Source organism: Bacteroides faecis, assembly GCF_020091505.1.
Lineage (GTDB): Bacteria > Bacteroidota > Bacteroidia > Bacteroidales > Bacteroidaceae > Bacteroides > Bacteroides faecis.
The window spans coordinates 576717-634387 of sequence record NZ_CP081916.1 but is presented as its reverse complement, the minus strand read 5'-3'; the positions used below and the strand labels follow the sequence as shown (position 1 = coordinate 634387).

The following is a 57671-nucleotide window of genomic DNA, read 5'->3' as shown; positions in this document are numbered from 1 at the left end:
CAGGTTGTTCGTTTCATCAAAGTCAAGGTAGTTGCACGAAGCAAAGACCAACGAAGACAAAATGGTTAAGAGTATGTATTTGGTTCTCATAATGTTCATTTGTTACTTTGCATTAAAAATTAAGTTTGATACCTGCCCAATAACTTCTTGTCGACGGATAAGCGATGCCAAGTTGTTCCGGGTCGGCAAAATGGAGATTGTCTAATGAGAACAGATTGGTGCCTTGTACGAATACTTTCAGGTCGGCAAAGCGAGTCTGCGATTTCGGGAAAGTGTAAGCTACCAATAGGTTACGAAGTTTCAGGAATGAACCGTCACGGTACCACAGTGAGCTGGCACGATAGTTATTCAAGTTTTCTTGAGTAGTCAGTCTCGGCATGGTTGCATTGGTCTTATTCTCCGGTGTCCAGCTTATTTCTTCATTCAGGAATGTATTTGAAATGTTGCCATTGCTTACAAGTGGACTATAAAGCGGACTGTTGAGCAATGAAACAGTGACTCCGGTCATTCCCTGGAAATCAGCGGAAAGCTCCACTCTCTTGTATGAGAAGTTCAGATTGAATCCGAAATAGAAGCGTGGAACAGATGAACCGAACATTTTCACAACGTCTTTCTCGTCGATGCGGTTGTCACCGTTCTGATCTTTGTATTTCACGTCACCGGGAGCTACGTCCGAGAAGGTTTGTTGCGGACTGTTGTTGATTTCCTGCTGGCTGTTGAAGAAGCCGATAGCTTCCAGACCGTACATCTGTCCGATACGGTTGCCCTTGGTATACAAGTAGTCGTACTCCTGATATGCCTGGTTTACATTGACTACCTCTGTATTCAGATATGACATGCTGGCACCAATACCATAATGGAAATCACCGATCTTATCATTCCAACTCAAAGAAGCATCCAGTCCTTTGTATTTATAGATTCCTTCGTTCACCTGACCTACTGTGATACCGATAATACCGGAAGTAGAATTGGCACCTGACACAAGTATATCCGAACGTTTTTCGTAGAAACCTTCTACTGTTGCATTCAAACGATTATCAAAAGCAGCGAGATCAAATCCGAAAGTCGCTTTCTGTGATTTTTCCGCTACCAGGCCGATAACCGGCAGATCGCCTTCGCTGCCACCGGACTGTCCTCCGGCATTCACTCCGAAGTTATAACCGGCACCGCCGCTGCCATAAGACTGACGCCATAGTTCGTGGCTCAGATTGCCGTCCCATCCGGACAGACCGTAAGAGGCGCGAATCTTAAAGAGATTGATCGGTGTCACCTTTTCCATAAACGCTTCGTTGGAGACGATCCATGCAGCAGAAACGGCAGGATAGTTCGAGTATTTGTCTCCGTCGGGCAGGTAAGCTGATCCCGAACGGTTGAATACGGCATTGAGGCTGTAACGGTTGTCGTAAGTATATGTGGCGTTCACCAGCACAGACTGATTCTTCTGAGAGTTGTTTCTGCCGTTTTTGACTACAGACTGCATATCATAAATCAATGCTCCTCCCACCTGATGTTTGCCAAAAGTGCGGTTATAATCCACCTTTGCCTGGAAATCGCTGCGTAGCATCAGTCTTTCGAAAGGCTGTGTATGCCCCAGTGTTTCGGAGTCTGTACCATAAATGGCAGGAGTTGTCACCAGTGTACCATCGCTGGTGATACTTGCATTGCTGTTCATGTAACGATACTCTTTATTGGTGGTTTCATTCATTCCTCCGATATTATCGAAAGAGACGGATGCTTCGGCTGCCAGTCCTTTGGTCAACGCACTTAAATCCTGACGGATGCTCAGGTCGGCGAGTAGTGTTCCGTATACGTTACGGATGTGTCCATAGTCTTTCAACAGAGCTACCGGATTACCGGTTCCGTACACAGAGCTACCTCCATAAATGCCATTCTCATAACGAATGGGGAATGCAGCAGATGGAATGCCATAGATTTTATTGAAAATAGTGTTGCGTCCATAGCGGGTACCTCTGAGTTCTTTCAGTCTGCCCACAATACCGGCTTTCAGCAATGTGCTTTCCGTCACTTTTACGTCCAGATTGGTACGCACAGTCAGACGTGTGTCTGTAGGTGTAGTGTCGAAACGTGTATCTTCCGTGTTTTTTTTCAACATGGAGCGATCCCGGTAATAGTCTACTACCGTGTAAAAACGGAACTTGTCACTACCTCCGCTGAAAGACATTTTCAGGTTGTGGGTCAATCCTGTGTTGTTCAGCGTTTCATTCCACCAGTCTACATTCGGATAATCATACGGATAGATTCCTGTCCGGAAAGCATCCAGTTCCTGTGCATTGTAGCGTGCAGGCAGACCGTCTCCGCTTAATGCGGTGTTAAGAGCGTTCGCATACGTATAGGCATCTGCGAAGTCCGGAGAACGGAATTGGGTATTGACACCGAAATTATAGTCCACATTTACCTTCAGACCATTGCTTATTCCGCGTTTAGTCGTGATCAGTACTACTCCATTCGCACCACGCATACCGTAGAGAGCAGCGGCTGCCGCATCTTTCAGAACGTAGCATGATTCGATTTCCATCGAAGTGATGTCGCTGATATCACGTGGGAAACCATCAATTAATACTAGCGGGGCATTTCCGTGTATAGAGAGGGTGGATACGTTATCGGCTGACGAGCCTGTACCCTGATATACATTCAGACCTGCCACTTTTCCATACAAAGCTTTGCTGATATCTATGTACGGGGATTTTTCGAATGCGGAAGCATTGACTCCGTTGATAGAGTAACTGCTGGTCCGGGAAGATACGTTCATCTGGTAGCCGATGCTCAGTGTATCTGCCAGCTGCATTTCCGAAGCAGCTTTCGATGTCTGTGCATTCAGGGATACCGAACCTCCCAGGAGCAGAGTGATTAATATATAATTTATTTTATTCATTGTTCAAACGATATTAGTTAACGTGTCATTTACCAGCCCGGGTTTTGGGTCATTCCATATTGCTTGTTGATTTCCTCCTGAGGAATCGGAGCCAGATACCACTTGGTATCCCAGTTGGTAGCCCAGTAATGGTCTCCCAGTTCGATCTTCTCGAAGGTGAACTCAGTCGGATTGTTCAAGTCGTTACCTCTGCTTCTGAGTCCGTACAACTTCTTCTTGAAGTCGCTCTGACGGTCTCTGCGAACGAGGTCGAACCAGCGTACTTCTTCAAATCCTAATTCGAGTGCTCTTTCTCTCAGTACGGCTTCGAGGAACTGATCGTGATTCATTGTCTTGGAAAGTTCCGGCAGACCTACTCTCTTTCGTACGTCGTTTACCATTTTGTAAGCCTCGTCGGTAGGGCGTCCGTTGACTTCGTTGAGTACTTCCGCATATCCCAGCATGATTTCCGCCAGACGGGTGTGTGACCATTGTACCGGACCTTCGCGATCGTTGTTTTCCTGTAAGATGTACTTCATGATCAGGAATCCGCTACCGTCTTTGTAGTCGGCATGGTTGATATAAACAGGAGCTGTTGTTCCGTTGCAGTAGGTGTCTCCAGGACAAGCTACATTTTCATACAGACGTGGGTCGCGGGTGGGCACCATTTCGCCTTTTGTAAAGAACGGTTGCTTGGAGGGTGACTTCCAGTCGAAATTTGCCGGAAAATCAGTTCCGTCTTCCCACGGAAACATATCTACATAGTTCAATGTAGGGCCGCTGTAATAACGTTGGCCGATAAAGCTGCTGTGAACATCGGAGCCATATCCTTGACGGGTAGAGATTAATATTTCTGTTCCGCCGCGGTTGTAGTATGCTTTGCGGTATGCCAGACGTCTTGCGCGGTGAGTCGCTTCTGTAGGTTGAATCAGTTCATATTCCCCCTGTTTCTGTACTTCTGCGAAAAAGGCTTTGCCGGCTGCTTCCGCATCTTTCCAGCGTTGGTCGCTGTAGTTGCCGTAACAGGTATATTCGTCTGCTTTCGGATGCCATTTGGTGTTTGAGTTGAAAGTCGGACTGGCTGCCCATTGCAAGACCTTGAACTTTAATGCCATCGCTCCTGCCTTGGTCATACGTCCGTCATCTTCGGCTTTCTGCTTCCATTTCAGCTCTGAGCCGATGGCTTCATCGAGCAATCCTACGATCTTCTCTACCGTTTCGGCAAAAGTGATACGGGGGAAATTCATTGTCTCGTTTACGTCTACATAGTGGTCCAGCCATGTCACACCGCCTACATATCTCAGCATTTCGAAATAGCAGAGGGAGATCAAAACTTTGGCTTCCGCGATCCGTTCACTTTTCTCGCTGGCTGTCATGTCGGGCACTTTCTCTACGTTCTCGATATATAACCAAGCGTAACGGATGGTGGTCCAGTCGGACTTGCTTCCATAACGGTAAGCGGAATTCTTTGGGACGTTGTTGGCACTGAGTGCTCCGTTGTAATAGAGCTTGACAGGCCCATCACTGATATTGTCACGGAAACTGTAACACAAGTCTGTGATTGATTCAAGGATGTTCACACCCAATTTGTAGTCAGAGCCGGTCGGTAGCCCATAAGGTAATCCGGTATATGCTTTGGTCAGCACCTTTTCGGCATTTATTTTCGAAGAGAACATTTCTTCGGTAGTCGCTCCGGAACTCTCAGGCTGGTCGCCCAGAAATTTATCCCCGAAGCTGATTTCAGAACAAGAGGAGGCTATCAGTACGCAACCTAATGCTATTCCGAGTCCTTTTATTATTCTATTCATACAGTCGTTTTTTAGAAGTTAAGATTTAAACCGAAGCTATATACTTTGATCAGCGGATAATCTCCGAATCGGTTAGGATCACTTTCCGGATCAAGATATTTAAGCGGTGAGAAGGTCAGCAGGTTGTAGCCGCTGAAGTTTAATCCGAGTGAGCTGAGACCCAGTTTCTTCAGGAATTTCTTTCCGGTGATGGTATAACCGAAGCTCAGACTTTTCAAACGGAGATAGGAAGCATCCACTAGCCAAAGAGTAGAGGGCTCGGAGTTCCAGCTTTCCGATTCTTCCGACGGACGTGGATAAACAGCTCCCAGTTGGTTTTCCGGGGTCCAGCAACCATCGTAGAAGTAAGTCAGCAAACCACGCTTTCCGGCATTCGTATAAGGGATGCGGTATTCGATGTCATACATTCTGTTAACGTTCTTGGAACCTACCCATTGCATGGTGAAGTTGAATCCTTTCCAGTCGAATCCCATGTTCATACCGAAAACGTATTCCGGACGGGTAGCATAACCTGCTACGCTCTTGTCATTACCGTCCACGATGTGGTCTCCGTTGAGGTCGGCGTACATGGCGTCACCCGGATACACCTTCTGATAAGGCTGAGGCAGTTCCGGCTTTAAGGTCAGTTCGCCGTCAGCTCCGGTGATGAAGTCGCTGTACTGATAGAGACGGATGTAGTTGTATACTCCGGTCTGGCGTCCGGTAGAGCCACCGGTCTGGTTCATATAAGAGAATTGCTTGGGCACTTCGTCCATATAGAGGATTTTGTTGCGTGCGAAAGAGACGTTGGCATCCACATAATAATTGAAGTCTTTTCCGATTTTATCGCGCCAGCCGAGAGAAACTTCGTAACCGTGGTTGTCTACCTTACCAATGTTCAGGTTAGGCAGTGCAGTTGCGATGATGCTTGGAGTCGATTCCGGAGAGATCAGAATACCTGTGCGGTGTTCGATAAAGTAGTCGAAGGTAGCGGACAGGCGGCTGTTGAAGAATTTAAGATCGATACCGTAGTTCTGCTTGTCGGCTGTTTCCCAGGTTACTGCCGGGTTACCCATACGTGAGATGGCTGCTGCCGATTGGGAAATCGGATTGTCCACACCGAAGCTGTAACTGCCCGATGATCCCCATACGGCAGGCATGTACATAAAGCGTGAGTCCACTCCTTTGTCGTTACCTACACGTCCCCAGGATGCTCTGAGTTTCAGGTAGTCTACGATTTTCTGGTTTTCCATAAACTTCTCGGCAGTTGCGATCCATCCGGCAGAGAAGGAAGGGAATACACCGAAACGTGTGCTGCCCGGAGCAAAGTTTTCCGAACCGTTGTAGCCGACGTTTACGTCGAGCAGATATTTACTTTGATAGGCATAAGTAGCACGTCCTACCAGTCCTACGTAGTTACGGGGCAGATAAGTGTAGCTGTCCGGATAATAGTTACGCGACTGATTGTAAAGGAACAGACCGGATATTCTGTGGTCGCCGAATGTACGGTCATAGTTGATACGTCCTTCCAGATACCAGTTCTGTCCGCGTCCGCTGCTTTCCGAGTAAGTGAGCGGAGTATCGCTGCCGCTGGGTACATAGATAAGTGATTTATCGTAGTCGGGATCGGTCTGTGACATCGTACCGTTGGTGTCAAAGTATGATTTATAGTACACGGTCTGCGCTTCGATGGCGCCTCCCGTACGTACTTTTTCCAGTTTGAATTTATTGTCATAAGCACCTTTCACGGAAACGCTCAGTCCCGGAGTGATAAAGTCCAGTTTCTGTGTGATGTCCAAATCCAGATTCAATGTCGTGTCATACGTTTGATTGTAACCTTGTCCGTAGAATACGAACATACCGTCACGCATCACTTCTCCCAGCGGAACCATATCTTTAGGAATCAGTGTACGTACTCCGTTGATAAATCCCGGTCCGGCAAACGGATGTGACCAGATCTGTGCGATTACCCAAGGATTCTGGTCTTCTCCCGTACCCGAAACGACGCTGCGCGGTTCCTGTATCTTACCTAAAACACCACCGACACCGAGTTTCATCGAAGTGGTCTTGGTCAGATTGGCATCGATATTGGCGCGGTAGTTATAGCGGTTGTAACGATAGTTATTGTCGTACATTTGTCCGGGAAGTTCTTTCAGAAGTCCGTTCTGATAAGTATAACCTACTGAGATGAAGTATCGTACATTATCACTACCGCCGGAGATGTTTAGGTTGTTCTGGCTTTGAAGATAGATATTATTAAAAATATACTTCTTCCAGTCCATACTGGGATACATGATGGGGTCTGAGCCGGTACGATAGGCTTCTACCTGTTCCGGAGTGAAGTATAACTTAGGATTCGTAACGTGGTCCATCTCCTGCTTCATATTCCAGAAGCGTGCGAACTCGTAACTTCCGGTCTGCTCTACCAGTGAGATGGGCTGTTGCAGACCCAGTTTGGTGCTGGCGGAAATCTGCGTTTTGCCTGCTTTACCTCTTCGGGTGGTGATCAATACAACGCCATTAGCACCTCTTACTCCGAATACAGCGGTGGAAGAGGCGTCTTTCAATACTGAAATACTTTCGATTTCGTTCGGGTCGATTTGTGAAAACTCACGTTCTATTCCGTCTACTAAGACCAGGGGCTTGGATTGTGAATCATTTAATGAACCGACACCACGTACGTAGATGGCAGCAGCATCTTTACCTGGCTGTCCGGTGGTCTGTACGGAAGATACACCCGGCAGTGCTCCTGCGAGGAGGTTCGTGATACTTGTTGCCGGAGATTTGATCAGCTCTTTGTTGTCGATGGAGGAGACGGCACTGGTAAGCATGCGCTTGTCCTGATTACTGTAGGCGATAGCTACAATTTCCACTTCACCGAGGTTCTGTGCATCTTCTTTTAAGGAAACATTGATGATTGTTCTGTCTCCGACCACGATCTCTTGGGTTACATACCCGATAAAGGAAATGTTCAATACGGATTTTTTGCTTGGGGCGACGATCGTAAAGTTACCGTCAAAGTCTGTGATTGTCCCAATACTCGTGCCTTTCACAGTCACATTAGCTCCGGGAACGCCTTCTTTGAGTGTTTCATCCGTTACTCTACCCTTAATTGTGATACCTTCCGGGGGCAAGGCATACATCAACGGTATGAATAAAAGAAACGTAACAAGAAAGCAGAATCTTAAATTGAGCGCGTTTCTCATACTGTTTAATTTGATAGGTTAATAATATATTTAGTTTATAGTTAGGTCAACCGGATTGGGGGTGACTTTTATTCTCTTTATTCTCTCTTCAGTTTCTAAATATATCCTTTGCTTATGTGCAATAAGGTTAACTTCATTTATCTTTTAATGATGATGCAAAATTAGGGACGATGTGAAAAATGGACGTGCAATATTCACCAAATTAGGTGCACAAATAGCTAGAAACACTATCTGTAACAAATGGGTAGACCTTGATACAAAATTATAGACGGAATGGAAAAGGAGGATTTGTAAGGAACAATGAAAAAGCCCATCCTGTTATGTTGCACATAGGCAATAACAGGATGGGCATCTGATTGGTTCTTCTCTTTGGAGAATATGTCTTGTCTAGAAGCTGAAACTTAATCCTCCCAGAAAGTTAAGACCTTCTGTAGGATAGCCCAGATAATACTGGTATTTCTTATTGAGGATATTATTAATCCGGGCATACACGGATACTCCTTTGAACACATTATAGCTGGCTCCGGCATGCAGGTCGCTGACTGCTGCGGCTTTAATGCCTTCTACCTTTGTGCGTCCGATATAATCGTAACCGAGATTGATATTCAGTTCTGTGATCGGGCGGAAGTCTGCGCTGAAATTAATTTCGCAGGCAGGCTTCATATACAGGCTGTATTTTTCTTTCGCATCCCAGTTGCGGTAAGTTCCAGCAGCGGACAATGCAATGAGGTCTTTATATTCATAGCTGATCTTCATACCGGCGTAGAAGTTGTTGGCATTGCTGAATTCCAGATTCAGATATTGATGTGCTGTGACCGGAGAGGAGGAATTCCCTTCCTGACCATCACCGGCGAGTGAGGGATCATAGTTGACAAATGTTTCTTCCTGCACCTCAAAGAAATCGTCTTTCAAATCCTGATAACCGCCATACAGATTGATCCATAATCCGGGATAAGGACTCGCTTTAAATCCTATCGCTGCATTCAGCTGTTCGTATGTATCAAGAATAGGGGCTGCCGGCAAGGCATAAGGACAGATCGTTTCCAGTCTGCGGAAATCGTTGACCAGCTTGCCTCCGGTAGCTTGCGCATAGAGTACGTAGCTGTCGGAAAAGATATACTGTGCTGTTATATCCGGAGACACGCGGAATGATTTACCGCTGCCGAATGAGAGATCCACATTGGCTCCTGCACGCAGATTCCAGCTGTCGCTGTTGAGTTTATAATACGGATTCAGTGCCAGAGCGGTACGGTTCTCGTATACCTGGAGGTCGTCAGCAAGTTTCAGGTCTTTATTGTAGATGAGATTACGCATGTCCAATCCGATGTTGATGCTCTGTTCGTCGCTGATAGCACCGCTGATCAATCCTTTGGTATGCACTTGTGTTTCTCCGACTTTGTCATTGAAAAAGAAAGTGTTATTGTTCTGACGGTTGTACATCATCAGGTTGGTTTCCGCCTCGAACTGTATGGGATAATTTTCATCTGTCGATTTTACTCCCAGATGGAAGTCTCCTGAAGTAAACTTCTGCTTGCCGGGTTGAACCGGAGAAAGGTTGAAATTGCTGAGCCCGAAATTAGCAGCGATGTTGAAATCTACCTTGTTGAACTGGTGGATATAATCGATATTCGCGCGGGTACGGTAATAATAAGCATTCCATTTCGTGTCTGCTTCCGGCATAGTCAGTTTGCCATCCATTCCGTCCATCTGAAAGCGGACGTTCAGCTTGTCCCTGCCCGACAGACGGAACAGGTAATTGGCAAGGAGATCCAGATTACCGTAGTTTCCATATCCAGCGCGTATATATCCGGGCTTGCTGCCGGGCTGCACTTCCGTTCCTACATAGGGACGCATCAGGTCGGCAGGAATAGAGGTAGCTGGGAAGAAAGTAGTGGCATATTCCACTTCTTTTTTGCTGACGGTAGGTTCTTCCACTTTGGGCAGCACATTCACTTTGGAAGCATCCAAAATGTCCGGATTATATTCCTGTTCTACGACGACCGTGCGGTTCATGGTCGTATCTTTCGGCTGAGTATTCTGTGCCTGAAGGTTGGACTGCATCAGAAATGCCAGTGTAAATCCTCCTGCTATATAAAGAGTTCGTTTCATACTTTTCAATCTTTACTTGTTTAGTTTCTTTAGTCTGTCTTCAATCATGCTCTCGATATCGTCATTGCCCTGGTAGTTCTGTTGCAGGCTCAGCAGATACTGGCGTGCGTCGAGGTCTTTACCCATAGCGACATATACGTCCGACAGGAGGACAAAGCTGCGTGCCAGCCAATAAGCGTGTGGCGTACTCTGTTCGATGTAGTTGAGCAGCTCTTTTTCTGCTGCCGCATATTCTTTGGCATCGTAAAGTGCTTGGGCAACTTGGTATTTAGCTTCGGCACCATAAGAATTGCGGGTATCCTTGGCCAATTCGCGGAAATCATCCAATGCTTTCTTGTCCGCTTTCTGATTCTTATAAGCCTTCGCACGATAATAAAGAGCTTCGTTCTTCAGTTCTGGACTAAGCTTGGCTTCAGCCAGCACCTCGGTTGCTGCATGAATTGTTTCCACGTCGTCTCTCAGCAGGAAGGCACAACGCAGGATGCCGGTTTCGGCAAGCTGGCGGCGTTCTACATTGGTCGCTTTTTCTTTCAGCATCTTGTAGCTTGTCAGAGCTTCTGCCATCTGTTGCTGGTTGAACTGTACTTCCGCACGCATGATCAGCGCTTCTTCTGCAAATGGATTGTTCGGATATTCAAGCAATTTTCCGGAGTGGAGGAGCACCATATCATAATTCTTCTGCTCATTTCCAATCTGGCAGAGATAATAATGCGCATTCAGGCTAAATGCTCCTTCCGGGAAGGTTTGCAGATATTTATTAAGGCTGCTCTTGGCTTCTTCTGTTCTGCCACGTGCATAAATCTTTTCAGCAGCAGCATAGGTCAGAGAATCCTGCTCGCTGGCATCAAAACGGATATGTCCCGGCATCGCATTGGCTAAGGCAGCAAATTCGTCGATGCGGTTCAAATCTACATAGATAGATTTCATATCGCGCATTGCCAGGCGGGCTTCTTCACTGCCCGGATACTTTTCAATTACTTGTTTATATGCATTGATTGCCTGATCGAAGTTACCGTTCTGATAGTACAGCAAACCGATTTCGGCTGCGGCTTTCCGGCTGACAGGGCTTTCGGGATATTTCTCCAGCATTTCCTTGAAGGAGGTAATAGCCTGGCTGTTGTTGTCCATCAATACATAAGAACGGCCTTTCTCGTAAATGGCGTTCACTGCATACGGAGAAGAAGGATATTTGCCCACCAGTCTGTTCAGAAGAGTGATCTTGCCGGTATAGTCTTTCTGCAAACCGGATACGAGTGCCAACTGATAGAATGAATAATCTCCGGAAGGAGTATTCATTTGTTCGGCTTGCGAATAATAATGTTTGGCTTCTTCGAAGTTGCGCACATTCAAGTGGCAGTCTCCGATACGGTTGTAGGCATCTGCAAGTGCTGTTCTGTTCTCTCCTTTTTCCAGCTGGATATATTTTTGGAAGTAATTACTTGCCTGTGTGTAGTCCTTACGGTGGAAGGCAATGTATCCTAAGTTGTAGTTGGCGAGTGCATACATTTCATTATTAGGCTGCGTGGTCAGTTGCAGGTAAGCGTTGAAATCGCGGGCGGCTTCCATCATTCGGTTGAGGCGGTAGTAAGATTCTCCACACCAGTAGTAAGCGTCCGCTTTGGTCTGGCGGTTGTACTGTCCGATGGCAATAGACTGGTTCAGATATTGGAGAGCCTGCTCGAAGTTGGCATTGGCAAATGACTGTGTGCCCAGCTGAAAGAGAATCTTTTGTTTGGCTTCCATGATCTGTGCACTTGGTTTTGCTATTCGTTCGATAGACTTCAAGGCAGCTTCGTAGCTGCGGGTATTCATATAAACTTCTACCAGATAGTTACTTACTTTCTCGGCATACGGAGATGTCGGGAATTCATTGAGGAATTTCTCAAAGGCGGTTACCGACTCACCGAAAGCTGAATAGGAAGTTTCGTGCAGGCAAAGTGCGTAGTTATAAGCAGCCTGTTCCTTAATCTGGAGATTGGCACTGGAAGCGGCGGCCTGTTCGAAAGCCATACGTGCCTTGTTTTTTTCTGCCAGCTGTAGGTATGAAAGTCCCATGTGCAGGTAAGCATTCTGTGTCAGTGCATCGTTGGTCGTAGTCACTTGTCCCAGCATTTCTGCTGCTTTGGAGTAGACTTTGGTTTGGTAATAGGAGAGGCCCAGCATATATAGCGCATCACGGCGGGGAGCGGAGTGGTCTCTGTCCAGATAGCCGGTGAATGCTTCTACTGCCTGATGATATTGGCCGAAGTGGTAGTAAGCATCTCCCAGAATACGGTACATTTCGGCGGCATGTTCGTTGTTAGGATAGGCCGACAGGTAATTCTGTGCTACAATCTGTGCCTTATCGTAGTTCTTCTTGATGGCATAAATCTCTGCTATATAATAAGGTACGAGTGCTTTGTATTTGGGATCGTCCTGCAAGGGGAGGAAATCTTTCAATGCCTCGTCATAACGTTTCTGAGTGTAACGGATGTAAGCAAGATAGTAGCTGCAATCCTTTGCATATTTGGGACTGCTGGCACGCAATGTTTCAAACCAGATGGCGGCTTCTTTCAGATTATCGGTCTTCATGTAGCAGGTTGCCAGTTGGTAGGTGCGGTCGTCACGTTCTTCATTACCCAACAGATCGAGGCGGGTAGAGTTGAAGAGAGCTAATGCCTCATCATATTTCCCTTCGTAGAAATAACAGGAGGCCAACAACGAATAGATGCGGTTGGCATAAGGAGTATCGGGATAACGTTCGAGGTACTTACGTAGTAACTCGATGCGGTTTTTGTCTTTCAGTTCATAAGCCGAACTGACTAACATATATTCTGCGTCCTGAAGGAGACTTGCTGTTGGCTTTTGCTTTACAAATGCTTTCAATGCAGGTATAGCGGCTGCATAATTTTTTTCCTGGAAAAGTTCTTTCCCTTCTTTATAAAGGTTGACAGGAGAGGTTATCTTTTCGCTTGTTTGTGCGGAGATGGCAATCGGCGCGCAACACAACAAGGTGCAGATAATTCGTGATATTCTTTTCTTCATAATCTAGTGTTTTGACAAAAATACGACTATATCTTCCAACGAAAACCCTTTGAAAGTTATTTTATAATCATTTAAATCTTTATGTAAATTATCTCTCATCGATTTTGAATCCGAGATACTTATTCTTTTTTGACTCTTTTTCATCTTTCTGATGAGGGTAATTAAGTCTGATGTTGAATTTCATGTGATTGTTGTTTTTATAATTAATGGCGGTTACAAAGATAATACGAATCTTAGTATTTTCCTCATTTAAAACGTTTTCTGATACCCGAAAGTTTAGTAAACCCTTTAGTTAACTGTGCTGAGCCAGAAACTGTACAACTCCCCGTCGAATGGAATCCAACCCGAAATCTTCCGGACGTATCTCCGATAACGGCAGAAAGAAAGCATTTGCCACGTCATCCATTGCCGAGAAATGGCTCATGTCTTTTACGGTACAAAGAAAGAACATATCGAGGGTATGCACGGGAAAGCCCGAATAGATATAGATGTTCGGCAAGGAGAACTGATAGACCGCTTTGTCCACCTTCAATTCTGTCTCCTCTAATACTTCTCTGCTTACACCTTCTTCTCCTGTTTCGTTCATATCGATAAACCCTCCGGGAAGATCGAGAGTGCCTTTTGCAGGTTCTTTGGCACGGCGGCAGACTAGCAGTTCGTTCTTTTCATTCAGAATCAGCGCCACAGTAGCGGCAGACGGATTGAAATAATAAACGAAACCACAGTCTGTGCATTTCTTAGACTTTTCATTGTTCACTTCGAAATGTGGAGAACCGCATTCGGGGCAATACAGAAATTGCGCAAGAGGATGTTTCATAATTATCAATTTTATATAAAAGATTGTCTGCCCACAAAAATATAAAATCTTTTCTTCAGATATGGAATAATGTGATTACAAAATAGTAAATACCCCGTCCTATTAGTATCATTAACAACAATCATATACAAATTAAAAGAATCAGGCTATGAATAACAAAATGAATGTTCCTTTATCGGGAATTATTCCTCCGTTGGTAACTCCTTTACTGGATGATGATGTATTGGATGTGGAAGGTTTGCAAAAACTGATTGAACATCTCATTGCAGGTGGCGTACATGCTCTTTTTGTGTTGGGAACTACCGGTGAATCGCAAAGTCTCAGTTATAAATTGAGGGTGGAAATGATTAAAAATACCTGTCGTATAGCGAAAGGACGGTTGCCGGTACTGGTATGTATTTCTGATACCTCGATTGTGGAGAGCGTGAACCTTGCCTGTATAGCGGCTGATCATGGGGCCGATGCTGTCGTTTCTGCTCCTCCCTATTATTTTGCGACAGGTCAGCCCGAATTGATCGAGTTCTATGAAAATCTGTTGCCTCAGTTGCCGTTGCCCTTGTTCCTGTATAATATGCCGACTCATACCAAAGTGAACTTTGCACCGTCTACTATTCAGCGGATAGCAGAGAATCCCGGAGTGATCGGTTTTAAAGACAGTTCGGCAAATACTGTTTATTTCCAGTCGGTGATGTATGCCATGAAAGATAATCCGGACTTTTCGATGCTGGTAGGACCGGAAGAAATAATGGCGGAGTCCGTGCTTCTGGGGGCTCATGGCGGAGTAAACGGAGGGGCGAATATGTTCCCCGGACTGTATGTGAGCTTATACAATGCTGCAAAAAATGCGGATATCGAAGAAGTGAGACGTTTGCAGGAAAAAGTGATGCAAATCAGTGCCACGATCTATACGGTAGGGCAACATGGGTCCAGTTACCTGAAAGGTCTGAAATGTGCTCTCAATCTACTGGGAATATGCAGTGATTATGTAGCTGCGCCTTTCCATAAGTTTGAACAACGGGAAAGAGGAAAGATATGGAAAGCGCTTCAAAATCTGGGAGTGGATGTAGTGTTGAGGTAATTAATTTAACTAAAAATGAACGGCTATGTCTATTCTCGACATTATAATTTTTTTATTCTTCACGGGGGGAGTTGTTGTCTTCGGCTGCTCTTTTTTCAACAAGAAACGTTCGTCGGAGGAGTTTACTTCGGCAGGACGTTCCCTTCCGGGTTGGGTTGTGGGAATGTCTATTTTCGCAACGTATGTGAGTAGTATCAGTTATCTGGCTTATCCGGGCAAAGCATATATGTCCGATTGGAATGCTTTTGTATTCAGCTTGTCCATTCCGATAGCTTCGTACTTTGCTGCTAAATATTTTGTACCCTTTTATCGTTCTATCGGAAGCGTATCGGCTTACAGCTTTCTGGAAGAACGCTTTGGCCTCTGGGCGCGCATGTATGCGTCATCATGTTATCTTTTGACACAAGTTGCCCGGATGGGCTCTATTTTGTATCTGCTCGCATTGCCTATGAATGCTTTGCTGGGATGGGATATCAAAATGATTATTGCAATAACCAGCATCGCTATTATTGCCTATTCAATGCTGGGTGGTCTGAAGGCGGTGATATGGACGGAAGCAATTCAGGGATTTATTTTGATTGGTGGTGCAGTCGTTTGTCTTTGTGTACTGATGTTTAAGATGCCCGAAGGACCTGCCCAGGTATTTCAAATAGCGATAACTGATCATAAGTTCAGTTTGGGAAGTTTCGGAAGCAGTTTGACCGAATCTACTTTCTGGGTATGTCTTATTTATGGTGTGTTTATCAATCTGCAGAATTATGGCATTGATCAGAACTACGTACAGCGTTATCTGACCGCAAAGAGTGATAAGCAGGCTAAGTTCTCAGCTCTTTTCGGAGGTTATCTCTTTATTCCGGTTTCTGCCGTGTTCTTTATGATAGGTACGGCATTGTATGCATATTGCAAGGTATTTCCGGAATTTCTTCCGGCAGGAGTTGAGGGAGATGCAGTCTTTCCCTATTTTATTGTGCATGCGCTTCCGACCGGATTAACCGGATTGCTGATTGCCTCTATTTTTGCTGCCGGTATGAGTACGGTGGCTACGAGCATTACCAGTTCGGCTACTATCATTCTCACGGATTATTATACCCGCTATATGAATAAAAAGCCGACAGAAAAACAGTCGGTGAGGGCCTTGTACATTTCTAATGTCTTTATTGGAGTAATTGGCATTTTTGTAGCACTGGCGTTTTTGAATGTAGAAAGTGCACTGGATGCATGGTGGGCTTTGTCCTCCATCTTTAGCGGTGGTATGCTGGGACTCTTCCTGCTGGGGTATATTTCAAAGAAGGCGCGGAATGTTGACGCCGTTTTGGGAGTGATCTGTGGCATTATCGTTGTCGTCTGGATGAGCTTGTCTCCTATCTTCTTTAAGGATGGTTTTATGAGCGAATATGCAAGCCCGTTTCATGCTAACCTGACCATTGTCTTCGGAACCATTGTTATCTTTCTGGCAGGCTTTCTCAGTATGCGTTTGCTGAAAACAAAGAAGTAGAAAAAGGCAGCTTCACTGGCAGGCATATTGGTTTCATCTATTATCCGATAGAATTATTCGATTGGACTTTTTTTGCAAAGGCGGGGTTTCTGCCTTTATCTTTGCATCAGAAACAAAAAACAAAACGATGTTTCTGATGTTATAAGTCAAATCAATTAATAACAATAAAAGCAATAAAGAGTATGGAACCAATTTTAAATTCTCAACTTCCTGAATTCAGCGTTCAGGCTTTTCAAAACGGAGCCTTCAAGACAGTAACCAACAACGACCTGAAAGGTAAATGGGCAATTCTTTTCTTCTACCCTGCTGACTTTACATTTGTATGTCCGACGGAATTGGTAGATATGGCTGACAAATATGCTCAGTTCCAGGAAATGGGTGTGGAAATCTACTCGGTAAGTACTGACTCGCATTTCGTACACAAAGCCTGGCATGATGCTTCCGAAAGTATCCGTAAGATTAAATATCCGATGTTGGCAGACCCGACCGGCGCTTTGAGCCGTGCACTGGGTGTGTATATCGAAGAAGAAGGTATGGCTTATCGTGGTACATTCGTTGTCAATCCGGAAGGAAAGATTAAAGTGGTGGAACTGAATGATAACAATATTGGTCGTGACGCCAGCGAATTGCTTCGCAAAGTAGAAGCCGCACAGTTTGTAGCTACTCACGACGGAGAAGTTTGCCCGGCTAAATGGAAGAAGGGCGAATCTACTCTGAAGCCAAGCATTGACCTTGTCGGTAAGATTTGATAGATCTTGATAATGTGTGTGAAGGGCCGGTAACGGAGACGCTGCCGGCCCTTCTTTTAAAAGAATGAAAGGAGAAAGAGAGATGTTAGAACCTGCATTAAAAGAACAACTGAAGGGTATTTTTGCCGGACTGGAGGCTGATTTCACCTTTGATATATCCGTGTCAGCCAGTCATGAAAGCCGTGCTGGATTGCTGGAGTTACTGGAAGATGTAGCCGAATGCTCCACCCATATCACTTGCGTGGTAAATGAAGGAAGCGGACTGAAATTTGCGATATGGAAGAATGGGCATCCAACAGGAATCACTTTCCGTGCTATTCCCAATGGACACGAGTTTACTTCTTTGTTGCTCGCTATCCTGAATTTGGACGGTAAGGGAAAGAATTTTCCGGATGAGGCTGTCTGCAATCGTGTAAAAGCGTTGAAAGGTCCGGTACATTTGGTGACTTATGTTTCACTTACTTGTACTAACTGTCCGGATGTGGTACAGGCTTTGAATGCAATGACAACGCTGAACCCTTCCATCACACATGAAATGGTTGACGGCGCACTGTATCAGGATGAGGTGGACGCATTGAAGATACAAGGCGTGCCTTCTGTTTTCGCTGATGGAAAGCTGCTTCATGTGGGGCGCGGTGAATTTGGCGAACTGCTTGCTAAATTGGAAGCGCAATATGGTATTGATGAAACCAAAGCGGAAACGGAAGTGAAGGAATATGACGTAATCGTGGCTGGTGGAGGTCCTGCCGGAGTATCGGCAGCTATCTATTCCGCCCGTAAAGGATTACGTGTGGCGATTGTTGCCGAACGTGTCGGCGGACAGGTAAAAGAAACGGTAGGTATTGAAAATCTGATTTCTATTCCCGAAACGACAGGAAGTGAACTTGCCGATAACCTGAAAACACATTTGTTGCGTTATCCGGTAGATCTGTTGGAACAGCGCAGGATAGAAAAGGTGGAACTTACTGGAAAAGATAAATTGGTGACTACCTCCGTAGGGGAGAGATTCATTGCTCCTGCATTGATTATCGCTACCGGTGCAAGCTGGCGGAAATTGAATGTTCCCGGCGAGAATGAGTATATTGGTCGCGGAGTAGCTTTCTGTCCCCATTGTGACGGACCTTTTTATAAAGGAAAGCATGTAGCAGTAGTGGGCGGTGGAAATTCCGGTGTTGAAGCTGCTATTGACTTGGCGGGTATCTGTTCTAAAGTAACGGTCTTTGAGTTTATGGATGAACTGAAAGCGGATAATGTACTTCAGGAAAGACTCAAATCTTTGCCGAATGTGGAAGTTTTTGTTAGTTCACAGACTACTGAAGTGATTGGCAACGGTGATAAACTGACAGCCTTACGCATCAAGGACCGTAAGACGGAGGAAGAACGATTGGTAGAACTTGATGGTGTATTTGTACAGATTGGCCTCTCTGCCAATAGTGCTGTTTTCCGTGATGTGGTAGAGACAAACCGACCGGGTGAAGTCGTGATTGATGCCCATTGTCGCACCAATGTCACTGGCATCTATGCAGCAGGAGATGTATCGACTGTGCCTTATAAGCAGATCATTATTTCTATGGGTGAAGGTGCTAAAGCTGCCCTTTCTGCCTTTGATGACCGGGTACGCGGTGTCATTTGATAAAATAGATTATTTATACATCCCCCCCTCTTGTATAAATAATGGCCACAGAGATTCTGATAAAGTCTCTTGTGGCTTTTATTTTTTTCTTACCTTTGTCATACAAATATTTAACCCCCAATGAAAAACATGAAAAAGATATTTTTACTGATTTCCGCCATTTTATTCATTGTTCCGGTGCAGGCGCAGCATACATTGAAGTTGATGACTTATAATATCAGAAATGCAACCGGTATGGATGGTGTCTGTAATTTCCAGCGTATTGCAAATGTGATAAATAATGCTTCTCCTGATGTAGTAGCTGTGCAGGAAGTAGATAGCGTAACTAATCGAAGCAATCAGAAATATGTATTAGGCGAGATAGCAGAACGGACGCAGATGCATGCCTGTTTTGCTCCGGCTATTGATTTTGACGGTGGTAAATATGGAATTGGCCTATTATCAAAGAAAGCTCCGATCCATTTGCAGACGATGGCTCTGCCAGGTAGAGAAGAAGCACGGACATTGATTCTGGCAGAGTTTGAAGATTATATTTATTGTTGCACTCACTTGTCACTCACTGAAGAGGATCGGATGAAATCGTTGGATATTTTGAAGGCTTTTGCTATATCTTATAAGAAGCCTCTTTTTTGGGCGGGAGATATGAATGCTGAACCGGAATCGGATTTTATCAAAGAGTTACAGAAAGATTTTCGCATACTCTCTGATCCCAAACAACACACTTTTCCTGCTCCCGCCCCAAAGGAGACTATTGATTACGTGGTGGCTTTTAAGCAGAATGATAAAGGATTTGCCCTCGTCTCTTCGGAAGTGGTGAATGAACCTGTAGCGTCCGATCATCGTCCTATTGTTGTGGAACTGCGCACTGCCGAAAAGGCGGATAAGATATTCCGTACTAAACCCTATTTGCAGAATCCGGTTGGAAATGGAATGACCGTGATGTGGGAAACCACTGTTCCTGCTTATTGTTGGGTAGAATACGGGACGGATACGACTCAATTAAAGCGTGCGCGTACTATTGTTGACGGACAGGTAGTCTGCAATAACAAGTTACATAAAATACGGCTGAATGATTTACAGCCCGGTCAAAAGTACTATTATCGTGTCTGTTCACAAGAAATGTTGCTTTATCAGGCATATAAGAAAGTTTTCGGAAATACTGCCCGTTCCGCTTTCAGTGAATTTACTCTGCCTGTAACCGGTACGGATTCTTTTACTGCTGTTGTGTTCAATGACCTGCATCAGCATACCCATACCTTCAGGGCTTTGTGTAAACAGATTCAGAATATCAATTATGATTTTGTCGTTTTCAACGGTGACTGTGTAGATGACCCGGCAAGTCATGATCAGGCAACTGCCTTTATTAGTGAATTGACCGAAGGAGTGCACGGAGATTGTATCCCAACTTTTTTTATACGAGGAAATCACGAAATCCGGAACGCTTATTCTATCAGTTTGCGTGACCATTTCGACTATGTAGGTGACAAGACTTATGGTTCTTTCAACTGGGGAGATACCCGTATTGTCATGCTGGACTGTGGCGAAGACAAAACAGACGATCATTGGGTCTATTATGATTTGAATGATTTCACCCAGTTACGTAACGAGCAGGTCGGTTTTCTGAAGAAAGAATTGGCTGCCAAAGAATTTAAGAAAGCGAAGAAACGCATCCTTCTGCATCATATCCCCCTTTATGGCAATGATGGGAAGAATCTTTGTGCTGAACTATGGACTAAACTGCTGGTAAAAGCTCCTTTTGATATCTGTCTGAATGCTCATACTCATAAATATGCTTATCACCCGAAAGGTGAATTGGGGAATTATTTTCCGGTTATTATAGGTGGGGGATATAAGATGGAAGGGGCTACTGTGATGATTCTTGAGAAGAAGAAAGAAGAACTTAGAGTCAGGGTGTTGAATGCAAAGGGAGAAACTTTGTTGGATATAACAGCCTGAATATATTATGGCTTGAATCATAGAATTGAGGTTGTGTCAAAACGTTGGCACAACCTTTTTTGATGATTTACAGTCCTGATGTATTTCCTTTAGGCTATGCCACTTTTTTCTCATTCATTTGGTAACAAGTTGCTATATTCCCGTTGTATCGAGTTATAAATAGCCCAATAAATATAGATTTAGCAAGTGCAATGAAGTCCTTTCCTGTTTTTCTCAGTTTTGCACACATCTTTTTGATATTAAAAGCTATGGCAAAGAAGGCAAAGTCCATTGTCACCTTGTCTTCTCCCACATGCCGGAACCTTCTGTATGCCATGTTGTATTTCATTTGTCCAAAAACAGCTTCCGGTTCTATACACCGCCTGCCTCTATGCCTGATTCCTTCTTTTGAGAGCAACCTTTCCCGGGCTTGCCGTTTGTATTGGTTTAACCGGTGGTTGACTTCTATCATACGGTTCCCCCGTGCTTTAAAACAACTTCCACGCAAAGGACAGCCCTCGCATCTTTGTGCCTTATACCGGGCACTTTCGGTGGTGTATCCGCTCACCGTTCTGTCACGTTTGGTTCCTATGCGGTTCATGTGCTGCCCCATCGGACAAACGTAATAATCCCCTTCCGCATTGTAATGGAGACTTTCCGCATGGAACGGGTTGGACGTATAACGGGGACGCTGTTCTTTATGGAAGTAGTTGTACTTGACAAAGGCTTCTATCCCGTTCTCCTGCATGAACCGGTAATTTTCTTCCGAGCCGTAACCGGAGTCTGCCACACCGATACCCGGCAAGCGGTTATAGCGGTGCCGGAAGGAGTGGGAGAAAGGGACCAGGGGCAGCGTATCGGTGGGGTTGGGAAACAGCCGGAAGTCTATGATGAACTGGTTTTCAGTACCTGTTTGTAAATTATACCCAGGCTTGGTCTACCCGTTCTTCATGGCGTCTTCTTTCATACGCATGAATGTGGCATCAGGATCGGTCTTGGAATAGGAGTTACGTTCTCCAAGGACTTCAAGGTGATTGTCGTATTCCATCAGCTTGTCACGATACCCTTCAAGTTCCCTGACCTGTTTCTTCTTTTCACGCAGAGCTTTCTTTTGTTCCTTGTCCTGTGTTGCAGGCTGGTGTTCCAGCACTTCTTTGAGTTCATCCACTATGCCGGAGAGCATGGAGGGAGTCAACTCCACGGATGTGTCTTTTGCAGAGTTCTCCTGTACAATGGCTTCATCCACCTGCTCTAGAAGGATGCGAATCTTATTCAGCAACCTTGTACGGTTCTTTTCGATTGTCTTGCGCCAGACAAAAGTATATTTGTTGGCCTTGGACTCAATCTTGGTGCCGTCGATATATTCTACATCAAGACTAATGAAACCCTTGTCGGCAAGGACAAGAACCAGCTGCGTGAAGACGTTGTTTATCTCTTCCTTTACACGGTTACGGAAACGGTTGATGGTAATAAAATCCGGATGCTCATTACCGACAAGCCAGAAATAATGGATGTCACGCAAAAGAAGCTTCTCTTTTTTACGGCAGGAATAGATATTGTTCATGTAGGCGTAGATAATTACTTTGAGCATCATTTTAGGATGATAGGCTGAGCGCCCAGTTTCTTTATAAAGCTTCTTGAAATTATCAAGATTGAGATTATCAACAACTGCATTGACTATGCGGACAGGATCGTCCGCAGCTATGTTTTCATCAATTCTTTGTGGAAAAAGAACGGTTTGGTTGGGAATGTAAGGACGAAAATGTAACTTTGCCATAACGAAAAAACTGACGCCTAAAGTTACATAAACTTTGGGTAATAACAAAGCCTGGACTTGGGAAAGTCTGGGCTTTGCGCATAAAAAAAGGTTGTGCCAGCATTTTGACACAACCTCTTTATTTTAATTCAGTCTTTTTTGATTCAGTCCTTTCTGCAACTTTAATATCCCGGATTATTTACAAGATTCTCATTCTTATTTAATTCGTCAATTGGGATAGGCATTAAATAATTCATTGGCGATTGAAAGTTTCTTTCAAAGTCTAATGTGACTACTTGCGCAAAATTTTCAATAGTAGTAGCATTTACATTTAAACCTTTAACTTTAGTCCCATAATATTCTTCTGCTATTTTCCATCGTCTTAAATCCCAAAAATTTTGTTTCTCCAGAAAGAACTCAATTAATCTTTCCTGACGGACAATCTGACGTAATTTGTTTTGATCAAGTGTGGCTACATTTTTCCAGGAATCTTCAACAGTTGGAATTCCTGCTCGTGTTCTCACTTTATTCAGATATATTTTGGCATTATCCAGGTCATTTGTTTCTACACATGCTTCCGCATAACCTAAATATAAATCAGCTAAACGGATGACAGGCCACGGGTAAGAGTTTGGATAGGTACGGCTGCCACCGACTGCATTAGTCGGATCTATTCCTTTTTTGCTTAAATAACCGCTTGGTGAATAGTTGTTGGCACGTAATGATTGCATTGATTCTCCTCGACTACAATTTCCTCCTACAACGAAATCGCAAATTAAACGTCCGTTCTCATATCCTTTGTCTGGAGTGTAAGAACCATTATTTGTAGCGCTCATTAGTTCATAATAACCTCCTTGAAAAGCGACCCATGCATAGTATCGAGGCTCTCTGTCCAGGTTGAATAAAATTGTTCTTTGTCCAGGTTTGGCTTGAACAGAGCGACTGGCATCGACTGTTACAATCTCTAATTTGTTGTTGTCTTTGAAAGAAGGATCTTCATCGTATGGAAGGCCGTTCTTTGTGTAAAATCGATTCAACATTGTCCATGTTGGAGCTATTCCATTCCATGCATAGTATCCATTAGGCATTGTTTTATTTTGAAGATCATATAAACCTTCAGGTCTCGTTTCGGCTAATAGGATTTCTTTGTTGCCACGATCCAGCATGGTATAGCGTAGACGGTGTTGTATTGGATCTTCTGGATATGGATTCAAATTGGAATTATAATTATCGGTCATATATAGATCATGTCCTGCATCTTTTGCCGCAATAATAGCTTCTTCCATTGCAGTTCTTGCATTGTCCCATTTTTTTAAATCATATTCTAGTGGCATAAGAACTTGATTGTCTTTGTTCTTGAAGTTTGCATAGAATTCAGTATTACCATTGAATAGCGGTGATGCAGCGTATAGTAACATTTTTGCCTTTACAGCTTTTGCGGCAACACTCGTAGCCAGTCCGTATTCATAAATAGTCGGGCGGACTGTCGGCAGATCCGTAACTGCTTCGTCTAGCATTTGGCATGCGTATTCAATACATTCATCCAATGGAGAACGGGCTGCATAATTTTCAGGAAGTGTACTGATTGACTCATCCCCTTTAATTAATATTATCGGTCCGTAGCATCGGATCAACAAGTAATGGTAATATCCTATTAGAAATTTGGCCTGTGCTGCATAATCATTGCGCAGTTGCGTACTCAATCCCGGCACTTTATCTACATTCTTAAGGAAAATGTGACATTGACGTAGACCGGAATAAAGCGTATTCCAATAACTGATAACCGGAGAAGTGGATGTATAATTTCCCCATAGGAATATAGCAAATACTTCATTTTCAAAGGGAGTGACTATCTCATCGCTGGTCAGCATGTCAATTGCTCCACTCTGATTTTCCTGAGGAAGATATGAATAGCAGGAATAGATATATCGTAAAGCTGCATTGGGATCTTCAAAAGCATTTTCTTCGCGATCCATCTCATCGGGAACTATGTCGAGATAATTACATGATGTATATGTAATTAATGCTATAAGTAATAGCGCTGTTTTCTTTAAAACTTTCATATTCAATTGATATTATAGTTTAAAAACTCATTTGTATACCTAAGTTGAAGATTCTTTGTGTTGGATATTGCATTCCTGCACCGGTTCCAACTTCAGGATCCCAATGTTTAAAAGGAGAAATAGTTAACAGATTGGAGCCGCTAATATAAAAACGTGCCTTTTTGTAACTATATCCTAGTTCGACATTCTTTAATTTCAAGAATGAAGCATCTCTCAGCCAATAAGTTGACACTTGCATGTTGTGATTGTTTGTTAAACGTGTTAAGCGAGGATGTTTAGCGTTGACATTAGGATAATCTGGACTCCAGTAGTCATCCGCTATCCATGCAAGTACGCCACGTGCAGAACGTTCTCCGAAAGGTTCGAAATTTTCCATGATTAACGAAACATTAGTCTGACCTTGGAAGAAGAAAGAGAAATCCCAGTTCTTCCATCTCATGCTAGGGCCAAATCCGTAGACGATTTCAGGTATCCATGGGTCACCAATTTCTACTCTGTCATCTGAAGTGATTCTTCCATCATAATTTCCATTTGCGTCCGGTTGATCTACATATTTTATATCTCCAGGAGATATTGCTATGTTTCCAAGAGTGGAAGTCGGGCTTTCTTCTACATCTGTATAATTCTCATAGAGCCCGTTTGTTACATATCCCAAGAATGTATTAAGGCGACGTCCCACAGTTTTCATACCGGGACGTAAACCCGGAGCTTCGTCATACTCCAATACCTTATTTCGTGCAAAAGTGAAAGTTCCTTTGAACTGAAGGGTAAAGTCTTTACTAATTTGCTTTCCATAATCTATTGATAAGTCGACTCCATGATTTCTTACTTTGGCAAAGTTTCCATAAATTACGCTACTGGCTGTTCCTAAATATTGTGGTATGGATAGCTTTTGCTGGAATATATTACTTCGTATTTCCCGGAATACATCAAAAGTTATATTCCAGTCATTGAATAACTGGAGGTCTAATCCGACATTCAATTTATGTCCTACTTCCCATGTTATATCTTCATTTCTGAACCTGTTATATGTGGGACCCTGATAAGTTTGAGTCTGCGTTCCGTATCCGGTTTGAAAAGGAGAGCTTCCTTGCAGGTTAACCTGTTCCAAATAGATATAGCGGTCGGAACCAATCTGGTCATTGCCGACCAAACCATACGATCCCCGAACTTTTAAACGGGATACAATATTTTTCAGAGATTCCCAGAAAGGTTCTTCAGCAACATTCCAGCCTAACGAAATAGAAGGAAAAAATCCCCAACGATGTCCTTTTGCGAAGTTCTCGGAACCATTGTAACCGGCGTTAACTTCTGTCATATAACGATGTGCATAATCATAGGTAATACGTCCGGCTACTCCCATTCTACGTTTTGGCAGTGAACTGATCAGATTAGTTCCGGGATTATTGGTCGAATATTCGTCCATATTAAATAAAATCATGGCATTTACATGATGCTCGTTGAAACTTCGTGTATAATCCAGATAACTTTGGAAATAGAATTTACGTTCTCCTGTAGATCCTCCCTCATTTGCTAGTGGAAATCTTTGGGGATTTGAACCGTCAGTCGGACCAACTTTCATCGTGTAATTTCCGTTTGCATCAACAGAGTAATCTTTTAATTCATAGCTGTTATAGTCCTGTACACGTGCTTTAGTGCTGTAACTATAATTCCTGAGGGAGAATAATGCATGCAGAGATAGTCCTTCTGTAATAAAATCCAGTTTTTGTGAGTAGTCGATGTTAGCTAAAACTGTACTCTCAAAAGTATCTCTATATCCTCTTGTCAAGCGGGCCACAGGGTTAAGCATATTTTGAGCTTGTGTGTTTCCTCCCCATCTGACCCACGACTCATCCGGTGACTGGGGATAGTAGACCGGATATTGTACAGGGTTGCTTGACATTACAGCGCTGTACAAGAAATTGCTTGTTTCATAGGGACTTTTCTGATCGTTTAGTTGTACGTTCAGGTGCAAACCGATCTTTGCTTTAGGTGATAAATGAAAATCGATATTGTTTTGAAACACATATCTCATTAAATTGATATTATTTCCGTATGAGAAAAATTCTTTGCTTCTGTTTTTAAGCATTCCGGTTTCATGATTTACGTTGATATTCATAAAATAGGTAATTTTTGATGTTCCGCCACGGATATTCAGATTTGCCCTTTGATTAAAGGCTATATCTTTAAATACTTCATCATACCAGTCTACATTCGGAAATACATAAGGGTTAAGTCCGAACTGTGTTCCTAATATTTTTTCATCTGAATATAAAGGATCTCCTGTCCCTTGGTTACGAACGGACTCATTAAACATCTTCATATAGGTAATTGCATCCACAAACTTAGGGACTTGTGTTGGCATACTTATATTAGCTTCTACCCGAAGACCTATTATTGGCCTTTCTGTGTCTAAACCTGATTTTGTCTTAATGATCATAACTCCGTTAGCTCCTCGGGTTCCATACATTGCAGATGCTGTAGCATCTTTTAAAATAGAAAAGCTTTCAATAATCTCAGGATCAATGGCGTTCAAATCAGCTGAGGTTATTTCTACTCCATCCATTATTATTAATGGAGAAGTGATGCCACTGATGGTTGAAATTCCTCTAATAAAGAATTCCGCATTGTTTGACCCCGGTTCTCCACTTCGTTGAAAGGCTACTACACCAGCCAAACGACCCGCAAAAGAGGTAGACAGATTAGAAGAGGGAACAATTAAGTCGGCAGGTTTGATAGCTTGTATTGCTCCGGTTACACTTTCCTTTTTTTGATTGGCACCGAAGGCAGTAACTACGACCGTTTCCAGTTGTTCTGCGCTTTCTGCTAATGTGACCGCAATAACTTTCTGCTTTCCTACTTTTATTTCTTTTGTATTATAACCAACATAGGAGATTTGCAGAATGTCATTGGCAGTTGCTTTAATTTCAAACTTGCCGTCAAGATCTGTAACAGTTCCAGTTGTGCTGCCTTTTATTTTTATTGTGGCGCCTATGATAGGATCGCCATTCTGGCTGTCAGTAACAACTCCTATTATTACATTTGTATTTTGAGAGATATTGTTAATATGTTCAGATTTATCTGTAGCATATAGTGCCTGATTGCATAACAGAGAGACTATGAGGAGAATACAGAATTCCCTCAATCCCAGTTTATAGGTCTTTTTTATATTATTCTCATCAATGAGTTTTGATTTATATACTTTCATATACGTCTGGTATTAAATTAATTATTCTCCTATAATTGTAATATTATCGAAGCAATGCCCGAATCCTTCTCCAGTTCCTTTAAAATGAAGTCTGATTTTCTCAAAAGAAGTGAGAGGCAAGTCGAGAGTAACTCTTATATTCGTCCATAGAGGCACGCTAATAGACGGATCTACCGTTACTGGAGTATCATCGCAGAAGAAATCCATCCTATTAAGTGGCTGGCTCATGTCCATAGCGCCTACATCGAAAGATAGTGTCAGTTTACCATATCCTTCTTTGGGAATAAATGAAGATACGTTCATCGTGATTTCATCCTCAAAAGCCATTCCTCCCCAACCATAGATGCATGATAATACATTGGTGCCGTTAAAGCAATCGGGCAGACAACGTAAGTCGGCTATGCCACCTGATGCGGAGAATACGTCAGGATTATCGTATCCTTTGTAAGCATTCACACCTATTGTAGTACCAATGGCAATTGATTCGTTTCCGAATGTCTCTGTAAACAGGATTTTTTGCTGCCCATATTGAATGTTGTCTATGCTGCATTTTTGAATATTCTCGCCTGTGGTAGTGCTGAACTTAAATCCGATAAATCCGATAGTATTTGCATATTTCTCATCAATAGTAAATCTGATTTCCCTTTTCCATTCATTCCCTGTACTTTTGATACTTTCTGTGCCAATAGGGATGGCTATCATTTCTCCATCTGATTCTTGCCAGAGATAGACTTCTAATAAAGTGTTTGAAGAAGGATTTTCCAGCAAACAATCAAAGGTGAAACTCTTTCCTCTTATTATATTAAAGGCAGGAGTCACAAACCAGGATTCCAGTTTTTTATTTGTTATAATCTGTTCTGTTGTAATAGAAATAAACAGTTCACCATTTTTTTTGCATCCTTTCCAGTAAGCTAACCCCTGCGTAGGTATGTTGGTCCATCCTTTTAACTGATATATACTCCCATCTATTGCATCTTTGAAATCATTGGCAACGACATCTGACAGAGTATTCATGGAGACTCCCAAAGGATTGCCTTCTTCAATAATCGGAATATCTGCTCCTTCAAGTGTTGCTTTTGCGATGTTTTGCATTCCATTGATACCTAATAAACTTTGGGTCAGTTTACCATAGATTGTGGCTGCTTTTCCGATAATTTCATTGTTTTCCGATAAGTTTAAATTGTTGTTGATATTACTATTTGTTCCTTTTAAATCTATCAAAAGGCATTTAGTATAATCATTCTCTTCTGCATTAGATGCCAGCAACAGTGTTTGGTTATTGATTTCCTGGCCTCCCCATACAATATCATTGGCATCAGTTATTTCTGTCACATTTTTTTTCACTGCTCCGACGATATAGCCTTTTACCCACGAAACAGTTTCTTTTTTCGCTTTTCGTATTGCACTTGCTACATCATATGGTTCTTCTTTTGTACCATCGCCGATAATAGCATCATTGGGATATACCAGTTTTATTGGTAAAGTTTCTTCTTTACATGCACTGAGTAGAATTATTCCCAAGATAATTACTCCTAGAAACTTTATACATGTTTTCATGGCTTTTATTTTATTAGTTATTGTTCATATTATTAGATTGATATTGTCTTTTTAGTTCTCCCTTTCTCCTTTTATCATAATATTATCGATTGCGATATTGATATTCAGATTATCTGAGTAACTAAAAGAAACCTGATTAATAGTTTTTGCGGGAATATCCAATGAGAATTTTTTGAATATGCTTCCTGCTAATGTCCATTTGGGATTTATATATAATGGTATCCCATCACATTTTATTGAGATTTTGTTTAATGGAGTTCCATATCGGTCTTCTGTTGTTCCTGCATCAAATGATAAAGTCAGATTTTTATAGCCTGTGTCTGGAATTATGTGCGATACATTCATAGTAATCTCATCAGAGTAAGGTTTATCTCTGTATCCCAGAACACAATACATCACATTGCTTTTAAGATAGAATCTTTTCGGATAGCGTATGTCTGCATGATTATTTTTTGCTTGAAAAACTTTAGGATTATCATATCCTGTAAAGTTGTTGATTCTTTGCGGATGTTTCATAGGAGTATTCCCAAAACTTTCCCAAAAAAGAATTTCTCTTTTGTTAGTCAATTTTATATTGTCAATTTTATATGCAGACTTTTTTCTGTACGGGAATCCGGTGAATTTAAATCCAATAAAACCTGTTTTACCTGCGAATGCTGTTAAGTTAACCTCTATATTTTTTTGGCCTTTACTTGCAGCGGGAATTCTATCTACAGGTATTTCGGTGAAAATAGTTTTTCCGTCTGCTTCGTTTATAAAGTAAATGGCCAATGTAATTGTACTAATATAATTCTCAGCAAAGCAATCAAATGTAAACTCACTGTTTGGATTGATCTTTAATAAAGGGGTAATTAACCATGTTTCAACAATATGTCCTGTTGGTTCTCCCTCGATTGTGATGGTTGCTTTCGAATCCTCATTTTTTTTTTCAATCTCCCAATGGGTAGAACCTACTAATGTTTTACTTTTCCAATCGGGCAGTTCCTCTATTCTGCTAATTCCTTCAAAATCACATAGAAGGTTGTCTGCTGGCATTTTATCAAACGGTAAATTAAAGGGGTTAGCGATATCTAAGTGTTCTATGTTTTTCTTTTGTAATGTTACATCAGATATAAATTTAAAACCATTCATGCCATACAGATTGGGAGATGGAAACCCATAACATCTAATTTGCTGATATAAATTGGCTGGATTATCTGAGAGGTTCAATGCTTTGTAAATTCCAAGATCAGAATCTGATAAGTCAACTAACAAACACTTTTGAATATCAGTCTCATTGTGGTTGGAAGCCATGATTAAGTAATCGGGATTTACTCCTGAAACTCCCCATTGAATGTCCTCTGTGGATTTAATCATATCTCTGCTTTTTTTCATACCTCCGACAATATATCCTTTTATCCATACTCCTTTTAAGGTATCAGTGTAAGATATATCTGATAATTGGTATGGAGCGTTTTGCGTACCTTGGCTGCATGCATTGAAAGAGACTAATCCAATTAAAAGGAATATGATGTTAGTATTTATATTCATAGTCATACACTTTTTTCCTGTTGGTTAATATGAATTGGAGACATTGGGCTTTTCTTATTAAAAAGTCATGACAGGGCGGACAGGCTTTGGACAGTCTCTTGTTGGCCATGCTATCATTCCGTATGTGAAGTAGACTGTCCATGAAGATCCTGATAAATTTTCTGTAATATCGTGCTTCCCTTCATTTGTTTTCCAGTCGAAAGCAGTAGATGTCCATAGATATGAACCGAACCATTGCCCGTTACACTCTTTAAATTTATTCATGGTCATCTCCCGGCGGGCGTATATAAGGGCTGCTTCACCACATGCCGGGAGATACCATTCACCGGGTTTTCCAACTGCCCAATCGTTATTGCCGTATAAATGGCAGAAAGAAGCAGCCGGATAATCTGAAGGCTTATTTTCAATAGTTGCCCTTTCTCCGCGGTATTTTAAAATCATTAGGGTATTTTCTGCTCCATTCCAGTCACTGATGGCTCCGGTTTGCCAATTTGAAGGATTATCAGTGTTAATGAAATAGTAGTAATTCGCACCATCCATTGTAGCGTGTTTAGTGAGTTTCGGAACTTCTTTATTACCTCCATATTCCCCCCAATACAACCATTCATTTCCGTCTACATTGATGTTTTTAAGTGCGACTACTCGCCCATGTTGTCCTTTGGTTAGTCCAGGCAAGACTTCTCCGCCTTTTTCTTTGGAAATGCCAAAAACAATACCTATAACTTCTTTATGTGAATTTAAATTGGATGACCATGTTCCATCGCTATAGTAGAAATCTCCTAAATTGACAAGAGATGAGTTCATCGTACTGTTTTTATCATCATTATCACATCCGGCTATGACAGCGGACTGTAACAGGATTAAAATAAATCCGTATATTTTTAAAAGGTTCTTTTTCATAATGCATTTTATTTATAATATCTTACCCAATCTACGTAATATTTTACAGGGAAAATGGAATCGTCTATTCCTTGCTCTCCTCCCCATACACCGCCGATAGCTAAATTTAATATGAGAAATTGAGGATTATCGAAGTCAAATCTCCAGTGATCTGGTCTTTGAGGATCTTTGTGGTATACGTAAGTACATTTCTCGTCAACGAAAAATTTCAGGCAATCTTCGTACCATTCCAAGGCAAAAATATGGAAGTCTTCAGCTGCGTTTTCAACGTAACTGGCTGTACCGTATATATTGACACTATGACGCTCTTTTTGACAATCGGCAGGAGTGTGGACATTGACAAAGAATTCTTTCGGCATATAACCTACGTACTCTAAAATGTCAATTTCCCCACATGCCGGATGTGGCTGGTCCGGCCATTTATGTCCCAATGTCCAGATTGCAGGCCATGTACCTTTTCCTGCAGGAACTTTTACTCTGGCTTCTATCCTTCCACCGGAAAATTCTAGTTTATCGTTAGTATGGATGCTTCCGGAGGTGTATTCCATATTACCGTATTTTTCTTTATGAGCTTCTATGACCAGACAACCATTCTCTACTCTGACGTTCTTTTCTCTTTCTTTGGTGTAATACTGTGCCTCTTCGTTTCTGACCAACCCTTCTTCATAAGACCATTTGGCAGGGTCGGGTACTCCTTCATAGTTAAACTCATCACTCCACTTTAATTCATTTATTTGTGGATTGTACTGCGCTCTGGATATTCCGGTGCAGCATACAATAGATATTAGAAAAATATACAGTCTCATTTGAATAACTTTTTTAATTGATACATCATTCTGTTCTTGTTGGTAATCTGATTTATGCTCCTGCATAAATCAGACAATAGAGACCTATCAGAAATAGGATGAACATACACATGTTTAATATGCGACATATTGGTGTAGCACCTTTGAACTCTTTCCATATAAGTATTCCCCACAAGGCGGATACTAATGTCGCTCCTTGCCCCAAGCCATAAGAAATAGCTGCCCCTGCTTTCTCCGATGCAATCATGCTGAATGATTGACCTACACACCAGATGATTCCTCCTAGCAGACCTACTAAATGGGTAATTGCTCTGCCTTTGAAGTACCCGGATATAGGAATTGCTTTTCCTTCTACCGGATGCTTCATTGCGATAGTGTTGAAGAGGAAATTACTGGCAAGAATTCCTAATGAAAATATAAAGACAGCTGTGTAGGGTGTCATCTTTCCGGCTGCAGGATGCTCAAAACTTGTCAGGTCAATGGAAGCTGCAACGAACCGATAAAAGAATGCCATAATAAAACCTGCGGAGATAGCTAAAGTGAGTCCTTTGACTGATACTTTTTTATTGTCTACAGATGCCTTTTTATATGCTATTCCATTGAGTATAATGGCAATGGTTATGAGAAAGACACCTATAAAAATGAATATAGGGTTTCCTTTAGCTTCCCCGATATAATTTATAATGACTCCCAAAACTAAAGCAAGTCCAACACCTACGGGGAAAGCAACCGACATACCACATACGGCAATTGCAGCAGATAGCAGAATGTTGGATGCATTAAAAATAATTCCTCCGAGTAATGCGCTTCCTATACTTGAGAAATCTGCTTGTCTCAGATCTGTCAGGAAGCTACGTCCATTTTCGCCATGGCTTCCCAGGGTGAAAGCGAAAAATAATGCGCAAAGTACGATACCAAATACATAGTCCCAGTAAAAATATTCATATCTCCAGGTTTTTGATGCTAGTTTTTGGGTGTTTCCCCAGGATCCCCAGCAGAGCATAGTAATGAAGCAGAATATGATTGCTAATAGATAATTGTCTACTATATACATACTTTTATTTTTTTAGAGGTTGATGTTTCATATAGTTCTCAATAATAGCGGCAATTTCAGGTTCCGGCATTTCTTTTATCAGATAGGCGTGTTTACCGGCTGTGTCATCAATCCATTGATTAGTTCCTGTTGTATCGTTAATCTGGATAGTCCCTAATTTAATTTTAAAGTATGGCTTATATCCTTTAATAGCAACTAATACAGCGGTTTGGTCCCAGCTATTACGTCCTTCTGGATTATCTTGGGATAGAGACATTTGATATGCGTCTTTTATCGGACTGTTTTTAATGCTCATTTGTGCTACTTCTTTTCCGGTGAGAATATCTTTCCCGATTTCAAAGCCACTGAAAATGATTCTGCTAGGCCATGTTTCTACTACTTTCTTAGCTGCGGGAGCGTCACATTTTATGTTAAATTCGCCTCTTCCTGTAGGAAATTCTCCTGCCATAGATACTAACAATTTTACTTTCTGTCTGACTAGTTCTGTCCCATTTAACGGACTGTATTGATCTGGTTGGGATTCTAGTAAATATTTCAGGTTACTGAAAAATCCGATGGTACAAATAGTAACGCTTGTGTCTTGTTGCTGGCTGAGTATTTGTCGGTAAACTTGGACTGCATCCGGCGCATCCGATGTTTTGTGAGTCTTATGTTTGAAATGACTGGGTAGATAATCTGTCCATTTGCTTTCTTTATGCCAGGTAGTGAGAGATGGAGCAATGTTCTTAGGTGCACCTACAGGTATATTCGAGCGCTCGAAATATTCATTGATTACTTCAATACATGGAATTGCCTGCTCATCTTTGTTGGAAGATAAGGTTGCCAGAATATTGACTTGTCCACTATCTGCGAGGGCGTACATCAGAGTCATTGCACCAACGTCATCGTAATCAGGTCCCATATCTGTATCCAGAATCAAGTTGACGATGGGAATGTCAGAATTCTTAGCCTTTCCACACGCTAGTAGTAGAAAAGAGAATAATAAAATGAGATACTTTTTCATAATTATTTAAATTTAGAAGTTAATTTGTGGATGAATAAAGGCATTAACCTCGGTCAATGTAGGAATAGACGGTTGGGCACCGGAACGTGTAACAGCGATAGCTGCCGCGGCATTCGCAAAACTCAATGCATCCCGGTCTATTTCCCTTTGGGCACAAATTACAGCCAATGCCCCACAGAACGTGTCACCTGCTGCAATAGTATCAATCGCATTTACTTTGTATCCGGGAAGCTGAATGATTTCTTTGTCGTTTTTCATATATACACCTTGACTTCCCAATGTGATCACAGCATTGCGTGCACCTGCCTGTAATAAGCTTAGAGCGATTTCTTCAAGATTATTTCCTGTATATTCAATTCCTGAGATGAAGGCTGCTTCCAGTTCATTGACGACTAGTATATCAATGGCTTTCATCAGCTCCTCATCAATCAGGCAGGCGGGTGCGGGATTAAACAAAACCTTTTTACCTTTTTGTTTAGCCAGAAGAGCTATTCTTTTAATCGTTTCGTAAGGAATCTCGGCTTGCATAACTATGATATCTGCTTCGTCAATTACCTTTGAAAAATGAATAATTGAACCGGGTAATAAAGAATAGTTAGCTCCGGGAGCTACTGCTATGCAGTTTTCACCACTGTCGGCAACAAAAATGAGCGCAGTCCCTGTGGGCTGATTAACATCATCTATGATATAATCAGTAGCGATACCTTCTTTCTTAAAGTGTTTTTTTAGAATTTCTGCATACATATCATTTCCCAAAGAGGTAATAAACGTTACAGATCCCCCGAGTCTTGCTGCTGCTACAGCCTGATTGGCGCCTTTCCCCCCGAGGGATTGTATAAAACTGGCATCTCCGACTGTTTCGCCAGGCGCCGGGAGATGGTTGACTTGTGCAACCATATCGATGTTTGAACTTCCAATAACTACTACTTTCATTTGAATCAGATTTATGTGTTTAACCTAGGTCTTATCTCGTTTATAGCACAACTTCTCTCTTATAAGGAATCGCACTCTGCGCACCGATTCGCGTGACTGCTATAGCTGCCGCCGCATTGGCAAATTTCACAGATTTAGCGAGTGAATGCCCTTCAGACAGGCAGACGCTGAATGCTCCGCAAAATACATCTCCGGCACCTGTTGTGTCAATCGTCTCTACTTCCTTTGCGGGAATCATGGTATATTCATCTTTCTCTTTTACGTAAGCGCCGTCTTTACCTAAAGTAATGACAACATTCTCTATACCTTTCTCTCCGATAGCCTGAGCGGCACGATGAGCGCTTTCTATATTCATCACTTTGATTCCGGATAACATTTCCGCTTCAATGCGGTTGGGGAGTATGGTGTGCACGTTTTTTAAGAATGAGTTGCTCAGGCTGGACGCGGGAGCCGGATTGAGGATTACCTTTTTCCCATATTTGCAAGCAATAGTAGCTGCATATTCTACTGTATCTATAGGAATCTCAAGTTGCATGAGAATAATATCAGCTTCCTTGATTTTTTCTTCGGCTTTATTGATATCCTCAATAGAAAGCGAACGGCTTGCTCCCGGTGCTACGATAATGCTATTTTCACCGAAAGAATCTACGGAGATAAGTGCAACTCCGGACGGACTTTTCTGGTCGGTAAATATATATTCCGTATTAATTTTCTCTGATCTGTATATTTCCAATGCTTGCAGGCCGAACAAATCATATCCGATTTTGGATATGAAGGTGACTTCAGCTCCCAGTCGGGCGGCTGCAATCGCCTGATTAGCTCCTTTGCCACCGGGATTCATGTAGAAAGTTCCGCCTAGTATGGTTTCTCCGGGAACAGGTAGTCTGTTGGCTTTCACGACCATATCGGTATTGCAACTACCGATGACTACAATTTTGGGTCTATGAATTGATATAGTTTCCATAGTATTAAAAATTAAGACTATGCAAATGAAAGCAATAATCATGCATAGTTTTCTACATTAATAATTGGTTTATATAATCTCAAAAATGATATCTTATATTGAATTTTCCTGTATGGAGGAGAGAATATAGGGGTAATGTGAAATGAATTTATATAATTACAAAGAGAAAATGGAGATTTGAAAAGAGTGTTTTTATCGTCTGAAATACGAATCAGGCACCTTAGTCTTTAACATTCTTTTGCGCTACTACGTGCTCTGAGGACTTCAGACAGTTTCTCTTTCCGGATTTTGGATTCCATCCACGCCGTAAAGTCAAAGAGGCGTAAAAGCTGACTTTCATATTTATTATTATATAATTCATGAATCTCAGGAGACAACTTTTCCCAAAATGCTTCTCTGTCTTTTTTCAGGATGGGAATATTTCTTTTATTCAGAAACCATAAAATGATACGTTCTGTTTTAAAAGTCTGCTCTTTGGGGGAAGATAGACTTCGGGTGATGGAGCGGGATTCATACTGGATCAGCTCATGCTCTTGCACTTCATAAAAGACGATGAGGCGGACCAGACGAATAGTTCTCATTAAAGGCAGATACTTTATGTTATGGTCTATGATAGCGTTGCTGATATACTTTTTAGCAGTTTTATATTCCTGGTTACCAACGTGTACGAGTGTGGTGTAAAGGAATAACTCACTTTTTCGAATAGGGCTTAACCAGGCTTCTTTATCATAAAGTATTTCCTGGTAGTCTACCATAAGTTGGGTACATTTTGAAAAATCTCCTTTATCCAGATAGGGAAATAGTTCGTATTGGAAGAGAAGGCAAGTTGCATTTACTTTAAATTCGAGCGAAGTGCTGTCTGATATAAGTTTTCTTAATTTATCGAGGAAGTAGGGGATTTCGTTATAGTTGCTCACAGACCGCAGGCTGCCGAGTACTCCTTCGAGTACAGATAAATAGTATATAGGAGGATTTGACCAGAACTGTTGATTCTGCTCAAATAATGAGTCCAGTTCTTTGTATGAATTTAGGGCAGCTCTGTAATCACCTGCTCCCATCAGGTAATTAGCCTGAAAAAGTTTATGGTTTCGTGTTAATTCAAAATTACCTTCGGAGTCTGAAGAAGCGGCTATATAAAGTTCGTTGACCATAAGGTCATTCATATCCTGTTTTTGCTTTACTGTCCTGATGGAGCCAATATGAGATAAACGATATTTCAATAAGTTGTGTAATGAAGATTGCTCTGTGATTTTCCGAATCTTTTTCAAAGTTTCATTTTGGATGAAGTGTTTATGAAAAAGCTCCTGTTCTGTCATGTTGGGAAAGTTCAGACGGAGCAGATATTCCAGTTCCAGTTTCAAGGCTATCGTCAGAATTTCGTTGTTTTCATAGAATTGTGCTTGTTTTATCGTATTGGATAGCATTTCGAAACATTCTTCAAACAGAGAACGTTCATAAAGCATTCGGGCTTTGCACAAATCATTCAGCAGATCGTAATATATATCTTTCTTTTTTCGCAGGGTGAGTAACGTATCCGTCAGTTTTTCATATAAGTATTGAATGGACACTTCAAAAGAACCATTGGGGTTACGTCTGTAAAATTCCTCTTTTACAATGTTTCCATTCGGTTGTTTACTCTTTATGATAATATCATAAATCACCAGATAGTCTTTCTCCTCCTTGTCTTTGATTACTTGTAGGGAGAAGTGCTTCTTTTCTGATTTAGATAACGAGTATATCAGGGATATAACGGAATCTACTCTTTTCATAGGAACTCTTTGCATTAGTATTAGGCTGCAATATTCGGGAATTTTTCTTTAAAAAGCAAATTTAGCATTCTGACACTTTGTATTTTCTGTGGCTCTTTGCTACTTGTATTTGTGGGAAGAAGCCGGACTTGTTCTGAAAATTACAGGGAATTCTCATTTTCATAAATCAGAAAGATGTGTTATGGTGTGATTGGGCGTTTTTTTTGATGAGTGAAAATGTGGATTATGGTTGTTTATGTTGTGATATATGAAATATACTATACGTTTTGTTCTTTTTGAAATGTCGAACATTGAACTCCATTTAGCTAATTATTTCTGTTTTCTTGATGTTTTTAGCAAGTGTTTTGGCTTGTTGGATTGTTCCTTTTAAAGGAACGGTCTGTTGGTTTAAAAGCAACACTTCGTTGGTTTAAAAGGAACGTATGATTTAGTGTAAACATCCGGTTGTTTATTTCTAAATATGAGGTTGTTTTTCTCAGATTATACGATCTTTTTTGTATAAGTATTCGTTGATGTGAATAAATACTTGCTTGTTTTGTATAATATTACAGTGTATTCTGAATATGTTTCCTATTTATACCTTTATTAAAAGATTATCTGTTATCGAATTGGATAATAAATTGTCTTTTTGTTATTCAATATATGAAATTGTGTGCATACCGTTAATTCTAGTGGTGTGAAAAATCACCAAAATTGTATTTGAGAGAATAATATTAAGAATATGTTGATAGTTTATTTGAAAATAATATTCATTTTAGATGGTTTTTTATAAGAAAAGCTATACCTTCGATGTACTTTTTAATATTAAAGATGAAATGTTGGATTTAAAGCAACTTACAGTTGAAGTATGCCGCATAGCTACCGAGGCCGGGCATTTTCTGAAAGAAGAGCGTAAAAAATTCCATCGTGAACGTGTGATAGAGAAGCACGCGCACGATTATGTATCTTATGTTGATAAGGAATCTGAGGTACGACTGGTCAAAGCTCTCTCTGCCTTGTTGCCCGAGGCTGGGTTTATTACGGAAGAAGGTTCTGCCACCTATCAGAACGAATCCTATTGTTGGGTAATTGATCCATTGGATGGGACGACGAATTATATTCACGATGAGGCTCCTTATTGTGTATGTATTGCTTTGCGCAGTCAGACAGAATTGTTAATAGGAGTCGTTTATGAAGTTTGCCGGGATGAATGTTTCTATGCATGGAAAGGCGGAAAGGCCTTTATGAATGGCGAGGAAATTCATGTTTCGGATGTAAGTCAGGCGCAAGATGCTTTTGTTATAACTGAGCTTCCTTACAACTATCAGCAATATAAACAAACTGCTCTCCATTTGATCGACCGATTGTATGGAGTCGTTGGAGGAATCCGTATGAATGGTTCGGCTGCGGCTGCTATCTGCTATGTAGCTGCCGGACGTTTTGATGCCTGGGCAGAAGCTTTTCTCGGAAAATGGGATTATTCGGCAGCTGCGTTGATTGTGCTGGAAGCCGGTGGGCGGGTAACCGATTTCTATGGTGACGATCATTTTATAGAAGGACACCATATCATAGCGACTAACGGACATTTACATCCTTTGTTCGAGAAACTCTTGTCAGAAGTTCCTCCATTGAATATGTAGGACTTCCTTGTTCTCTTATAAATAACTGATATTATGAAACACACATTACTCATTAAAGATTGGCTTTATTCTTTCTTGTTTCTTCTATTCCCACGTTGTTGCGTCGTTTGTGGCAGATCGTTGGTGAAAGGGGAGGAGTGTATTTGTACCCTGTGCAATTTGAATTTACCGCGTACAAATTACCATCTTCGAGAAGATAATCCGGTAGAACGCCTTTTCTGGGGAAGAATTCCTTTAGGGCATGCTACTTCTTTTTTCTTTTATCGTAAAGGGAGTGACTTTCGCCAGATTCTCCATCAGCTTAAATACGGAGGACGAAAAGGAATCGGTGCCATTATGGGACGATACATGGCGTCCGAACTGCTTGCATCCGGGTTCTTTCAGGGAATTGATGTGATTATTCCTGTCCCCCTGCATAAGAAAAAGCAGCAGATTCGTGGCTACAACCAAAGTGAATGGATTGCACGGGGAATTACCGCTGTAACGGGAATCCCTGTAGACACAGAAATGATCGTACGCAGAAAAAACACGGAAACACAGACTCACAAGTCAGTCTTTGAACGCTGGGAAAACGTGGATGGTATTTTTGAATTGCACCATGTTGGTGCATTAGCCGGAAAACATATTCTGCTTGTGGACGATGTGTTGACTACAGGAGCCACCACTGCAGCTTGTGCTGCCTGTCTGGCAGAGATTGAGGGAATACATATTAGCATATTAACTTTGGCAATTGCCGAATAAACTAATATTATAGTCAGTCAAAATTTGAAGAAAGTATTATTAACGACATAAAACAAAATTGAGACCATGAAAAGACATCTATCATTATTAATGATCTTGTGCTGGGGGATATTGTTACATGCCCAGACGGAATCAGAATTATCCTCTCCTAATGGAGAAATTAAAGTGACACTGAATATTACAGATAAAATCTATTATAGCATTGCCTATGATGGGGATGTATTATTGAAAGATAATTCTCTTCAATTGGCATTGAAGGACGAAGTGCTGGGACAGAATCCCAGATTACGTCGTCGGAAATATGTAAGTGTGGATGAGCAGCTGACTCCCGTTATGCCTCTTAAATTTTCGACGGTTACTAATCAGTATAATCAACTGACATTGACATTTAAAAATTATTCGGTTGAGTTTCGTGCGTATGATGATGGGGTTGCTTATCGGTTTGTGACTTCTCGGAAAGGTGAAGTGGAAGTTTTGGGTGAAGAGTTTGCAGTTAACTTCCCGGATGACTATTTACTCCATTTGCAGCAACCGGGTGGTTTTAAGACCTCATACGAAGAACCTTATACACATGTCTTCAGTAATGAATGGAAACCTTCGGATAAAATGTCTGTTTTACCGGTTTTAATAGATACACGTAAGCAATATAAAATATTAATCAGCGAATCTGACTTGACTGACTATCCTTGTATGTTCTTGAAAGGAACCGGTGATAATGGAATAGTCTCTACTTTTCCTAAAGCTCCACTTGCTTTTGGTGAAGACGGTGACCGTAGCCTGAAGATAACTCAAGAGGCGGATTATATCGCTAAAACATCAGGGGCAAGAAATTATCCTTGGCGTTATTTCGTGTTGACAAAAGATGATCGCCAACTTTTGGAGAACACGATGACTTATAAACTGGCCGGTAAGAATCAACTTCAGGATGTATCATGGATCAAGCCGGGACAAGTAAGCTGGGAATGGTGGAATGATGCTTCTCCTTACGGGCCGGATGTGAATTTTGTATCCGGATATAATCTGGAAACCTACAAATACTATATTGACTTTGCCTCTAAATTTGGTATACCTTATATTATAATGGACGAGGGCTGGGCTAAAAGTACACGTGATCCTTATACTCCAAATCCGAAAGTGGACCTGCATGAACTGATCCGTTATGGTAAAGAAAAGAATGTCGGCATTGTTCTTTGGCTGACATGGCTGACGGTTGAAAATAACTTCGATTTATTCAAAACGTTCAATGAGTGGGGAATAAAAGGAGTTAAGATTGATTTTATGGACAGAAGTGACCAATGGATGGTCAATTACTACGAACGTGTGGCGAAAGAAGCTGCCAAACATCATTTGTTTGTCGATTTTCATGGTTCTTTCAAACCGGCAGGTTTGGAATATAAGTATCCGAACATACTTTCTTATGAAGGTGTCAGAGGTATGGAGCAGATGGGCGGATGTTATCCGGATAATAGCATTTATTTGCCATTTATGCGCAATGCTGTCGGACCGATGGATTATACTCCCGGGGCGATGATAAGCATGCAGCCTAATGTATATAGGGCTGAACGCCCCAATTCCGCAAGTATCGGAACCCGTGCTTACCAGTTGGCGCTTTTTGTCATTTTTGAAAGCGGTTTGCAGATGTTGGCAGATAATCCGACTCTTTATTATCGGAACGAAGATTGTACTCGTTTCATTACGAGTGTTCCTGTCACTTGGGATGAAACGGTGGCTTTGGAAGCGAAGGCCGGTGAATATGCCATTATTGCTAAACGGAAAGGAGATAAATGGTTTATCGGTGGTATGACCAACAACGGGCAAACAGAGCGGGAATTCGCCGTGAAATTGGACTTTCTGAAGAAGGACCGTGCTTATCAAATGACATCTTTTGAAGATGGTATCAATGCAGGGCGTCAGGCAATGGACTACCGCTGTAAGTCTTCACAAGTGAAAAATGGAGATGTGCTGACTGTTAAAATGGTGAGGAATGGGGGCTTTGCTGCCGTGATTGAATAAGATAGGTGGATATTGTATTTGAAATAAAAAGGATGTTCTTGCAAATAAGAGCATCCTTTTTAAATATCACATTATGAATTTTTCTTCTATTTGCTTCTTTTAAAACAGTGAAAGGGTTTACTAGATTAGCATCTTGCTTTAATTAGATAGAGCAAAAAAAGAGACATATCTTTCGATACACCTCTTTTTTGCTCTTCCTCTTGGACTTGAACCAAGGACCCTCTGATTAACAGTCAGATGCTCTAACCGACTGAGCTAAGGAAGAATGTTTGCAACTAAGATTTTCAACTTTGCTCTTCCTCTTGGACTTGAACCAAGGACCCTCTGATTAACAGTCAGATGCTCTAACCGACTGAGCTAAGGAAGAATGTTTTTCTCAATTGCGATGCAAAAGTAGTAGGTTTTTTTGAAATATGCAATATCTTTGCAAAAAAAATATCGAGAATGGACAAAATAATAGGATTGGGCAACGCCCTGGTAGACGTACTTGCAACCCTGGAAGATGATATGCTCTTGGACGAGATGGGACTGCCTAAGGGAAGCATGCAACTCATCGATGATGCTAAGTTACAGCAGATTAACGCAAAATTTTCACAGATGAAAACGCATCTTGCAACAGGTGGATCGGCAGGAAATGCCATACTTGGACTCGCTTGTCTGGGTGCCGGAACCGGCTTTATCGGAAAAGTGGGAAATGATCATTATGGCGATTTTTTTCGGAAAAATCTGCAGAAAAATAATATTGAAGACAAATTATTGACCTCCGAACATCTTCCTTCGGGAGTGGCATCCACTTTTATTTCTTCAGATGGAGAGCGTACTTTTGGCACTTACTTGGGAGCAGCTGCTTCTTTGAAAGCTGAAGATCTGACATTGGAAATGTTCAAAGGTTATGCATATCTATTTATAGAGGGCTATTTGGTTCAAGATCACGAAATGATTCTTCATGCCATTGAGCTGGCCAAGGAAGCGGGACTGCAAATTTGTCTCGACATGGCAAGTTACAATATTGTGGCGAATGATCTGGAATTCTTTTCCTTATTAATAAATAAGTATGTCGATATCGTTTTTGCAAACGAGGAAGAAGCGAAAGCGTTTACTGGTGAAGAACCGGAAGAAGCATTGAGAGCGATTGCCAAGAAATGTAGCATTGCTATTGTGAAAGTAGGAGCAAATGGATCTTATATTCGTAAAGGCACCGAAGAAATAAAAGTGTCGGCTATTCCGGTTGAGAAAGTAAGGGATACGACCGGTGCAGGCGATTATTTTGCTTCCGGATTTTTGTATGGTCTGACGTGTGGATACTCGCTTGAGAAATGTGCAAAAATAGGTTCTATTCTCTCGGGAAATGTTATTCAGGTGATTGGAACAACAATCTCTCCGGAGCGCTGGGATGAAATTAAGTTAAATATTAACAAGGTTCTGGCGGAATAACCAAGGTTTGAGTTACTTTTACGTCTCAATTTAATGAAAGATATATGAAAAAATTGCTGAATAGGCGGATAGCTCTTGTGGGAGTGGTTGTAATAGCTACGGTAGCTTTCTTTAGTTTTAAGAGTGGAGACGACCGCAATTTCCAGATAGCCAAGAATCTGGATACATTTAATGCGATTGTGAAAGAACTGGATATGTTCTACGTGGATACCATTGATCCGAATAAGACTATTCGTGAAGGGATTGACAATATGCTTTTCTCGCTGGACCCTTATACAGAATATTACCCGGAGGAAGATCAGAGCGAACTGGAACAGATGGTGAAAGGAAGCTTTGGAGGTATTGGCTCCCTCATTACTTATAATACGAAGTTGAAACGCTCTATGATTGCCGAACCGTTCGAAGGGACTCCGGCAGCCAAAGCTGGACTGAAAGCGGGAGATATCTTGATGGAAATAGACGGAAAAGATCTTGCCGGAAAGAATAACTCAGAGGTTAGCCAGATGTTGCGCGGACAAGCGGGTACAAGTTTTAAACTGAAAATAGAGCGTCCTAATGAGAAAGGTGGTCAGACACCGATGGAGTTCACCATTGTGCGTGAGTCTATTCAGACACCTGCCATTCCATATGCTGCTGTGATGGATAACAAGGTGGGATATATCAGTCTGAGCACATTCTCCGGTAATCCTTCCAAAGATTTTAAGAAGGCATTGCTGGATCTGAAGAAACAAGGAGCTACTTCTTTGGTTATCGACCTTCGTAATAATGGTGGTGGTCTGCTGGATGAAGCAGTTGAAATAGCTAATTATTTTCTGCCCCGTGGAAAAGTGATTGTAACGACCAAAGGAAAGACCAAACAGGCAAGCAATACCTACAAGACCCTGCGTGAACCGTTGGATTTGGATATTCCGATTGCTGTATTGGTAAACAGTGGTACGGCCTCTGCTTCTGAAATCCTATCGGGTTCTTTGCAAGATTTGGATCGTGCTGTTATCATTGGTAATCGTACATTTGGAAAAGGGCTTGTTCAGGTTCCTCGTTCTCTGCCATATGGAGGAATGATGAAAGTAACTACTTCCAAATATTATATCCCAAGCGGACGCTGTGTGCAGGCGATTGACTATAAACATCGGAATGAAGATGGAAGTGTGGGAACCATTCCAGATAGCCTGACCAAGGTGTTTTATACGGCTGCCGGTCGTGAAGTGCGTGATGGAGGTGGTGTGATGCCTGATATTACTGTCAAGCAGGAGAAACTACCGAATATCCTGTTCTATCTGGTACGTGATAATCTGATTTTTGATTATGCTACTCAATACTGTTTGAAGCACCCTACTGTTGCTGCTCCTGAAAAATTTGTAGTGACGGATGCTGATTATAATGATTTCAAGGCATTAGTGAAAAAAGCAGACTTCAAATATGATCAGCAAAGTGAGAAGATTTTGAAAACATTGAAAGAGGCTGCTGAGTTTGAAGGCTACATGACAGATGCTGCTGAAGAGTTTAAAGCTCTGGAAAAGAAGTTGAACCATAACCTCGACCGTGATTTGGACTATTTCTCTAAGGATATCAAGAGAATGATTGCTAATGAAATAATCAAGCGTTATTATTATCAGAGAGGTGGTATTATTGAGCAGCTGAAAGACGATGATGATTTGCAGGAAGCGATAAAGATACTGAATGATCCTGCGAAATATAAAGAAATGCTAAGTGTGTCGGTGGCGAAAGAAGAAAAGAAGTAACGATCATTTTTTGATAAATACAGAAAGCGGTGAGTATCTTTACAATATTCACCGCTTTCTGTAACATATATACGTATTTACTGGTTGGCTAACGGAAATGTGAAATAGAAGGTTGTGCCTTCGTTTTCTTTTGAATATACCCGGATGTGTCCACCCATCCTTTCTACCAATATCTTACAGAGTGTGAGTCCCAGTCCGGTACCTTGGGCGAAGTCGTCCACTTTGCCAAAACGCTGGAAAATGGTAGCAGCTCTTTCTGCCGGAATGCCGATGCCGGTATCTTTCACATAAAATTCTACAAAACTCTCTTTATTGAGAAAACCGAAATGGATTTCTCCTTTCGGGGTAAATTTAACGGCATTGCTAAGCAGGTTGCTTATGATTTGTATCGTTCGGTTCCAGTCAGCGGATATGAATGTGTTGGCATCTCCTCCATCCAGAATCAGTTGTACGCCTGTTTGGGCTTTATGGACATATTGTTGTTCTAATTGCAGACAGATGTCCAGTATTTTGATGGGCTGAATATTGAATTTAAGAGAGCCGGCTTCCAGGCTGGATAAATCGAGAATATCGTTAAAAAGATTCAGCAGCATATCTGAATTTCTTTCAATGATTTCAGCATACTGCATCTTTTCATTTTCGTTGTTTGTGCTGGATATCAATTTAGAGAATCCTACAATCGCATTCAGTGGTGTACGAATTTCGTGACTCATGTTTGCCAGGAAAGCCGATTTTAACCGGTCTGCTTCTTCGGCCTTGATACGGGCTGCGTCCAGTGCTTTCTCCGTTTTCTTAATTTCTGTGATGTCCCACGAGATACCGATAATATAGGGATGTCCGTTATTGGAAGGTACAAGGCGTTTCATGGTGGTTATTGTACGGATTTCTCCGGTAGCGGTCATGTATTCTTCAAAATAATCCAGTTTCCCTTCTTTAAGTACCTTCATATCGTCAAGGTGGAATTTCTCCATATCTTCCGTCCGTTTAAAAATCTCAAAATCATTTCTGCCGATAGCTTTCTCGATGGGGATTCCGGAGTAGTCGGCAAAAGTTTTATTCCAGTATAAGTATCTGAAATCATTTCCGGAATCTTTGACGAACAGATATACGGGAACATTATTCACGATGGCTTGCATTAGTGAGTTGAGCCGCATAATCTCATTTTGTTGTTCGGCATTGGTTTGCTCTGTTTCCCAGAGTTGCGAAACATCACGGCACATGCATAACAGGTATTCTTTGTCGAGCAGAGAAAGCCAGTGTTCGTAGTGATGTGATACGCCATCCTGCATTAAGTCATGCCGGGCGATAGCACTATTTCCGGTGCTGAATACTTTTTCCATATTTCTGCGTATGTTGTTATACGCATCTTCCGGAAGAATATCTTTTATATTGGATTGGGTGATACTGTCTGCTGTAGTGCCCTCTACGTGATTGGTGGATGGAGAGGATACCAGTTCCACAATGTTGGCATTACGGTCGAGAACAGTAAGCATATCAGGCAGATTGTCTAATATACGTTTGGAATATCTGTCTCGAAAACGTTCTTTTCTGCCAGAGGCTGATTCGGAGGAGAGTTGCTCTACTTTTTTCTCGAGATTTTGTATAATTTCTAACAGCTCCGCTTTTGTCTTGTTGTTGTAATCCTCCATAGGGGATAAATAATAACAGTTTTATGGTTGTGAAAAATGCATTTTTATGTTGCAAATATAGAATAAAAATTCAAGAAACGACCGAACTCCCAAGTTATTATAATATAAAAAAGAAGGATAGCTTTTGTCCTACTAATCAGAATGTTCTATCTTTGCACCAATTATATTTTAAATGATTTACAATATGTCTACAGAATTATTCTCTGCGCTGCCTTATAAAGTGGCAGATATTACGCTTGCTGACTTCGGACGCAAGGAAATCGATTTGGCAGAAAAAGAAATGCCCGGCCTGATGGCTCTTCGCGAAAAGTATGGAGAATCCAAACCGTTAAAAGGTGCCCGTATCATGGGATCATTGCACATGACCATCCAGACCGCTGTACTGATTGAAACATTGGTTGCGCTGGGCGCGGAAGTGCGCTGGTGCTCATGTAATATATATTCAACTCAGGATCATGCAGCTGCTGCGATTGCTGCTTCCGGGGTTGCGGTATTTGCCTGGAAAGGTGAGAATCTCGCCGACTATTGGTGGTGTACGCTGCAAGCCTTGAACTTCCCTGGTGGAAAAGGTCCGAACGTAATTGTAGACGATGGTGGTGATGCTACTATGATGATTCATGTCGGTTATGATGCTGAGAAGAATGCTGCCGTGCTGGATAAGGAAGTACATGCAGAAGATGAAATAGAATTGAATGCCATTCTGAAAAAAGTGCTGGTTGAAGATAAGACCCGCTGGCATCGTGTAGCTGAAGAAATGCGTGGTGTGTCGGAGGAGACGACGACTGGTGTACACCGTTTGTATCAGATGCAGGAAGAAGGCAAACTGCTATTCCCGGCATTTAATGTGAACGATTCAGTGACAAAGTCTAAGTTTGATAACCTGTACGGATGTCGCGAATCATTGGCTGACGGTATCAAGAGAGCAACCGATGTGATGATTGCCGGTAAGGTAGTTGTCGTATGTGGCTATGGTGATGTGGGTAAGGGATGTTCACATTCAATGCGTTCTTACGGAGCACGCGTACTTGTGACGGAAGTAGATCCGATCTGTGCACTACAGGCTGCAATGGAAGGTTTCGAAGTTGTGACAATGGAAGATGCCTGTACCGAAGGTAATATCTTTGTGACTACTACGGGTAATATTGATATCATTCGTATCGACCACATGGAGAAAATGAAAGATCAGGCAATTGTATGTAACATCGGACACTTCGATAATGAAATTCAGGTAGATGCTTTGAAACATTACCCGGGTATCAAATGTGTAAACATCAAGCCGCAGGTAGACCGCTATTATTTCCCGGATGGTCACAGTATACTTTTGCTGGCTGACGGTCGTCTGGTGAATCTGGGATGCGCAACAGGACATCCGTCGTTTGTGATGAGTAATTCATTTACCAATCAGACGTTGGCTCAGATCGAGTTGTTCAACAAGAAATACGAAGTAAATGTATATCGCTTGCCGAAACATCTGGATGAAGAAGTAGCCCGCCTGCATCTCGAAAAGATCGGTGTGAAACTGACGAAACTGACTCCTGAACAGGCCGCTTATATCGGTGTATCGGTAGACGGACCTTATAAGGCTGAACATTATAGATACTAATTTAATTGACAATTGACAGTTGACAAATGACAATGGGCAGCTATATAGGAGGTGTGACCTGCCGGGCTGCTATTGTTGACCTTCAATTGTCAATTGTCAATTGTCAATTGTCAATTTTATGAAGAAGTTCCTTCCCGACTTAATTGCTATTTTAGCTTTTATCATTCTTTCTTTTGCTTATTTTTTTCCGGCTGATATTGAAGGTCGTATTTTGTTTCAGCACGATACGGTGGCTGGAGTGGGAGCCGGTCAAGAAGCTCAGGAATATCTTGAACGTACAGGGGAACGTACCCGCTGGACAAATTCTCTTTTTGGAGGTATGCCTACCTACCAGATGTCTCCGAGTTATGATTCTACCAAACCGCTGAAGTGGATAGAAAACATCTATCATTTGTATCTTCCGCCCTATGTAGTGTTGACTTTCATTATGATGCTTGGGTTCTATATCCTTTTGCGGGCATTTGGGCTATCTGTCTGGCTGTCTGCTTTAGGAGGAATCATCTGGGCCTTCTCTTCTTATTTCTTTATCCTGATATCGGCAGGGCATATATGGAAATTTGTCACATTGGCTTATATTCCGCCTACGATTGCCGGTATTGTGCTGGCTTATCGGAAAAAATATCTGTTGGGAGGAATTATAACGGCTCTGTTCATCGCGCTTCAGATTCAGTCGAACCATATTCAGATGAGCTATTACTTCATGTTCGTCATCCTGTTTTTTGTAGGAGCTTACTTTGAGGATGCTTATAAGAAAAAGGAACTTCCACATTTTTTCAAAGCGAGTGCTGTTCTGATATTAGCTGCGGCAATAGGAGTATGTGCCAATCTTTCTAATCTATATCATACTTATGAGTATAGTAAGGAGACAATGCGGGGGAAGAGTGAACTGAAACAGGAAGGCCCTGCCGCCAATCAGACTAGTAGTGGGCTGGACCGTAACTATATTACGAACTGGAGTTATGGAATTGGTGAAACGCTTACTTTGCTGGTGCCGAACGTAAAGGGAGGAGCGTCGGTTCCTTTGGCAAAGAATGAGACAGCGATGGCAAAAGCGAATCCGATGTATAGCAGCATTTATTCGCAGTTAACACAGTATTTTGGCGATCAGCCTATGACTTCCGGTCCGGTATATGTGGGAGCTTTTGTTCTGTTTTTGTTCATACTGGGATGTTTTATTGTGAAAGGACCGCTGAAATGGGCCTTGCTGGGAGCTACAATCTTTTCTATCCTGCTTTCGTGGGGAAAGAACTTTATGGGTTTAACGGACTTTTTTATCGACTATATACCCATGTATAATAAGTTCCGTGCCGTATCTTCCATTTTGGTTATTGCTGAATTTACGATTCCACTGTTAGCGATCTTTGCTTTAAAAGAGGTCTTGACTAAACCGGAAATCTTGAAGGGGAAAGAGAATCGGACAGGTGTAATTATTACTCTGGCGCTGACGGCCGGTGTTTCGCTGATTTTGGCAGTTGCTCCGGGAGTTTTCTTCTCCAGCTATATTCCGGCACAGGAAATGTCGGCTCTACAGCAAGGGCTGCCTGCTGAGTATCTATCTCCGATCGTTGCTAATTTGGCAGAAATGCGCAAGGCGATGTTGACAACAGATGCATGGCGTAGTTTCTTTATTATAGTCGTAGGATGTTTCTTGCTATTCCTCTATCAGCAGAAAAAGTTGAAGGCTTCTCTGGCTGTGGCCGGTATTGCAATTCTTTGTCTGGTGGATATGTGGACTGTCAATAAACGCTATTTGAATGATGAACAATTTGTACCGAAGTCCAGACAGACAGGGGCATTTGTTAAAACTCAGACAGATGAGATGATCCTTCAGGATACGGCTTTGAATTATCGGGTATTGAATTTCGTAGGATTCCCCAATAATACTTTCAATGAAAATAATACTTCATACTGGCATAAGAGTGTTGGTGGTTATCATGCAGCCAAGTTGCGTCGTTATCAGGAAATGATTGATCACCATATAACTCCGGAAATGAAGGATACCTATCAGGAGGTTGCTGCCGCTGGTGGTGCGATGGATAGTGTGGATGCTTCTAAATTCCGGGTGCTGAATATGCTGAACACGAAGTACTTTATCTTCCCTGCCGGTGAGCAAGGACAGACAATTCCTGTCGAGAATCCTTATGCGTACGGCAATGCTTGGTTTGTGGATAAGGTGCAGTATGTCAATAATGCGAATGAAGAGATTGATGCGCTGAATGATATTCTTCCGACGGAAACAGTTGTGGTCGATGCGAAATTTAAGGATCAGTTGAAGGGCGTAACGGAAGGTTATAAAGACTCCTTATCTACTATTCGTCTGACCAGCTACGAACCGAATCGCTTGGTATATGAGACTTCTTCTGCCAAAGATGGGGTAGTTGTTTTTTCTGAGATATATTATCCGGGCTGGCAGGCAAAGATTGACGGACAGCCGGCAGATATTGCTCGCGCTGACTATATTTTGCGTGTAATGAATGTACCTGCGGGTAAGCATACTATTGAGATGTGGTTTGATCCGCAGAGCTTGCATGTGACGGAAAGTATAGCTTATGCATCGTTGGCGTTATTGCTGATCGGAGTGATGGTGTTGATTTGGTTTAGCAAGAAGAAGTTAGTTCCCCAAAAGAAAGATGAGATTGAAAAGTCTTAATTCTACTGTCTGATCTCAAAGACTTGTATATTTATACTATATATTTAAAGCGGCTCCCTTCATCCCGAAGAGAGCCGCTTATGCATTCACTAAAAAATTATGAAAAACAAACGCTGTTATATGTTTAAATAGTTAGAATTTTCAAATTTTATTCGTATGATTGCCTTTATGCATCCTCATCTGAGGGGCCTTTTGGCGGGCAGTAGCCTGTTCGGTTTGCCACTTTGCATATTGTTCCGGAGTCAGAATTTTTTTTATCTTTTTCTTTTTAGCTTCTGCGGCTTTCTTTTGTATATCTTCAACATTCTGTTCTTTGTTCATCATAGGACGTTCCCCCATATCGTCGGGAAAGTTTCCTTCGCCCATTATCGGCGGTTCGCTACCGCCCATTGGCGGGCGACCGCCTCTCATGCCCGGCCTCCCATTGGCGGACGTTGTTCGCCGGAGTTTTGCATAGCTTTGAAATGTTCTTTCTGCTCTTTCAGATTCAGCTTATAGATTTTCTTGTATTGCTTTTCTGTCAGTTGAAGTGACTCTTGCATCCTGTCAGTCATTTGAGTTGCTATCTTTTCAGGATTCGGAACTTCGTGTGGAAGGCGTTGCTCATACTGCTGTCTTTCCTGTGGTTCCGGATGGTCTTGTGCCACAGCCAGACTGCTGCAACTTATCAGGCAGGCAGCAAGCCCTATTAGTCTCATGTTTCTTTTCATTCTTTTTGCTGTTAATTGGTTTCATATTCCAAAGTTAAGTAGTAGTTGAAATAGATGAAAATGAAATCGACAAAGAACGGAGTTTTATCTATAAAACATGGTGTCACTATCCTATGATGATAGTGTAAGCATCCTTGTCGGATGGTGTCACTATGAGTGCCGGATAGTGACACCATCCTGTTTCAAGAAAGAAACGAAGGCTGAAAAAAGGAAAATGTGAACATAAACAGTTGATTTATGGATAGTCTCATTTTATCCTAAGCCATTAAATTTGTGCCTGATTATAGAACGATTATTATGAAAAGACTATTGTTCATTTTTTCCTTTTTTTGCCTGCCTGTTATCGGTGGGAGTGCACAGAATGTTCTGACTCTGGAGAACTGCCTTCGTATAGGGATTGAAAATAATCTCTCGTTGCAGGGCAAACGAAAAGCAATGCAAAAAAGTAAGTATGGTGTTTCAGAGAATCGGGTGAAATTGTTGCCGCAGATCAATGGTTTTGCTAATTTCAATGATAACATCGATCCGCCTGTCTCCGTGACTGACGGTTCTTCTTATGGAGTGCCATATAATATCACCCGGACACTGCAATATGGTGCCAATGTCGGACTGGAATTACAGATGCCACTTTATAATCAGACTCTTTACACTTCGATTTCTATTGCAGAAATTGTGGATGAGATGAGCCGGCTTTCGTACGAAAAGGCAAGAGAAGATTTAATCTTGCAGATTAGTAAAATGTATTATCTGGGGCAAGTTACCGCGGAGCAGATCGCATTGATAAAAGCCAATATTACCCGATTGGAGGAATTGAGAGATATCACTCAGGCCTTTTTCGATAATGGAATGGCAATGGAAGTTGACCTGAAGCGGGTGAATATCAATCTTGAAAACCTGAAAGTGCAGTATGACAATGCGCAGGCGATGATGACACAACAGCTGAATATGCTGAAATATATCATGGATTATCCGGCAGAGAAGGAGATTGGATTATTACCGGTCAATACGGATAGTATTGCTACGGTAGCGTTGACCGGATTATCGGAAAATCTGTATGAACTTCAGTTGCTTCAATCGCAGGTACAGCTGGCAGAGAGGCAGAAACGGTTGATAAGTAATGGTTATATTCCTTCTCTCAATCTGACGGGGAACTGGAGGTTTGCTGCTTATACGGATGAGGCTTATCATTGGTTCCATTCCGGTCCGTCTAATCATTGGTTCCGTTCTTATGGAGTGGGGTTGACTTTGCGTATTCCTATCTTCGACGGTCTGGATAAGAAATACAAGATCCGGAAAGCGATGATTGATATTGAAATGATGAAACTTTCGCAGTTGGACATACGGAAGAACCTGCATACGCAATATCTGAATGCAGTCAATGATTTGATGAACAACCAACGCAACTTTAAAAAGCAGAAAGACAATTATCTGCTTGCCGAAGAAGTGTATGCAGTTACTACTGACCGTTACAGGGAAGGAATCACATCGATGACTGAGGTGCTGCAAGATGAAATGCGGATGAGTGAAGCACAGAATAATTACATTAGCGCACATTATAACTATCGGGTGACTAACCTGATGTTGTTGAAGTTGACCGGACAGATAGCGTCCCTGTTCAAATAATAGATAACTAATTGAATCATTCATATGGAAACAATGGAAAAAAATACAGTCTCCGGTACACATCAGGAGAAAGCTAAGAAGATGAGAAAATTACGTCGTTGGCAGATAATAGTAAGTTTATTTGGAGTCGCTATTATCGTTTGGGGAGTGATTGAAGTTGTTTTTCTCTTTCTGGGCTATAAGCAGACAGAGACCAGTAATGATGCACAGATAGAGCAATATGTGTCGCCTGTCAATCTGCGTGCATCAGGCTATATTAATAAGATTTATTTCACAGAACATCAGCAGGTGCACAAAGGGGATACATTGCTGGTGCTGGATGACCGCGAATATAAAATCCGGGTGATGGAAGCTGAAGCTGCATTGAAAGATGCGCAGGCAGGCGCTACTGTGATAAATGCGACCTTGCAGACTACGCAAACAACTGCATCTGTATATGATGCTTCTATTGCCGAAATAGAAATCCGGCTGGCAAAATTGGAGAAGGACCGGCAACGCTATGAAAATCTGGTCAAACGAAATGCGGCCACACCTATCCAGTTGGAACAGATTGCGACCGAATATGAAGCTACCTTCAAGAAGCTGGAAGCGACAAAGCGTCAACGGGAAGCAGCTCTTTCAGGAGTGAATGAAGTTTCTCATCGTCGTGAGAATACGGAAGCTGCTATTCAGCGTGCGACGGCTGCGCTTGAGATGGCACGGCTCAATCTTTCATATACAGTTGTATTGGCTCCTTGTGATGGCAAGTTGGGCCGGCGTTCGTTAGAGGAGGGACAGTTTATTACAGCAGGACAATGCATTACGTATATCCTTCCGGATACCCAAAAATGGATTATTGCTAATTATAAAGAAACGCAGATTGAGAATCTGCGTATCGGGCAGGAAGTTGCCATCACGGTAGATGCTATCAGTAAGAAAGAGTTTACAGGCAAAGTGACTGCTATTTCCGGAGCGACTGGTTCCAAATATTCACTGGTGCCAACGGATAATTCAGCAGGAAACTTCGTAAAGATACAGCAGCGTATTCCTGTCCGTATTGATTTCACGGATTTGTCGAAAGAAGATAATGATAAGTTGGCGGCAGGTATGATGGTAGTAGTAAAAGCTAAACTCTGATGATCATGCCTTCATGTCCTAGAAATTATCCTTTTTACAATTGGGTGCCCAAACCGGTAGGTATTATCATCCTATTGTTCTTTTTCCTGCCCATTCTTTCAGTAGGCGGAGTTTATTCTGTAAACAGTACCGAGATGATGAGCGGCTTAGGCATTATTTCCGAGCATATTCAGTTTGCTAATTTTGTGACCTCTATCGGTATGGCAGCGTTTGCTCCTTTTTTGTATGAACTGGTTTGCATACGCCGGGAGAAGCTGATGTGCATAGGTGGCTTTGCACTTATGTATGTTTTCAGTTATGTGTGTGCCAAAACTGACAGTATCTTTTTGCTGGCGCTTTGTAGTCTGCTGACAGGGTTCCTGCGTATGGTGCTGATGATGGTCAATCTGTTTACATTGATTAAATATGCTTTTGGTATGGAGGCAACGCGTAATATCACTCCCGGCATGGAGCCGAAAGATGCGGCGGGATGGGATAAGCTGGATATAGAGAAATGTGTCAGCCAGCCGGTAGTTTATCTGTTTTTTATGATTTTGGGGCAAATGGGCACAGCGCTGACGGCTTGGCTGGCTTTCGAATACGAATGGAAATATGTATACTATTTTATGATGGGCATTCTGCTGCTTTCCATTTTGATCCTGTTTATTACGATGCCTAATCATGGCTTTACCGGACGCTTTCCGATCAATTTCCGTAAGTTCGGCAATGTAACTGCCTTTTGTATATCATTGACGTGCATCACTTATGTGTTGGTTTATGGCAAGGTGCTGGACTGGTATGATGATCAGTCTATTTGTTGGGCAACGGCAGTCAGTATTCTTTTTGCCGGTATTTTTCTTTATATGGATGCTACCCGGCGATCCTCTTATTTTATATTGGGAGCGCTGCGGCTACGTACGATTCGCATGGGAGCTTTGCTTTATTTACTACTGATGATTATTAATTCCAGTGCGATGTTTGTCAATGTGTATGCAGGGGTTGGGATGCACTTGGATAATTTGCAGAATGCATCATTGGCAAACTGGTGCATGGTTGGTTATTTTATAGGTGCCTTGATTTCTATTGTGTTGGGGTCTAAAGGGGTACATCTGAAATATCTTTTTGCTCTTGGCTTTTTCTTTTTGGTGTTATCGGCAGGATTTATGTATTTTGAGGTGCAGACAGCCGGACTTTACGAGCGAATGAAATATCCTGTGATTATCCGTACCATCGGGATGATGATTCTATATGCGTTGACAGCGGCTTATGCCAATCAGCGGATGCCTTTCAAATATCTTTCTACCTGGATCTGCATTATGCTTACCGTGCGCATGGTGCTGGGCCCGGGCATTGGAGGGGCAATCTATTCGAATGTATTGCAGGAGCGGCAGCAACATTATATAACCCGTTATGCGCAAAATGTAGATCTGGTCAATCCGGAAGCTTCCTCCTCCTATAGCAATACTGTGCAGGGAATGCAATATCAGGGAAAGAGTGAAACGGAAGCACATAATATGGCTGCTATGTCCGTCAAAGGGCGGATACAAGTACAGGCAACACTCTCTGCTGTGAAAGAAATGGCGGGATGGACTATTTATGCTGGTGTTATTTGTATGATTTTTGTGCTCGTTGTGCCTTATCCCAAACGAAAATTGCTAACTTAGTATTGTTTTTCAAATAGTAATCAGATTATAAGTGTTTTGTTATTATGAATACCTTTCAGGAACGTTTGTTACAACTGGACCGGGATTTATTGAGTGGGAACAATATCTGTAGTTCGAGGGGAGTGCTGAACGCCTTTCCGTCTTCTTTAAAGAAACTCTTTCTCATGAGGGGGCTTGGGCTGATTATCTGTCGGCAGGGAAATTTTCAGTTTGCGCTGAATCAACGCTTATTTCGGGCAAACGCCGGCGAAACTCTCTTTATCCCGGAAGATTCGCATTTCCAGGTGCTTCAGGAATCCGAAGATATGGAGGTATTTATTCTTGCCTATCAGATCCAGCCTATACGGGATATTATCGGTAATTCGGTTGTTTCCATGTATATGTATTCACAACTTATTCCGGAACCTTGCTATGTGTGGACTACTGGGGAAGAAAATGAAATCGTAAAATACATGTCTTTGCTGGACAGTGCTCTGGAAATGGAGGAGAGTGTGTTCAACCTTTATGAAAGAAAACTCCTTTTGCTGGCCCTTACATATCGGATCTGTTCTATTCACAATCGTAAACTGATCAGTGTAGGGCAAGAAACCGGGGGAAGAAAAAATGAAATCTTTGTCCGGCTGATTCAACTCATAGAGCAATATTATATGAAGGAACGTGGAGTCGGATTCTATGCAGATAAGCTTTGTCTGTCTCCCAAGTACCTGTCTGCGCTTGCCAAGAATATTTGCGGATATACAGTACAGGAGCTTGTCTTTAAAGCTATTATTCGTAAGTCGATCTCATTACTCAAAAATACACAGAAAGACATTCTGGAGATATCTAATGAATTAAACTTCCCCAATGCTTCTTATTTCGGCACATTCTTTAAGAAGCAAAT

37 protein-coding genes, 2 tRNA genes and 1 pseudogene (2 of these 40 cut by a window edge) are annotated in these 57671 nt (G+C 42.0%); 16 read left to right on the top strand and 24 right to left on the bottom strand.

The features are described 5' to 3' along the window. The 7 genes from K6V30_RS03120 to K6V30_RS03090 all read right to left on the bottom strand — a co-directional run. Positions 1-90: the 5' portion of a RagB/SusD family nutrient uptake outer membrane protein gene (locus K6V30_RS03120; protein WP_055271646.1), read on the bottom strand. 1632 nt of this gene lie to the left of the window's left edge; the window shows 90 of its 1722 coding nt (coding positions 1-90); the start codon lies at positions 88-90; its stop codon lies beyond the left edge, outside the window. Positions 91-112: 22 nt separating this feature from the next. Beyond that, positions 113-2893 carry a SusC/RagA family TonB-linked outer membrane protein gene (locus K6V30_RS03115; RefSeq protein WP_010535645.1) on the bottom strand — a complete coding sequence of 927 codons (2781 nt, stop codon included), beginning with the start codon at positions 2891-2893 and terminating at the stop codon, positions 113-115. 29 nt (positions 2894-2922) lie between these two features. Further along, positions 2923-4680 (bottom strand): RagB/SusD family nutrient uptake outer membrane protein, encoded by a 1758-nt coding sequence (locus K6V30_RS03110; RefSeq protein ID WP_055271635.1) that lies wholly within the window; start codon positions 4678-4680, stop codon positions 2923-2925. Between the two features lie 11 nt (positions 4681-4691). After that, on the bottom strand, positions 4692-7865 hold the full coding sequence (locus tag K6V30_RS03105) for a SusC/RagA family TonB-linked outer membrane protein (RefSeq protein ID WP_224207247.1): 3174 nt from the start codon (positions 7863-7865) through the stop codon (positions 4692-4694). 387 nt (positions 7866-8252) lie between these two features. Continuing rightward, positions 8253-9974 carry a TonB-dependent receptor gene (locus tag K6V30_RS03100; protein WP_055271633.1) on the bottom strand — a complete coding sequence of 574 codons (1722 nt, stop codon included), beginning with the start codon at positions 9972-9974 and terminating at the stop codon, positions 8253-8255. A gap of 12 nt (positions 9975-9986) precedes the next feature. Beyond that, positions 9987-12998, bottom strand: coding sequence for a tetratricopeptide repeat protein (locus K6V30_RS03095; protein WP_022301065.1), 3012 nt, complete (start codon positions 12996-12998; stop codon positions 9987-9989). A 292-nt stretch (positions 12999-13290) separates the two neighbouring features. Beyond that, complete coding sequence (locus K6V30_RS03090; protein ID WP_055271631.1) at positions 13291-13815, bottom strand: NUDIX hydrolase; 525 nt, start codon at positions 13813-13815, stop codon at positions 13291-13293. Between the two features lie 148 nt (positions 13816-13963). Between K6V30_RS03090 and K6V30_RS03085 the strand changes: the two genes are divergently transcribed. From K6V30_RS03085 to K6V30_RS03065, 5 genes are all read left to right on the top strand, one after another. Next, the gene (locus K6V30_RS03085; RefSeq protein ID WP_055271629.1) at positions 13964-14893 is read left to right on the top strand and encodes a dihydrodipicolinate synthase family protein; all 930 of its coding nucleotides are present in this window, start codon (positions 13964-13966) and stop codon (positions 14891-14893) included. Between the two features lie 25 nt (positions 14894-14918). Next, positions 14919-16388, top strand: a complete 1470-nt coding sequence (locus K6V30_RS03080; protein WP_010535638.1) for a sodium:solute symporter family protein — start codon at positions 14919-14921, stop codon at positions 16386-16388. Between the two features lie 182 nt (positions 16389-16570). Further along, positions 16571-17137 carry an alkyl hydroperoxide reductase subunit C gene (gene ahpC / locus K6V30_RS03075; RefSeq protein WP_008761950.1) on the top strand — a complete coding sequence of 189 codons (567 nt, stop codon included), beginning with the start codon at positions 16571-16573 and terminating at the stop codon, positions 17135-17137. Positions 17138-17219: 82 nt separating this feature from the next. Continuing rightward, on the top strand, positions 17220-18770 hold the full coding sequence (gene ahpF / locus K6V30_RS03070; RefSeq protein ID WP_055271644.1) for an alkyl hydroperoxide reductase subunit F: 1551 nt from the start codon (positions 17220-17222) through the stop codon (positions 18768-18770). 129 nt (positions 18771-18899) lie between these two features. Further along, on the top strand, positions 18900-20726 hold the full coding sequence (locus tag K6V30_RS03065; protein ID WP_055271627.1) for an endonuclease/exonuclease/phosphatase family protein: 1827 nt from the start codon (positions 18900-18902) through the stop codon (positions 20724-20726). Between the two features lie 94 nt (positions 20727-20820). Here the strand turns inward: K6V30_RS03065 and K6V30_RS03060 are convergent. From K6V30_RS03060 to K6V30_RS03005, 12 genes and pseudogenes are all read right to left on the bottom strand, one after another. Then, positions 20821-22482 (bottom strand): annotated as a pseudogene (locus K6V30_RS03060) (IS1182 family transposase). A 161-nt stretch (positions 22483-22643) separates the two neighbouring features. Then, positions 22644-24524, bottom strand: coding sequence for a RagB/SusD family nutrient uptake outer membrane protein (locus K6V30_RS03055; RefSeq protein WP_055269586.1), 1881 nt, complete (start codon positions 24522-24524; stop codon positions 22644-22646). Positions 24525-24543: 19 nt separating this feature from the next. Then, complete coding sequence (locus tag K6V30_RS03050; RefSeq protein WP_055269584.1) at positions 24544-27732, bottom strand: SusC/RagA family TonB-linked outer membrane protein; 3189 nt, start codon at positions 27730-27732, stop codon at positions 24544-24546. A 21-nt stretch (positions 27733-27753) separates the two neighbouring features. Continuing rightward, entirely contained in the window at positions 27754-29289 is a 1536-nt protein-coding gene (locus tag K6V30_RS03045; RefSeq protein WP_055269582.1) for a DUF6359 domain-containing protein, read from the bottom strand. Between the two features lie 51 nt (positions 29290-29340). Continuing rightward, the gene (locus K6V30_RS03040) at positions 29341-30819 is read right to left on the bottom strand and encodes a DUF6359 domain-containing protein (RefSeq protein ID WP_117615308.1); all 1479 of its coding nucleotides are present in this window, start codon (positions 30817-30819) and stop codon (positions 29341-29343) included. A 57-nt stretch (positions 30820-30876) separates the two neighbouring features. Beyond that, complete coding sequence (locus tag K6V30_RS03035; RefSeq protein ID WP_055269578.1) at positions 30877-31719, bottom strand: hypothetical protein; 843 nt, start codon at positions 31717-31719, stop codon at positions 30877-30879. An 8-nt stretch (positions 31720-31727) separates the two neighbouring features. Continuing rightward, on the bottom strand, positions 31728-32525 hold the full coding sequence (locus tag K6V30_RS03030) for a glycoside hydrolase family 16 protein (protein WP_055269576.1): 798 nt from the start codon (positions 32523-32525) through the stop codon (positions 31728-31730). Positions 32526-32577: 52 nt separating this feature from the next. After that, positions 32578-33579 (bottom strand): GRP family sugar transporter, encoded by a 1002-nt coding sequence (locus K6V30_RS03025; protein ID WP_055269574.1) that lies wholly within the window; start codon positions 33577-33579, stop codon positions 32578-32580. Positions 33580-33583: 4 nt separating this feature from the next. Further along, positions 33584-34582 (bottom strand): nucleoside hydrolase, encoded by a 999-nt coding sequence (locus K6V30_RS03020; protein WP_055269573.1) that lies wholly within the window; start codon positions 34580-34582, stop codon positions 33584-33586. A 12-nt stretch (positions 34583-34594) separates the two neighbouring features. Then, positions 34595-35515, bottom strand: coding sequence for a ribokinase (rbsK, locus tag K6V30_RS03015; protein WP_055269572.1), 921 nt, complete (start codon positions 35513-35515; stop codon positions 34595-34597). Between the two features lie 40 nt (positions 35516-35555). Then, the gene (gene rbsK / locus K6V30_RS03010) at positions 35556-36479 is read right to left on the bottom strand and encodes a ribokinase (RefSeq protein WP_055269598.1); all 924 of its coding nucleotides are present in this window, start codon (positions 36477-36479) and stop codon (positions 35556-35558) included. A gap of 227 nt (positions 36480-36706) precedes the next feature. Further along, positions 36707-38248: a hypothetical protein gene (locus K6V30_RS03005; protein WP_010535628.1), complete on the bottom strand. Its 1542-nt coding sequence runs from the start codon at positions 38246-38248 to the stop codon at positions 36707-36709. An 815-nt stretch (positions 38249-39063) separates the two neighbouring features. Between K6V30_RS03005 and K6V30_RS03000 the strand changes: the two genes are divergently transcribed. The 3 genes from K6V30_RS03000 (at position 39064) to K6V30_RS02990 (ending at position 42621) form a co-directional block, all read left to right on the top strand. Next, complete coding sequence (locus K6V30_RS03000) at positions 39064-39867, top strand: inositol monophosphatase family protein (protein WP_029425070.1); 804 nt, start codon at positions 39064-39066, stop codon at positions 39865-39867. Between the two features lie 33 nt (positions 39868-39900). After that, positions 39901-40608, top strand: coding sequence for a ComF family protein (locus tag K6V30_RS02995; protein WP_022301058.1), 708 nt, complete (start codon positions 39901-39903; stop codon positions 40606-40608). Positions 40609-40674: 66 nt separating this feature from the next. Further along, the gene (locus tag K6V30_RS02990; protein WP_022301057.1) at positions 40675-42621 is read left to right on the top strand and encodes a glycoside hydrolase family 97 protein; all 1947 of its coding nucleotides are present in this window, start codon (positions 40675-40677) and stop codon (positions 42619-42621) included. Positions 42622-42812: 191 nt separating this feature from the next. On the opposite strand, the gene K6V30_RS02985 is transcribed toward K6V30_RS02990, so the two are convergent. Then, a tRNA-Asn gene (locus K6V30_RS02985) sits at positions 42813-42886 on the bottom strand. 28 nt (positions 42887-42914) lie between these two features. Further along, positions 42915-42988: transfer RNA gene (locus K6V30_RS02980), tRNA-Asn, on the bottom strand. Positions 42989-43065: 77 nt separating this feature from the next. Between K6V30_RS02980 and K6V30_RS02975 the strand changes: the two genes are divergently transcribed. Together K6V30_RS02975 and K6V30_RS02970 are read left to right on the top strand one after the other, a co-directional pair. Next, positions 43066-44055, top strand: a complete 990-nt coding sequence (locus K6V30_RS02975; protein WP_010535624.1) for an adenosine kinase — start codon at positions 43066-43068, stop codon at positions 44053-44055. A 44-nt stretch (positions 44056-44099) separates the two neighbouring features. Then, positions 44100-45797 (top strand): S41 family peptidase, encoded by a 1698-nt coding sequence (locus K6V30_RS02970; RefSeq protein ID WP_010535623.1) that lies wholly within the window; start codon positions 44100-44102, stop codon positions 45795-45797. A gap of 77 nt (positions 45798-45874) precedes the next feature. Here K6V30_RS02970 and K6V30_RS02965 read toward each other — a convergent pair whose 3' ends face one another. Next, a complete protein-coding gene (locus K6V30_RS02965; protein WP_010535622.1) occupies positions 45875-47446 on the bottom strand; it encodes a PAS domain-containing sensor histidine kinase in 1572 nt (523 codons plus the stop codon). A 184-nt stretch (positions 47447-47630) separates the two neighbouring features. Between K6V30_RS02965 and ahcY the strand changes: the two genes are divergently transcribed. Continuing rightward, entirely contained in the window at positions 47631-49049 is a 1419-nt protein-coding gene (ahcY, locus tag K6V30_RS02960; RefSeq protein ID WP_010535621.1) for an adenosylhomocysteinase, read from the top strand. A gap of 118 nt (positions 49050-49167) precedes the next feature. Continuing rightward, entirely contained in the window at positions 49168-51699 is a 2532-nt protein-coding gene (locus K6V30_RS02955; RefSeq protein WP_010535620.1) for a YfhO family protein, read from the top strand. A 141-nt stretch (positions 51700-51840) separates the two neighbouring features. Here the strand turns inward: K6V30_RS02955 and K6V30_RS02950 are convergent, their stop codons facing one another. Continuing rightward, the gene (locus K6V30_RS02950; protein WP_224207246.1) at positions 51841-52110 is read right to left on the bottom strand and encodes a hypothetical protein; all 270 of its coding nucleotides are present in this window, start codon (positions 52108-52110) and stop codon (positions 51841-51843) included. Then, a complete protein-coding gene (locus K6V30_RS02945) occupies positions 52107-52409 on the bottom strand; it encodes a hypothetical protein (RefSeq protein ID WP_109115412.1) in 303 nt (100 codons plus the stop codon). Before K6V30_RS02945 ends, K6V30_RS02950 begins: the two co-directional genes overlap by 4 nt. A 297-nt stretch (positions 52410-52706) precedes the next feature. Between K6V30_RS02945 and K6V30_RS02940 the strand changes: the two genes are divergently transcribed. The 4 genes in view from K6V30_RS02940 to K6V30_RS02925 are tightly spaced (at most 44 nt apart) and all read left to right on the top strand, a layout consistent with a single transcriptional unit that may run on beyond the window. Beyond that, positions 52707-54032 carry a TolC family protein gene (locus tag K6V30_RS02940; protein ID WP_010535617.1) on the top strand — a complete coding sequence of 442 codons (1326 nt, stop codon included), beginning with the start codon at positions 52707-52709 and terminating at the stop codon, positions 54030-54032. Between the two features lie 24 nt (positions 54033-54056). Further along, positions 54057-55148: an HlyD family secretion protein gene (locus K6V30_RS02935; protein WP_010535616.1), complete on the top strand. Its 1092-nt coding sequence runs from the start codon at positions 54057-54059 to the stop codon at positions 55146-55148. Positions 55149-55153: 5 nt separating this feature from the next. Continuing rightward, complete coding sequence (locus K6V30_RS02930; protein WP_055269596.1) at positions 55154-56791, top strand: hypothetical protein; 1638 nt, start codon at positions 55154-55156, stop codon at positions 56789-56791. Between the two features lie 44 nt (positions 56792-56835). Then, on the top strand, positions 56836-57671 hold the 5' portion of the coding sequence (locus tag K6V30_RS02925) for a helix-turn-helix domain-containing protein (protein ID WP_010535614.1). 37 nt of this gene lie beyond the right edge of the window; 836 of the gene's 873 nt are visible here — the first part of the coding sequence; the start codon lies at positions 56836-56838; its stop codon lies beyond the right edge, outside the window.

Bases quoted from the DNA above. Each gene is read 5' to 3' on its own strand.
- K6V30_RS03115 (WP_010535645.1), bottom strand. From the start codon at position 2,893: ATGAATAAAATAAATTATATATTAATCACTCTGCTCCTGGGAGGTTCG.
- K6V30_RS03110 (WP_055271635.1), bottom strand. From the start codon at position 4,680: ATGAATAGAATAATAAAAGGACTCGGAATAGCATTAGGTTGCGTACTG.
- K6V30_RS03105 (WP_224207247.1), bottom strand. From the start codon at position 7,865: ATGAGAAACGCGCTCAATTTAAGATTCTGCTTTCTTGTTACGTTTCTT.
- K6V30_RS03100 (WP_055271633.1), bottom strand. From the start codon at position 9,974: ATGAAACGAACTCTTTATATAGCAGGAGGATTTACACTGGCATTTCTG.
- K6V30_RS03095 (WP_022301065.1), bottom strand. From the start codon at position 12,998: ATGAAGAAAAGAATATCACGAATTATCTGCACCTTGTTGTGTTGCGCG.
- K6V30_RS03090 (WP_055271631.1), bottom strand. From the start codon at position 13,815: ATGAAACATCCTCTTGCGCAATTTCTGTATTGCCCCGAATGCGGTTCT.
- K6V30_RS03085 (WP_055271629.1), top strand. From the start codon at position 13,964: ATGAATAACAAAATGAATGTTCCTTTATCGGGAATTATTCCTCCGTTG.
- K6V30_RS03080 (WP_010535638.1), top strand. From the start codon at position 14,919: ATGTCTATTCTCGACATTATAATTTTTTTATTCTTCACGGGGGGAGTT.
- ahpC (WP_008761950.1), top strand. From the start codon at position 16,571: ATGGAACCAATTTTAAATTCTCAACTTCCTGAATTCAGCGTTCAGGCT.
- ahpF (WP_055271644.1), top strand. From the start codon at position 17,220: ATGTTAGAACCTGCATTAAAAGAACAACTGAAGGGTATTTTTGCCGGA.
- K6V30_RS03065 (WP_055271627.1), top strand. From the start codon at position 18,900: ATGAAAAAGATATTTTTACTGATTTCCGCCATTTTATTCATTGTTCCG.
- K6V30_RS03055 (WP_055269586.1), bottom strand. From the start codon at position 24,524: ATGAAAGTTTTAAAGAAAACAGCGCTATTACTTATAGCATTAATTACA.
- K6V30_RS03050 (WP_055269584.1), bottom strand. From the start codon at position 27,732: ATGAAAGTATATAAATCAAAACTCATTGATGAGAATAATATAAAAAAG.
- K6V30_RS03045 (WP_055269582.1), bottom strand. From the start codon at position 29,289: ATGAAAACATGTATAAAGTTTCTAGGAGTAATTATCTTGGGAATAATT.
- K6V30_RS03040 (WP_117615308.1), bottom strand. From the start codon at position 30,819: ATGAATATAAATACTAACATCATATTCCTTTTAATTGGATTAGTCTCT.
- K6V30_RS03035 (WP_055269578.1), bottom strand. From the start codon at position 31,719: ATGAAAAAGAACCTTTTAAAAATATACGGATTTATTTTAATCCTGTTA.
- K6V30_RS03030 (WP_055269576.1), bottom strand. From the start codon at position 32,525: ATGAGACTGTATATTTTTCTAATATCTATTGTATGCTGCACCGGAATA.
- K6V30_RS03025 (WP_055269574.1), bottom strand. From the start codon at position 33,579: ATGTATATAGTAGACAATTATCTATTAGCAATCATATTCTGCTTCATT.
- K6V30_RS03020 (WP_055269573.1), bottom strand. From the start codon at position 34,582: ATGAAAAAGTATCTCATTTTATTATTCTCTTTTCTACTACTAGCGTGT.
- rbsK (WP_055269572.1), bottom strand. From the start codon at position 35,515: ATGAAAGTAGTAGTTATTGGAAGTTCAAACATCGATATGGTTGCACAA.
- rbsK (WP_055269598.1), bottom strand. From the start codon at position 36,479: ATGGAAACTATATCAATTCATAGACCCAAAATTGTAGTCATCGGTAGT.
- K6V30_RS03005 (WP_010535628.1), bottom strand. From the start codon at position 38,248: ATGAAAAGAGTAGATTCCGTTATATCCCTGATATACTCGTTATCTAAA.
- K6V30_RS03000 (WP_029425070.1), top strand. From the start codon at position 39,064: ATGTTGGATTTAAAGCAACTTACAGTTGAAGTATGCCGCATAGCTACC.
- K6V30_RS02995 (WP_022301058.1), top strand. From the start codon at position 39,901: ATGAAACACACATTACTCATTAAAGATTGGCTTTATTCTTTCTTGTTT.
- K6V30_RS02990 (WP_022301057.1), top strand. From the start codon at position 40,675: ATGAAAAGACATCTATCATTATTAATGATCTTGTGCTGGGGGATATTG.
- K6V30_RS02975 (WP_010535624.1), top strand. From the start codon at position 43,066: ATGGACAAAATAATAGGATTGGGCAACGCCCTGGTAGACGTACTTGCA.
- K6V30_RS02970 (WP_010535623.1), top strand. From the start codon at position 44,100: ATGAAAAAATTGCTGAATAGGCGGATAGCTCTTGTGGGAGTGGTTGTA.
- K6V30_RS02965 (WP_010535622.1), bottom strand. From the start codon at position 47,446: ATGGAGGATTACAACAACAAGACAAAAGCGGAGCTGTTAGAAATTATA.
- ahcY (WP_010535621.1), top strand. From the start codon at position 47,631: ATGTCTACAGAATTATTCTCTGCGCTGCCTTATAAAGTGGCAGATATT.
- K6V30_RS02955 (WP_010535620.1), top strand. From the start codon at position 49,168: ATGAAGAAGTTCCTTCCCGACTTAATTGCTATTTTAGCTTTTATCATT.
- K6V30_RS02950 (WP_224207246.1), bottom strand. From the start codon at position 52,110: ATGAGAGGCGGTCGCCCGCCAATGGGCGGTAGCGAACCGCCGATAATG.
- K6V30_RS02945 (WP_109115412.1), bottom strand. From the start codon at position 52,409: ATGAAAAGAAACATGAGACTAATAGGGCTTGCTGCCTGCCTGATAAGT.
- K6V30_RS02940 (WP_010535617.1), top strand. From the start codon at position 52,707: ATGAAAAGACTATTGTTCATTTTTTCCTTTTTTTGCCTGCCTGTTATC.
- K6V30_RS02935 (WP_010535616.1), top strand. From the start codon at position 54,057: ATGGAAACAATGGAAAAAAATACAGTCTCCGGTACACATCAGGAGAAA.
- K6V30_RS02930 (WP_055269596.1), top strand. From the start codon at position 55,154: ATGCCTTCATGTCCTAGAAATTATCCTTTTTACAATTGGGTGCCCAAA.